The following is a 57,671-nucleotide window of genomic DNA, read 5'->3' as shown; positions in this document are numbered from 1 at the left end:
CGCAACGCGGGGACCGCCCTGGCGGCCGCCACCACGGTGAACGTCAGCCTGGAGGGCACGGTGGCCGGCTCCGCTCCGGTGGCCGCGCTCGCGGCCGGAGCCTCGACGACCGTTGCGGTCACGGTGGGCAAGCGTCCGGTGGGTTCGTACACCGTCTCGGCGGTCGTCGACCCGACCGACACCGTCGCGGAGCAGGACAACAGCAACAACAGCCGGACGGCGTCGGCGAAGCTGGTCGTCGGCCAGAGCCCAGGGCCGGATCTGCGGGTCACGGGCATCACCTCCAACCCGGCCGCCCCGGCGGTCGGCGCGTCGGTCGGCTTCAGTGTGGCGGTACAGAACCGGGGCACCACGGGTGTCGCGGCCGGGACGGTGACCCGACTGGTCGCCGGCACCACCACGCTGAGCGGCACCGCGGGCGCGATCGCCGCGGGTGACACCGTCACCGTCCCGATCAGCGGCCGCTGGACGGCCACGAGCGGCGGAGTCACACTGACCGCGACGGCCGACGCCACGGGCACGGTCACCGAGACCGACGAGAACAACAACGTCTTCGCGCGCTCCGTAGTCGTCGGACGCGGCGCGGCGGTGCCGTACACCGAGTACGAGGCCGAGGACGCCCGCTACCAGGGCGCGCTCCTCACCTCCGACCAGAAGCGGACCTTCGGCCACACCAACTTCGCCACCGAGTCCTCCGGCCGTCAGTCGGTGCGGCTCAACTCGACCGGCCAATTCGTGGAGTTCACCTCCGCCAACGCCGCGAACTCGATCGTCGTGCGCAACTCGATTCCCGACGCCCCGGCCGGCGGCGGCGCCGAAGCGACGATCAGCCTCTACGTCAACGACACCTTCAGCCGGAAGCTGACCCTCTCTTCCAAGCACAGCTGGCTGTACGGGAAGACCGACGACCCCGAGGGCCTGACCAACACCCCGCAGGCGGACGCGCGACGGCTCTTCGACGAGTCCCACGCGCTCCTGACGCAGACCTACCCGGCGGGGACGAAGTTCCGGCTCCAGCGTGACACCGGGGACACGGCCTCCTTCTACATCCTCGACCTGATCGACCTGGAGCAGGTCGCACCGCCGGCGGCGCAGCCCGCGGGATGCACCTCGATCACGAACTACGGCGCCGTGCCGAACGACGGCATCGACGACACCGACGCCATCCAGCGTGCGGTGACGGCAGACCAGAAGGGTGAGATCGGCTGCGTCTGGATCCCGGCCGGCCAGTGGCGGCAGGAGCAGAAGATCCTGACCGACGACCCGCAGAACCGCAGTCAGTTCAACGTGGTGGGCATCCGCGACGTGACGATCCGCGGCGCGGGCATGTGGCACTCCCAGTTCTACACCCTCACCCCGCCGCACCAGGCGGGCGGCATCAACCACCCGCACGAGGGCAACTTCGGCTTCGACATCGACGACAACACCAAGATCTCCGACATCGCCATCTTCGGCTCGGGCACCATCCGCGGCGGCGACGGCAACCAGGAGGGCGGAGTCGGCCTCAACGGGCGGTTCGGCAAGGACACGAAGATCAGCAATGTGTGGATCGAGCACGCGAACGTCGGCGTGTGGGCCGGACGCGACTACTCCAACGTGCCGGAGCTGTGGGGTCCGGGCGACGGCGTGGAGTTCAGCGGGATGCGGATTCGCAACACGTACGCCGACGGCATCAACTTCGCCAACGGTACGCGCAACTCGACCGTCTACAACTCCTCGTTCCGCAACAACGGTGACGACGCGCTCGCGGTCTGGGCCAGCAAGTACGTGAAGGACACGTCGGTGGACGTCGGTCACGACAACCACTTCCGCAACAACACGATCCAGCTGCCGTGGCGCGCCAACGGCATCGCGGTCTATGGCGGTTACGGCAACACCATCGAGAACAACATCATCTCCGACACCATGAACTACCCGGGGATCATGCTGGCGACCGACCATGACCCGCTGCCCTTCTCCGGGCAGACCCTCATCGCCAACAACGCCCTCTACCGCACAGGTGGTGCTTTCTGGAACGAGGACCAGGAATTCGGCGCCATCACCCTGTTCGCGCAGGGCCAGGACATCCCGGGTGTCACCATCCGTGATACGGACATCATCGACTCCACGTACGACGGTATCCAGTTCAAGACGGGTGGCGGCGCGATGCCGGGCGTGAAGGTCACGAACGTCCGCATCGACAAGTCGACCAACGGCTCCGGCATCCTCGCGATGAGCGGTGCCAGGGGCAGCGCCACCCTCACGGACGTCACCATCACCAACTCGGCCGACGGCGACGTCCTGGTCGAGCCCGGCTCGCAGTTCGTCGTCAACAGGGCGGACTAGCCGGCCGCTTCCGCGCGGTGAAGCGCCCTTGCCCCGGCCGCCACCACGGCCGGGGCAGGGGCCGCGCGCGACTACGCGTTCTCTTACGTACTTATCCGACTGAGCCGCGTCTCGACGCCGATGGGCGCGAGGCCGAGATCGGGGACAGATGAGAATCAGAAACTGGAGATCACGGAGCATGAGCACCGTGATCGTGACGAGCCTCCTGGCGCTGGGAGGTCCGCTGGTGACCGCCCGGGCCGCCGGGGGACCCAACATCGCGTTGGGTGATGCGGCAGCGGCGAGCAGCGGGCACAGCGAGTACGGCGCGCGCAACATCACCGACGGAAACCAGGGTACTTACTGGCAGAGCTCCGGTACCACCCTGCCGCAATGGGTGCAGGCCGACCTCGGCACCACGACGCGCGTGGACGAGGTCGTGCTGAAGGTGCCGGCGGGCTGGGAGAGCCGCAGCCAGACGCTCTCCGTCCAGGGCAGTGCCGACGGGACCAGCTTCGCCACCCTCAAGAACTCCGCCCCGTACACCTTCAGCCCGGGCGCGGGCAACACCGTCACCGTGTCCTTCCCGGCCACCCAGACGCGGTTCGTCCGGATCAACATCACCGCCAACAGCGGCTGGGAGGCGGCCCAGCTCTCGGAACTCGAAGTGCACGCGGCCGACGGGTCGTCGGCCAACCTGGCTGCCGGCCGGACCCTGACCGCGAGCAGCCACACCGAGGTCTACAGCGCACCCCAGGCGAACGACGGCAACCGTGCCACCTACTGGGAGAGCAGGAACAACGACCTCCCCCAGTGGCTCAGAGCCGACCTCGGCTCCTCCGTCCGCGTCGACCGCGTCGTCCTGCGCCTGCCGGCCACGTGGGAGGCCCGCAGCCAGACCCTGAAGATCCAGGGCAGCGCGAACGGCACGGACTTCACCGACCTGACGGCCTCCCGGGCGTACACCTTCGACGCGGAGAGCGACCGCTCGGCGACGATCACCTTCGACGCGACCACGACCCGCTACGTCCGTGTCCTGGTCACCGCCAACAGCGCGCAGCCCGCCGCGCAGATATCCGAGTTCGAGGTATACGGGCCGACGACCGGTGACACTCAAGCGCCGACCGTCCCGTCCGGCCTCGCGTACACCGAGCCCGCCACCGGCCAGGTCAGGCTGACCTGGAACGCCTCCTCGGACAACACGGCCGTCACCGGCTACGACATCTACGCCAACGACACCCTGCTCACGAGCGTCGCCGGGAACGTCACCACCTACACCGACAACCGGCCCGCGAACCAGACGGTCACCTACTACGTCCGCGCCAAGGACGCGGCCGGAAACCAGTCCGGCAACAGCAGCACCGTCACCCGGCGCGCCGGCACCGGAGACACGCAGGCGCCCACCGCGCCGACGAACCTGGCCCTCACCGAGCCCGCGAGCGGTCAGATCAAGCTGGCCTGGAACGCCTCCTCGGACAACACGGCCGTCACCGGCTACGACATCTACGCCAACAACATGCTCCGGGACAGTGTCGCGGGCAACGTCACCACCTACACCGACACCCAGCCGGCCACCGCAACGGTCACCTACCACGTCCGCGCCAAGGACGCGGCCGGAAACCAGTCCGGCAACAGCAACACCGTGACCCGCAACGGCAGCGGCGGAGCGGGTTCCAACCTCGCGGTCGGCAAGCAGATCAGCGCCTCGTCCTCGGTCCACACCTTCGTCGCGGAGAACGCCAACGACAACAACACGGCCACCTACTGGGAGGGCGCGGCGGGCAGCTACCCCACCACTCTCACCACGAAGCTGGGCTCGAACGCGGACCTCGACCGCCTGGTGCTCAAGCTGAACCCCGCCGGCTCCTGGTCGACCCGGACCCAGACGATCGAGGTCCTCGGCCGCGAACAGAGCGCCTCGGGCTTCACCGGCCTGGTCGCCGCGAAGAGCTACACGTTCGATCCCGCGAGCGGCAACAGCGTCACCGTCCCCGTCTCCGGCCGCGTCGCCGACGTCCAGCTCAAGTTCACCGCCAACTCCGGTTCCTCCGCCGGGCAGCTCGCCGAGCTCCAGGTCATCGGTGTTCCGGCACCCAACTCGGACCTCGAAGTCACCGACCTGACCACGACGCCCGCGGCTCCCGTCGAGTCGGACGCGATCACCGTGAAGGCCACCGTCCGCAACAGCGGGACCGCCGCCGCGCCGGCCAGCACCGTCGCCCTGCGGCTCGGCGGCACCAAGGTCGCCACCGCCCAGGCCGGGGCGCTCGCGGCAGGAGCGCAGACCACGGTCAGCGCCTCCATCGGGGTCCGCGACGCCGGTTCGTACCAGCTGAGCGCGGTCGCCGACGAGGCGAAGGCGGTCATCGAGCAGAACGAGTCCAACAACACCTTCACCAGCCCCACCGCGCTGGTCGTCAAGCCCGTCTCCAGTTCGGACCTGGTCACCGCCTCGGTGACGACCTCGCCGTCCAGTCCGGCGGCCGGGGACACCGTCTCCTTCAAGGTGGCGCTGAAGAACCAGGGAACCGTGGCGAGTGCCGCAGGGAGCCACGGCGTGACGCTGTCCCTCGTCGACTCCAAGGGCGACACGGTCAAGACCCTGACCGGCGCGCACACCGGCGCCATCGCCGCCGGTTCGTCGGCCGACGTCGGCCTCGGCCCGTGGACGGCGGCCAACGGCTCGTACACCGTCAAGGTCGTCCTGGCCGACGACGCCAATGAGCTGCCGGTCAAGCGCGAGAACAACACCTCCACCCAGCCCCTGTTCGTCGGGCGCGGCGCCAACATGCCGTACGACATGTACGAGGCGGAGGACGGCACGGCTGGCGGCGGCGCCCAGGTCATGGGGCCCAACCGGACGGTCGGCGACATCGCGGGTGAGGCGTCCGGACGTAAGGCCGTCAAGCTCGACGCCACGGGTGAGTACGTCGAGTTCACCACCCGCGCCTCCACCAACACCCTGGTGACCCGCTTCTCGATCCCGGACGCCCCGGGCGGCGGCGGCATCGACTCCACGATCAACGTCTACGTCAACGGGGTGATGAAGAAGGCGCTCCCGCTGACGTCGAAGTACGCCTGGCTGTACGGCGCCGAGACCGCACCCGGCAACGCGCCGGGATCGGGCGCCCCGCGCCACATCTACGACGAGGCGCACCTCATGCTGGGCGAGACGGTTCCCGCCGGAGCGAAGATCCGGCTGCAGAAGGACGCCGCGAACACCTCCACGTACGCGATCGACTTCGTGAACTTCGAACAGGTCGCGCCGATCGCCAACCCGGACCCGGCCGCCTACACGGTGCCGGCCGGCTTCACCCACCAGAACGTCCAGGACGCGCTGGACAGGGTACGGATGGACACCACCGGCAAACTCGTCGGTGTCTACCTGCCGCCGGGCGACTACCAGACGGCGAGCAAGTTCCAGGTGTACGGCAAGGCCGTGAAGGTGACCGGCGCCGGTCCGTGGTACACGAAGTTCCACGCGCCCTCGACGCAGGACAACACCGACGTGGGCTTCCGGGCGGAGGCGTCGTCGAAGGGGTCGTCGTTCTCCGGCTTCGCCTACTTCGGCAACTACACCTCGCGGATCGACGGTCCGGGCAAGGTGTTTGATTTCGCCAACGTCTCGGACATCGTGATCGACAACATCTGGACCGAGCACATGGTGTGCCTCTACTGGGGCGCCAACACCGACCGGATGACGATCAGGAACTCCCGGATCCGCAACATGTTCGCCGACGGCATCAACATGACCAACGGCTCGACGGACAACCTCGTGTCCAACAACGACGCCAGGGCCACGGGCGACGACAGCTTCGCGCTGTTCTCGGCGATCGACGCCGGTGGCGCCGACATGAAGAATAACGTCTACGAGAACCTGACCTCCACGTTGACCTGGCGGGCCGCGGGTGTGGCCGTCTACGGCGGCTACGCCAACACCTTCCGCAACATCCACATCGCGGACACGCTCGTCTACTCCGGAATCACGATCTCCTCGCTGGACTTCGGCTACCCGATGAACGGCTTCGGGACCGATCCGACGCACCTCGAGAACATCTCGATCGTGCGGGCCGGCGGGCACTTCTGGGGCTCGCAGACCTTCCCGGGCATCTGGGTGTTCTCGGCCTCCAAGGTCTTCCAGGGCATCAGGGTCAGCCACGTGGACATCGTCGACCCGACGTACAGCGGGGTCATGTTCCAGACGAACTACGTGGGCGGCCAGCCCCAATTCCCGATCAAGGACACGGTCTTCAGCGACATCTCGATCACCGGTGCCCGCAAGAGCGGCGACGCCTACGACACCAAGTCGGGCTTCGGCCTCTGGGCCAACGAAGGACCCGAATCGGGACAGGGGCCCGCCGTGGGTGAGGTGACGTTCAATGGCCTAGAGCTGAACAACAACGCAGTGGACATCCGCAACACCACATCCACCTTCAAGATCAACGTCAACCCGTGACCCACCCCGTACCGGGGAGGGCCAGGGCATGACGAGGTCAGCGCAAGCCGCTTGCGAGGCTTGCGCTGACCTTTCATGCGTTCCGGAGGCCCGGCTGCGCGGTCCCGCCCCCGACCGTCCAGGCGTCCCTGCCGCTCGCTCGAAGCCCGCACCGGCCCCGGAGCGACCGTCGGCCCCGGAGCGACCGTCGGTCGCCACGAGGCATCCACAGGCGTACTAGGTTGCTGGGGTCCCTCGTGGGCCTCTTGGCCGCACCGTACGCGGGCGCGGCCCCGTCATCTCCGCCAGTACCCCGCCTTCTTGGGCGGCCGTCCGCAAGCGCGCCGTGACACGCCGCCTCGGGCCGCGCTGCGCCGGTCCCTCGGCGAATGCGAGGTGGAAAGAACCCCCGCCCTGGGAGTCGACAACCCGCAGTGCCCGACGTCCAGCGATTTCCGCTCTCCGGGGCACCTCCGGGCTCGACCGCCCGGCCTGTTCCATTCATGAGCGGTGATCCACGGTGAACCTCACTCATCTGTCAAGCAATTACGAAATGAGCGCGAGATATTGCGTTCACTTGTTGGTAGTGGTTGAGTGTGCCGCGCCCTGCATCGCACCGGCGGTGGGGCGACCTCCATGTTCATGCCCGAAGGGGACCACCCATGAGAAGTGCCCGGGTGCGGCATCAGGTTGAGGGGCCTGAACTCGTCCACGCAGAAGATGACTTCAGGTTCGCCGCCATCGGGTGTGACCTCGCCGTCGGCGATCGCATGAAGGTGCTCGACGTGAGCCTTCTGGGCCGCGCAGCCCGGATCGTGGGAGGTCTTCCAGGTCTTCAGGCGTTGAAACGAGACGCCTTCCTTCCGGAGCGGGATGCGCAGGCCCTCGTGGCTGATGCCGTCGGCCACCCCCTCGACTACCAGGAAGTCCGTCGGCTTGGTCGGACTCCAGGCCGGGAACGACAGGTCGTGCTCGGTGGGTTCGGACTTGGCGATCTTCTTGATCTCGCGGTGCTCAGGCGGCCTGAATCTCTTCGGCCGGCCTCCCCTGTACTTCGGACACGGCGAATCGGAGCCGTCCGTGTTGAAGTTGTGGATCACGTCTCTGACACGGTCGTCGCTGGTGAACGACGCCTCGACGATCTTTGCCGCCGGTATGTCCTGCGCGGACAGCAGTGCCATCTGGGCCCGCCGCCAGGTCGCCACCGGCCCGGCGCCCCTGCGGACAACCCGCAGCAGCCGCCGCCCCTCATCGTCGCCGATCTCACGGACGCGCACTCGTATCGCCACCCGGACGGAATGACGGCAACGCGCCGCCTGGCGCGGCACTCGAACCGTGCGTCACACCCCGTGCCCCGCTGCCCCGCCGCAGTTGGCCTGTCTGAGCGTCCCCGTTGGTCAGCGTTTCCGTGCTTCAGCGCGACGAGCCGTCATCGCAGGGCGCCGTGATGCAGTCTTAATCTTGCAACTATGGATCGAAATATTGCGCGCATCTGTAAGTCGTCTTATCGTTGCGCAACAATCAGGGCAGTGCTTGGGCGTCACCTCCAAGGAGCCGTAATGAAGTTCCGTAACCTCCCGATCCTTCTGACCGCAGGCCTCGTACTCAGCCTCGCGGCCTGCGGCAGTGACTCATCGGACTCCAATGCAGGAGACGTGACGATCACTGTTGCGTGTCAGCCGGCGAAGACCGCGGCGAAGCAGCGCAAGGCATGGAACGACGACGTCGCCACGTTCGAGAAGGCGCACCCGGGCGTCAAGGTCAACAGCACTGACCAGCAACCGTGCTTCGACCCGAAGACCTTTGCCGCCAAGCTGGCCGGCGGGCAGATGGAGACGGTCTTCATGGTGCCCGTTACCAACTACGCCGACGTGATAGCCAAGAAGCAGGCAAAGGACATCACCGGCGTGACCAACCTGGTGAAGAACCACGGCGACATCAAGCAGGACGTCAGGGACATGGTCACCAAGGACGGCAAGGTCTACGGCGTTCCCAACGTGAGCTACAGCGTCGGCCTGGTCTACAACCGCAAGCTGTTCACCGAAGCCGGTCTCAACCCCGACAACCCGCCCAAGACCTGGGACGAGGTTCGTACCGCGGCGAAGAAGATCGCTGACCTGGGCGACGGCTATGTCGGCTACGGCGAGTACGGCGGCGGCAACGTCGGCGGCTGGCACTTCGCGCAGTCCATCTTCAGCCGCGGCGGCGAAATGGTCGTCGAAGACAAGGCCGCCTTCAACAGCTCCGAGGGCAAGGCCGTGCTGCAGAACCTGCACGACATGCGCTGGGAGGACGACAGCGTCGGCAGCAGGGTGCTGATCGGCTGGGAGGCGCTGATGCAGCAGATGGCGGCAGGCAAGACGGGCATGATGCTCGGGGCGCCGGACGTCGTCACCGACCTGGTCCAGAAGTTCCAGGGGAATGTCGACGCCTATGGCATCACGGGCGTGCCGGAGGGCAAGGCGTCGTTGACCGGCGGCGAGGCCTACATGATCAACCCCAAGGCGAACGCCGCGCAGACCAAGGCGGCGATGCAGTGGATCGACTTCCAGTTCAATACGCCAGGCAAGGGCCGCCACGACTACGCCCGGGGCAAGGCCAACGGCGAGGCTGTGGGCGTCCCCAACAACGACTACATGGGTGATTCCCAGACCGGCAAGGCCATCGCCAAGGACCGCGACGCGAACGCCGTCCTGCCGACCGAGAACTACACGTTCTATGCCGATGCCGCGGCCGGAGTCGCTCCCAAGCTGGAGCCGGCGAAGGCCCAGGAACTATACGCAGTGCTCGACGTGGCCATGTCCGCGGTGCTGACGCGGAAGAACGCCGACATCGACAAGCTGCTCGCGGACGCCGAGACCAAGGCGAACACGATTCTGGCCCAGGGCTGACAGCGACGGTCCCGGGGTGCCGTCCAGAGGGCGGCACCCCGCATCGGTTCCGCGTCGGAGCCAGAGCCGGGAACTGGAGATCACGATGGAAACACTCACCATGGAGCCGAAGCGGCAGCTCGCGCCGCGTCGTAGACCACCGTCGCAACGCCGTCGGGCGGTGCGGAACAATCTGACCGCCTATGGATTTCTGTGCGCGGCGTTGTTCTGCTTCGCGATGTTCGCGTGGTGGCCGATCATCAAGGAAGTCATCCTCAGCTTCCAGCAGACCAACCTCGTCGACGAGCCGACCTGGGTGGGCCTGGACAACTTCCGTACAGTGGTGGAGGATCCCGCGTTCGGCCAGGCCTGGCGGAACACTTTGGCCTTCACCTTGCTGGCCCTGCTGTGCGGCTACATCGTGCCCTTCGCCGTCGCGATCGTGCTCAACGAACTGCGACACGCTCGGGCGTATCTCCGGTTCGTGGTGTATCTGCCCGTGATGCTGCCGCCGATCGTGTCGGTCCTGTTGTTCCGCTGGTTCTACGATCCCGGTCCGGGGCTGTTCAACCAGGTGCTCGACTTCGTCGGGCTGCCGACGTTGGCCTGGCTGGACTCCACCGACACCGCGCTGATCTCGCTGGTGATCGTCTCCACCTGGATGAACCTCGGGTCCGGGGTGCTGATCTACCTGGCGGCTCTGCAGAACATCCCCGGTGACCTGTACGAGGCGGCGGAACTCGACGGGGCCGGCATCTTCAAGCGGATCTGGCATGTCACGGTCCCGCAGACGCGGCTGATCCTGCTGCTGATGTTGATGCTGCAGATCGTCGCCACGATGCAGGTGTTCATCGAGCCGTACATGCTCACGGGCGGCGGGCCGGAGAACGCGACGGTCACCGTCGCCTACCTGATGTACCAGTACGCCTTCGTCTACGGCGGCAACTACGGGGCCGGCAGCGCACTCGGCCTAATGCTCATGATCATCCTTCTGGCAGTCGCCGCGGTTCAGCTCCGGCTGACGCGCGACGAGAAGAGGTAGGCCCATGCTGAACACAACTGCCCGTCTCAGAACGGCAGATGAGGACAAGGCGGTGGAGCCGGCTCCGCAGCGCAGGAGCAGAAGCAAGACGAAGCGTCGCGGTGCGTGGGCCGAGGGCCATGCCAGAACCATCATTTCCCCGCTGGAGCTGAAGTCCCGCTGGGGCCGGAGAATATATTGGGCATTGCTCGCCACCGTCCTGGTCGTGTTCACCCTGGTGTTCGTGTTCCCGCTCTACTGGATGGTCACCGGGGCGATGAAGACGGGCGAGGAGATCGCCCAGATGCCGCCCTCCCTGTTCCCGAAGGCGCCGGACTTCTCCGTGTTCGCCGATGCCTGGGGACTCTTCGACATGGGGCTGCTGCTCAAGAACACGCTGTTCTACGCCGTCGGCGCATGGCTCTTCGCGCTCGCGGTGGACGTCACCGCCGCATACGCACTGTCCAAGCTCCGGCCGATGTTCGGCAACGTGATCCTGGGGGCCATGCTGGCCACGCTCATGATCCCGCCGATCGTCGTGATGATTCCGGCGTACATCACGGTGACCGATGTGCCCATTTTCGGCTGGCACCTGCTCAACTCGCCCTGGGCCATCTGGTTTCCCGTGGCCGCCAACGGCTTCAACATCTTCCTGCTGAAGCGCTTCTTCGACTCGATTCCGAACGAGCTGCTCGAAGCGGCCGAGATCGACGGCGTACCTCCGTGGCGCGTCCTCGTATCGATCATCCTGCCCATCTCCCGGCCCATCCTCGGCGTGGTGTCCATCTTCACCGTCGTCATGGTCTTCAAGGACTTCGTCTGGCCGCTGCTCGTCCTTCCCGACAGCAGCAAGATGACGATCAGCGTGGGCCTGTCCCAGACCGCGGGAGCGGTGACGCAGAACCAGACCATGGCCGGCCTGGTGATCGCGAGCGTCCCGATGATCATCGTGTTCCTCTTCTTCCAGCGCAGCATCATGGCGGGCCTCACCGTCGGCAGCCTCAAGGGCTGACTGCGCCCTCCGCAAAGCACTCCGCCGCCGGACTACCTGTCCATGTCCCCGCTCAGGCCGGCGGCGGAGTCCCACCTGCCCGAAAGGACCGTCCCGTGGCAGCTGTTCACTCATCCCCCACCGAAGACTGGTGGCGCGACGCCGTCATCTACCAGGTGTACCCCCGAAGTTTCGCGGACGGTGACGGCGACGGCACCGGGGACCTCGCGGGCGTCCGGGCACGACTGCCCTATCTCGCCGAACTCGGCGTCGACGCCGTGTGGTTCACACCCTGGTACGTCTCGCCTCTCGTCGACGGTGGTTACGACGTCGCCGACTACCGCATCGTCGACCCCGCCTTCGGCACCCTCGCCGAGGCCGAGAAGCTGATTGCCGAGGCCCGCGGGTTCGGCATCCGGACCATCGTCGACATCGTCCCGAACCACGTCTCGGACCAGCACGCGTGGTTCCGGGCAGCCCTGGAAGCGGGACCCGGCAGCCCCGAGCGCGAACTGTTCCACTTCCGGCCCGGCCGGGGCGAACACGGCGAGCTGCCGCCCAACAACTGGCCCTCCCAGTTCTCGGGCCGCACCTGGACCCGGGTCCCGGACGGCGAGTGGTACCTCCACCTCTTCACTCCCGAGCAGCCCGACCTCAACTGGGCCCACCCGGCAGTCCGCCGGGAGCATGAGGACGTACTGTGCTTCTGGTTCGAGCGCGGTGTCGCCGGCGTACGGATCGACTCCGCCGCCCTGCTCGCCAAAGACCCCGCCCTCGCCGACTTCGAGGAGGGCATCGACCCCCACCCGTACATCGACCAGGACGAGCTCCACGACATCTACCGGGCCTGGCGCGCCATCGCCGACGAGTACGGCGCCGTCTTCGTCGGCGAGGTGTGGCTGCCCGACGCCGAACGCTTCGCCCGGTATCTGCGCCCCGACGAGCTGCACACCGCTTTCAACTTCAACTTCCTTACCTGCCCCTGGGATCCCGGTCGGCTGCGGCAGGCCATTGACGACACGCTGGCCGAACACGCCCCGGTCGGTGCCCCGGCGACCTGGGTGCTGTGCAATCACGACGTGACGCGGACCGTCACCCGCTACGGCCGCGTGGACACCGGGTTCGACTTCGCCGCGAAGGCCTTCGGTACGCCCACCGATCTGGCTCTCGGCACCCGCCGCGCCCGCGCCGCCGCCCTGCTCACCCTCGCGCTTCCGGGGTCGGTCTACCTGTACCAGGGGGAGGAGCTGGGACTGCCCGAGGCGGACATCCCGCTCGACCGGATCCAGGACCCCATGCACTTCCGCTCCAAAGGCACCGACCCGGGGCGGGACGGCTGCCGGATCCCGTTGCCCTGGACCGCGGACTCCCCGTACGCCGGTTTCGGGGCGCTCACCGAGCCCTGGCTGCCCCAGCCCGCGGGCTGGCCCTCCTACGCCGTCGACCGGCAGAGCACCGACCCGGAGTCGATGCTCACGCTCTACCGGCGGGCGCTGGGGCTGCGACGGTCCTCGGACGGCTTCGGTGACGGCCCGATGACCTGGCTGCCCGCGGCGGACGGCGTCCTCGCCTTCGCACGGACGCACGGTCTGATCTGTGTCGTCAACCTGTCGGACAGTCCCGCCGCCCTCCCGGCGCACCGGGAACTGCTCCTGGGGAGCGGCCCGCTCGACGGCGAGGGCCGGCTGCCGCGGGACACCGCGGTCTGGCTGCGCGCCTGACGTCCCGGCCCCGGCGACGACCAGGCGCGCCCGCAGGAGGGCGCGGCTCTGGGGCCTGACTACCGGCTGCCCTGACCCTCCGACCCCACCTGCCGCCCGAGCCCGTTCCGCACCTTCCCGACGAGGAGCGAAACGGGCTCGGCCCATATTCCCGACTTGGGCGGCCGCATAGAGGAACCGACCGCGGAGGGCTGCCGTGTGGTTTGGGGCGAGACTCACGTGGCTCGGCTACCGACACGGGAAAAGGTCTACGCCGAGTCGCGAAGCACCAGCTGCGGTTCGAAGATCACCGAGGTGGGCTCGGTGCGGGTTCCCTCGATGTGCTCCTGGAGGAGCCGCGCCATCGCGGCCGCCATCTCCTCCATCGGCTGCCGGACCGTGGTCAGCGGCGGTCGGCAGGTGGTCGCCGTCACGGAGTCGTCGAAGCCGACCACCGCCACATCGTCCGGCACCTGCTTACCGTGCTCCCGCAATGTCTGGCAGGCTCCCTGCGCCATCAGGTCGTTGGCCGCGAACACGCCGTCGGTGTCCGGGTGCTCGGCCAACAGGCGAGCCATCGCCGCCGCACCGCTGTCGAGCGTGAACCCGCCCTCGGCGATGGGGAGGTAGGGGTGGCCATGGCGCGCTATGGTGTCCCGGAAACCGGCCAACCGGTCCTGGGCCGCGGGCAGGTCCAGGGGCCCCGTAATGGTCACGATACGCCGACAGCCGCGTTCGAGCAGGCGCTCGGCCGCCAGTCGCCCCTCATCGCGGCAGACTGCCGTGAGAACGACGCGGAGCACTCATGGCACTTGGCGATGATGGTCGTGATCCTCGCCGAGCACTCCGACCAACCCATCGACGTAGGGCGCACGATTCAGCTCGTCCTCCTGCATGATCTCGTGGAGATCTACGCGGGCGACACTCCCCTGTACGACAGTGGCGCGGGTATCGATCAGCGGGAGCGGGAAGCCGTCGCGGCCGACGAACTCTTCACACTGCTTCCGACGGACCAAGCCCAGCGCATGCGAACCCTCTGGGATGAGTTCGAGGAACGCCGCACTCCCGAAGCCAAATTCGCCAAGGCCATGGACCGGCTGCAGCCACTTCTTCTCAACTGGATGGCCCGCGGTGGCACGTGGCGCACTCCAGGCGTCACCGCCGACGATGTCCGGGCCCGCAAGGCTGTAATCGGTGATGCTTCCTCGGCGTTGTGGAAGGCCGGGCGACGCCTCATCGATGAGGGCGAGAGACGCGGCTGGTCGAGGGGGCCGCAGTTACGTGTGACGAGTAGTCGCCGTCGCCAATCCGCCCGGGAAGAGGAACGCCGCCATGAGGAGCGGATTACCGTGGAACGGGAGGCGCGGTGGCGCGTGTGCGTGGACTGCGGGCAGAGGTTCACCGACGACCGGTGGAAGCGGATCGACTCCCGGGACTGGCGGTATCGCCAGTCACACCCGCACCTGTGCGACACCTGCCAGAACCGGGTTGTCCCAGCGCACCAACAGGTCCGGCCCCGCCGAGCGCACGGCGGGGCCGGAACCCGAGAGCGTCGTAGCCTTTCCAGCCGGCAGACACCGTGTCCTGGAACGTCGTGCCCGCGGTGCGAAAGGCGCTCACCTTGGCGTTCACCTGCGCCGGCGTAAGTACCTGGTTCTTCATGTGCAGGACGTAGTCGACCAGACACTGGCCGATCGACTGGTAAAGAAATCGGGCCTCGCGAAGGGGTGGGCATGGAAAGCTGACGTGCCGATCCGGGCCTGCCCTGGACCACCCTGCAACGCTGCTGGCGAGCCTGGACCAACGCGCCCCCGTCACCCGAACTCCAAGCACTGAACAACGCCGTCGGCGCAGTAGACTCACTTGATCTCTACTGCCCGGTCTCAGGACGGGACCCCACGGCACGATGTGGTGTGCGGATCATTGGCTCATGCTCCCCGCCATCTGGCCGAGAACACCCCCGGCAGCCCGGCGGGGAATGAGGCTTGGACCGCTTCGGGATATGCCGTGTGCTTCTCGTGCTCGGCCAGGGCTCGGTAGATGCTGGACAGGCGCGGGATGAAGCCCTCGGGGCGGCTGGTGGGATCGGCACTCTCGATCACCGCTCCGTTGCAGGTGGAATTGCTCAGCCGAACGCAGAGAAGGCCCGCACTTCCCTCTCTCGCTGGGAATCCCGCACGGCACTCCAGTCCAGTGCCTGCCGCGCCTGGAGCCTCGTCTGCTCGGCCACCTTCCGGGTCTCGGCCAGCACATCACCGCGCTCCCGGACCAGCTGGCCATAGATTGGCGGATCCTCAGATATCTCTGCGCTGTTCATGATCTGATCCTTCCCGTATCCCATCGACCTGTCACTTCCTTCAGGGGAAGACGTCCCACGTCACGCGCTTTGCACGTGCACACCGAAGGCATCATCTGCACTGACGCCAGCGAGAACCCCAGTGTCAGGGGCCAGTTCTGATTTCCCGCTCGCGGCCAGGCGGGGTCTCGGCCGAGCCACTGGAGCGATGACCGTACCTGCACCGAAGCGTTGAGGTGAGCAGGTCTGATCCGGGGGCGCGATGGCACTCATGCCGTTCGCCGCAAGCTCCGGCGCGATAGCGCCCACCGGTTTCGGCAAGCAGCTGGCGGGAACTGCGCTGCGCCCCGCTGCCGGTTTTCGGCAGCGGGGCGCATGGGTGATGCGGTGGTTCAGTTCTTCTTGAAGACGGTGACGGCGAGGCTGCCGGCGGTGTTGCCGGTGGCGTCGACCTTGCCGGTGGTGTCGAGGATCTTCTTCCACGAGCCGGCGGGCAGGTTCACCGTGGAGGAGTTGTTGGTGGGGTTGTAGACCACGACGGTGTCGTAGCTGGTGGGGGCGGCGGCGTTGGAGCTGATCGCAGAGGTGACGACCTGGCCGTTGACGGTGGTACTGGTCTGGTTGCTGACCGCGTCCCAGGAGGCCAGGCGCAGGGCGGGGGTGGATTTCCGCAGGTCGATGGCGTCCTTGTAGTACGTGAAGGTCGCTGAGTTGGCAATCTTCTCGCCCCACTGGATGGCGTTGACGCTGTCTCCGGCCTCGTAGGAGTTCTTGGCCGTTTCGTAGTCGCCGTTGACGACCTTCGAGTGGAGGAATTCGTCGCCTTCGTGGATGAAGGGGATGCCCTGGGAGGTGAGGATCATGCCGGTGCCGAAGCGGTCCATCTGACCGGCGCGCCCGGCGGAGCCTCCGGTGACGCCGGAGTAGGTGATCTTGTCCCAGAGGTTGAGGTCGTCGTGGGCGGAAACGTAGTTGATGCTCTGCTCGGGGTCGTGGGCGAAGGCCGGGCTCCAGGGATCGGACAGCGGGCTGGTGCTCTTCACCGCGAGAGGTGAGCCTCGCATGCCGGTGGCGACGGCGGCCGCGTTGGAGGCAGAGCCGCCCATGTAGCCGAGGTTCTGGTCGCGGGTACCGCCCTTGACGGCGTCGCGGTAGGCGCCGTTGAAGACTCCCACGTGTGCGTCGGCCAGCGCGGGGACGGTGCCGTAGCGGACCTTCTGGGATTCGAGGGGGTCACTGACGCCGCCGCTCCAGGGTTCGCCGTGGATCTGCAGCATGCGGTCGGGGAAGGTGGCCTGGAGGTGCTTGGCCCAGTTGTCGACGTTCTTGTACTGGTGGACGCCAAGGAGGTCGAAGCGGAAGCCGTCGAGGTTGTAGTTCTTCACCCACTGTTCGAGGCTGTCGCGGATCATGCGGCTGACCATCGGGTTGCCGTCGTCGATGGAGTTGCCGGTGCCGGAGAGCTCGGTCTGGTGGTAGTACTTGCCGCTGATGTTCTGGAAGACGTCCTTGCTGGCGGTGTGGTTGTAGACGACGTCCATGAGGACGCGTATGCCGTTCTTGTGGTGCTCGTTGATCATGTCCTTGAACTCGCGGATGCGGTCCTCGGGTGCGCTGAACTGGGAGAACTGCTCTTCGGGGACGTTGAAGTTGACAGGGTCATAGCCCCAGTTCGGCACAGTGCTGTTGAAGTCGAAGGCCGGCAGGAGCTGGACGTGGGTGACGCCGAGTTCCTTGAGGTGGTCGATGCCGGTCTTGGCGCCGTTGTGGGTGGTGCCGCCCTGGACGAGGCCGAGGAACTTACCGCGCTTGGCGCTGTCCACGCCGGAGCTGGCGTCGATGGTGAAGTTGCGCACGCTCATCTCGTAGACGACCGCGTCCTCGCGCTGTGTCTGAGCGGGGGTGGGGGCCCAGGAGCCGCCGGTGGGCTTGACGGCACCCGCGTCGAGCACGATGCCTTCGGTGGTGCCGGGCTTGACCATCGCGGCGTAGGGGTCGCGGACGGTGTTGTTGCCGACGCGGAACTGGTACGCCTTGTTCTTCAGGTCGCCGGTGACGACGGCCTGGTACACGCCGGTGTAGCCGGACAGGGTCACAGGGGTGAGGGTGTGGCTCGTGCCGTCGACGGTGACGGTGACCTGGGAGCTGTCGGGGGACCAGATGCGGAAGGTCGTCTTGGCCGGGGTGTAGAGGGCGCCGAGGGTGCCGTCCGTGGGCGCGGGCTCGTTGCCACCGGACTCGGTCTCGACGCTCAACACGTGTGAGGTGCTGCTGTAGCTGAACTTCGTGGTGGCTCCGGCGCGCGGCACGGTGAAGCTGATGTTGCCGCCGGTGGGGCTGCCGCCCTGCCCGTAGCTCTCGTCCCAGGACTGGCCGATGGCCGTCTTCACCTGATGGGTGCCCGCAGGGATCGAGGTGGTGGACCAGGTGTAGGTGCCGTCGGCGTCGATGTCCTGGAGCCAGGATTTGAGGCAGTCCGAAGCCCAGTCGGCGGCGCAGCCGATCTCCGACTGGAAGGTGCCCCCGACGGTGACGATCTTGCTGGTGATGTCGTCGGTGACCCAGTGGGTGACGGGGTCGTAGACGAAGGTGACCTTCTTCCCGCCGACGGGAACGGTCAAGGGGATGTCGGCGCCGTAGGACTGGGCCTTGGCTCCGTAGTTCTCCGACCAGCTTTTGTTGATCGCCGCCTTGTAGGCGTAGCTGCCCGCCGGGAGGGTGTACGTCTTGGACCAGGCGCCTGATCCGTCGGTGCGGGCGGTGAGCTGGGCCTGGGAGCAGTCGGTGGACCAGTCTGCCGAGCAGCCGATCTCGGTGTTGAACGTGCCGGGGACGGAGACCGCGGTCGGGGCCGCGGCCTGAGCCGGAGCGCTGAGGGCGGGGACGAGGGCGAGGCTGAGGGCTCCGGCGGTGAGGGCCGCGGACAGGGTGCGGGCTCTGCGCTGCCGGGGTGGGTGCGAGGTGCCGTGCATGGAGGTGCCTCCTCGAAGGGGGGTCCGCTCCGACCGCCGTGTCAGAGGGCCGTGAGCGGGTGGGGCGGCGCCGGTTGATCGTCGGCGGCGCGGCCGTGCGGCAAGGCAGTTGACTGCCGGCTTCGGTGCGCGTGCCCTTCGGGACAGTCGGAGACACACGCTCTTAACCTGTTTGCTAAATCAAGTTAATAATGTGTGTAGCGGGGGGAGTCAAGACGTCGCGCAGGAGATTGCCGTGACGGAAGTAGGCCGCGTGCACAGGGTGGTTGGGCATGCCCGTGCGGCCCGGCAGGGCAGCGGTGGATCGCTGTCCTGCCGGGCTGGGTGGTGGCTGTTCCGGGGCTTGGTTACCGCTCGACGAACACGGCGACTGTGTGCGCGGGGACGGTGAACGTGCCGCTGTCGGCGCGGAACGTGGACTGCTTGACGACTGCGTCGCCGCCCTGCGCCAGGACCGGGTGCAGCACCTGCCGACTGCCCGTCAGGTCCTTCAGGGGCTGCTTCTGTGCTTGCGGAGTGGTGTTGTAGACGACGGTGACGGACTTGTAGGTGTCGAGCCCGCGGCCGTTCAGGTGCTGGGTGATGACTCCGGGGGTTTCGCCCGGCGTGCCGGAGAGCGGGAAGCTCAGGCGCTTCTGCACCGAGGCGGCGCTGCCGAGCGCGAACAGCGGCGTGGACTTCTTGATCTTCAGGAGTTGCTGGAACTGAACAGCGGTGTCACCGATCTCGCCGCAGCCGGGGACCAGGGACGCGTCGGCCAGCAAGGGCTTGGCGTAGTCCCACTGGCCGCGGTTGGATTCGGCCAGCGGCAGGCCGTGGCCGAAGCCGTTGCCGGCGCGGCAGTCCCACTGGATGGCGTTGAACCAGTCGCCGCTGTCGTAGGAGTTGCCGTCCAGCGACTTCGAGCGCAGCAGGTCGGTGCCGCCCTGGGCCATGCTCGGGCTCTGGGAGAGGGTGCTGGTGGCCAGGGCCAGGGCCTGGACACGGGCGCGGGCCGCCGACGTGGTGCCGATCGGGAGCTTGTAGGCCAGCGCGTCGTACAGGGCCAGGTTGTCGTGGGCCTCGACGTAGTTGACGGCCTCACCGGGAGATGCCGTGTATCCGGCCGGGTGGCCGTTGTAGTCGAGCTGGGCGCCTGTGCGGCGGGTGCCGTCGCTGGTGGTGAAGGAGTAGTCGGCGAGGTTGCCGGTCAGCCCGATCTTCACCAGGTCCATGTCCTTCAGCAGCCGGGCCTTCTGCTGGGCCGGGGTGCCGTTGACCTCGGCGCCGTTCGGGTCGGTGAACAGGCCGCTGGCGAAACCCTGACGGCGGGGGTCGGCATCTGAGATCCCGCCGCCGCGTACGCCGTCGCGCAGCCGGTCGTTGAAGGTGCCGATGCCGGTGCCGGCCATGTTCTCCTGGGTGGCCTGGACGAACCGGGCATCGTCGGCGACCACCCCGTAGTTCCATCCCTCCCCGTAGAGGGCGATGTTCTTCCCGTCGATGCCGTCGTGTCGGGGGATGAGGTCGGCCAGGGCGTCGTCGACGTCGAGCATGGTCTGCTTCGGGTCCAGGCCCATCAGGTCGAAGCGGAAGCCGTCGATGCGGTACTGCCTGGCCCAGGTGGTGACGGAGTCGACGACGAGCTTGTTCATCATCGCGTGCTCCGGGGCGGTGTCGGCGCAGCAACTGTCGCGGGTGACGGTGCCGGTGGCGTCCAGTCGGTGGTAGTAGCCGGGGACGATGCGGTCCAGGACAGAGGCCGGGTCCTGTCCTGCGGCTGCGGTGTGGTTGTAGACGACGTCCATAACGACCCGCAGACCGGCGCCGTGGAGCCGCTGGACCATCCGCCGGAACTCCACGGTGCGCGAGGCACCGTTCGGGTCACCGGCGTAGGAGCCCTCGGGCACGGTGAAGTGGAGCGGGTTGTACCCCCAGTTGTAGGCGTCGGTGGCCTGGGTGCCGGCCACGCATGCCTGCTGTGCCTCGGAGTCCGGAGCCATCGAGGGCAGGTCGCACGCGGGGGCGGCCTGGTCGGCGCGCTTCTCGGCGGTACCGGCGAAGTCGAAGGCGGGCAGGAGCTGCACGGAAGTGACGCCGGAGCCCGCCAGCTCCTTGAGGTGCTTGAAACCGGCTGACGTCGGGTGGGTGAGGGCGTCGTACGTGCCGCGCTCGGCGGCGGGGACCTGCGCGTCGGCGGCCGAGAAGTCCCGAAGGTGAAGTTCCTGGATCTGCTGCTGACCGGCGGCGATCGCCTTGGGCGAACGGCTGTCCTTCCAGCCGCGCGGTGCTGTCACCGGGTCATCGAGGTCGACGATCTGACTGAGCTGGGAGTCGGCGGACAGCGAGAGCGAGTACGGGTCGGTGACACGGTTGGTGACGGTCTTCAGGACGGCGGGCGCCCAGACCTTCACGGCGAACCGGTAGTAGGTGTTCTTCCAGTTCTTCTCGCCGCGGACCGACCAGACACCGGTGCGGGCATCGAGCTTCATCGCCACGAGACGCGGCTCGGTGGACGTCGCCGTGTCGTACAGCTCGGCGCTGACGCTCTTCGCGGTTGGCGCCCACAGTGAAAGCGTCGGCCTGCCGCCCCGGAAGACGGGACCGAGTTCGGCCCTCTTCGCCCGTGCGGCGTAGAGGTCGTCGAGTACGCCGGGGGTCTGCAGGCCGGTCGCGGTGCGCAGGGTGCCGTCCGGGTCGAGGGCGGCGACGGCGACCTGGCCCTTTAGGAGATCGGGGGCCTTGGCGGCCCAGGCGCGCGGCAGCCGCAGCGCTCCGAGCTTCGCAAGGTGGGGGTACTTCTCCTTCAGTGCGGTGGGCAGTCCTGCCGGGTCGTGGGTCAGAGGGATGATGGTGCCGCCGGTGATGCCGGTTCCGCCCGCCGCGAGGCCGCCGTCGGGGGCGGCGGCGAGCTGGTAGGTCCCGGCGGCCGGCTTGTCGCCGAGGTCCCAGGCGATCAGGTCCTCGGTGAGCCAGTGCGCTGCCCGGGGGGCGAGGCTGGGCTTGGGGTCACCCGCGTAGACGTTGAGGACCTGCGAGGAGGCGGTGTGGCTGAACGTCGTCCTCGCACCGTCGGCGGCCACGGTGAACGAGGTCTCCGTGCCCATGGGTGTGCCGGGCAGCCCCAGGGCGGCGCGGGCCTTGTAGGTGCCGGAGGGCAGGGAGGCGGTGGTGAAGGTACTCGTGCCGTCACCGTCGGGGTCGGTGAGCCAGGAGGCCAGGCAGTCGGCGGCCCCGTCCGTCACGCAGCCCAGTTCGCTCTGGAAGTCACCGACAGCGGTGACGAGGGTGGTGGTGAGCGTGTCGGTGACCCAGTGGGTGACCGGGTCGTAGACGAAAGTGACGTCCGCGCCGCCGGCCGGGACGGTCAGTGGGATGTTCGCACCGCCCTGAACGGCGTTGAGCCCGTAGTTGACCGCCCAGCTCTTGTCGAGCGCGGCCTTGTAGGAGTACGACCCGGCCTTGAGGCGGGCGGTGAGGGACCAGGCGCCGTCGGCGCGGCGCACCATCTGGGCCTGATCGCAGTCGGGCGCCCAGTCTCCGGCGCAACCGAACTGAAAGCCGAAGTCGGAGGCGATCGCGACTGCGGCGGGCGGGGCTTCCGCGGCGAACGCCGGGGGGAGGCCCGCGGCGCCGGTGGTTCCGGCGAGCACGAGTGCGGTGACGGTGAGCTGGGGTATCAGCCGTCGGCCGGGGCCGGGCGCGCGGAGGGGTCTACGAAGCATGGAGACCTCGCTGTCTCATCGGCGGGACGGGAGTCGTCCCGGAAACTCGTAGGGTGGTGCAGCAGATAGAGACGACAGCGCGGGCTGGCCGTCGGGCAGTTCAGCGGGAGGACCACCAAGCGGTGGTGTCGGCCGGCAGGGCCGTCTCGGTGTCCATCCCAGTGATCTGGGCGCTGGAGAGCAGCAGCTCGCCCGGGACCGTGAGCCGGACCGGCTCACCGCTGGTGTTGACGGTGCAGGTGAAGACCCCGCCATCGGGGGTAGGCCGCTCGAACACGAGAACACCCTGGGGGCTCTCCAGCCAACGCAGGTTGTCGGCTGCGCCCAGGGCGGGATGGGTGCGGCGGATGGTCAGCGCCGCACGGTAGAGCTCCAACGTCGAGGCGGGGTCACCTGTTTGCGCATCGACACTGAGCTTGGCCCACTCGGCGGGCTGGGGCAGCCAGCTCGGGCCACCGTTCACAGTGCCGAAGCCGTAGGGGGCCTGGGTGCCGGACCACGGGATGGGGACTCGGCAGCCGTCGCGGAAGCCGTCCTGGCCGTCGGCCCGGAAGTAGGAGGGATCCTGCCGGGCCTCGTCGGGCAGGTCGGTGACGTCGGGCAGGCCCAGCTCCTCCCCCTGGTAGATGTAGGCGGAGCCGGGCAGGGCGAGCATGAGGAGAGTGGCGGCGCGAGCGCGCCGCAGCCCCAGTGCCTGATCGCCGACGGTGCGGATCTGGGTACCCAGACCGGGCGGGTTGGCGAAACGGGTGGTGTGCCGTGTGACGTCGTGGTTGGACAGGACCCAGGTGGGCGGAGCGCCGATGTGGCGCACGGTGGTGAGGGTCTCGTCGATGACCTGCCGCAGGGGGTCTGCTTCCCAGGAGGTGGCCAGGTACTGGAAGTTGAACGCCTGGTGCAGTTCGTCGGGGCGCACGTAGTTGGCGGTGCGCTGAAGGGTGGGGGCCCACGCCTCCGCGACGCCGATGCGGTCCCCGGCGTACTCCTCGAGGATGGTGCGCCAGCCGCGGTAGATGTCGTGCACGCCGTCCTGGTCGAAGCACGGGCCGGCGCCGCTGTCCAGCAGGTGCAGCGGGTTGTGGGCGCCGAGGTCGGGCAGGCCGGGGGCTTTGACCAGGCCGTGGGCAACGTCGATGCGGAAGCCGTCGACGCCCAGGTCGAGCCAGAACCGCAGGATCGAGGCGAACTCGTCGTGGACGGCCCGGTGGTCCCAGTTGAAGTCCGGCTGCTGAGGGGCGAACAGGTGCAGGTACCACTGTCCTGGTGTGCCGTCGGGGTTCTTGGTGCGGGTCCAGGCGGGTCCGCCGAATACCGACTCCCAGTCGTTGGGCGGCTGCTCGCCGCCTGGCCCCAGACCGTCGCGGAAGTGGAAGCGTTCACGCAGGCGGGATCCGGGTCCTTCTCGCAGGGCTTGCTGGAACCAGACGTGTTCGTCCGAGCAGTGGTTGGGGACCAGGTCGACGATGATGCGCAGGCCCAGTTCGTGGGCGTCCTCGATCAGGGCCACGGCATCGTCCAGGGTGCCGAACATCGGGTCGACGACCCGGTAGTCGGCGACGTCGTATCCGGCGTCGGCCTGGGGGGAGGCGTAGAACGGAGAGAGCCACACCGCGTCGACGCCCAAGGAGCGCAGGTAGGGCAGTCGGCTGCGGATGCCGGGGAGGTCGCCCATGCCGTCGCCGTTGGAATCGGCGAAGCTGCGCGGGTAGACCTGGTAGATCACCGCTTCGCGCCACCAGTCGGCAGGGGGAGCGGGCGGTGCGGCCGGTACGGGGTGGTGGGCAAGCAGGTGCTGGGTCATGGAGTGGGGTCCTCACGACGGTGGCGCGCGGCGCGCCGACGGCAGGCAGGGGGCTTCGCTGCGGAGCAGGGCCACGGGATACGCGGGGCAACGGCTGGGAACGGCGGTGGGTCAGCCTTTGGTGCCGCCGGCGGTGAGGCCGGTGACGAGGTGCTTCTGGACGACGTAGAAGACCAGGCCGGCGGGGATGGCGATGAGCACGGAGGTCGCCGCCATGTAGTTCCACTGGGAGTTGAACTGACTGATGTAGGACTGCAGGCCCACCGCGAGGGTGTAATTGCCTTCCGAAAGCATGAACTTCGACGCGAAGGCGACCTCGCCCCAGGCGGTGAGGAAGGTGTAGAACGCGGCGACCGCGAGACCGGGCCGGGCCAGCGGAAGGATGAGGCGCCAGAACGTCCCGAAGGGGGTCAGGCCGTCGATGCGACCCGCCTCGTCGATCTCGACGGGAATGGTGTCGAAGTAGCCCTTGAGCAGCCACGCGCAGTACGGGACGGCAGTGGAGCAGTAGATCAGGACCAGGCCGCCATAGGTGTCGAGCAGGCCGATGCTTCCCATGATCTTGTACAGCGGCACCATCAGGACGGCGACGGGGAACATCTGGGTGAGCAGGAAGGTGTACATCAGTGACCCGCGGCCCAGGAACTTCATGCGGGAGACGGCGTAGGCGGCGCTGGCGGCGATCATGACGCCGATGAGCATGGTGCCGAAGGCGACGATCAGCGAGTTGATCATCCAGGTGCCGAACCCGGTGTCCTGGAGCACGTGTCCGTAGTTGGACAGGGTCAGGTTGTCCAGGATGCGGCCGGGGTGCTGGTAGTCGTTCTTGTCCGGGCCGAGCGAGATGTAGAAGATCCACAGGATGGGGAAGACGGCGATGAACGCGGCGGCGATCAGGAAGCCGTGCAGCGAGGCGGAGGCGGAGCGGCGTCGGCCGCCGCGCGGACGGTTCGGGGTGGCCTTGCGGCCCGGCGCAGGGTGGTGGGCGGCCGGAGGGGTGGTCGTGGTGGTGGTCATGCCAGGACTCCCTGGTCGTTGCGCTTGAGCCAGCGGCGGTAGACGCTCGTGAAGACGACCAGGATCGACAGGCACAGGATGCCGACGGTCGCCGAGCCGGCGTAGTCCTGGGGCTGCTGGCCGAAGAAGAGCCGGTAGGCGTACGTCACGAGGATCTGGACGCTGTCGCTGTTCCCGGCGAACAGCAGGAAGATCACGTTGAACTGGTTGAACGTCCAGATCACACCGAGCAGGATCACCGTGCTGCTGACGGGCCGCAGCCCGGGCAGGATGACATGGACGAACCGCTGCCAGGGGGTGGCGCCGTCCATCTCCGCGGCCTCGTGGAGTTCGCGGGGAATGGCCTGCAGTCCGCCGAGCATGGAGATCATCATGAACGGCACCCCGCACCAGATGTTCACGCCGATCGCGGCGAACTTCTGCGCCAGAGGATCACTCAGCCACGACGGTCCGGGCAGTCCGATCAGGCCAAGGAGCTGGTTGACGACACCGTCGTCGGCCAGGATCAGCCGCCAGCCGAAGATGGTCACGAACGTGGGCACGGCCCACGGCAGGATGAGCAGCAGCCGGTAGAGGCTGCGCGCCCGTATGTCGCGGTTGAGTGTGATGGCCAGGGCCAGGCCGATGGCGTAGGTCAGAGCGACGCAGGCCACCGTCCAGACGATCGTCCACACAAGGTGCGGCCAGAACTGGTTGTTGGCCCCGGTAAGGACGTCGGCGTAGTTCTTCAGCCCGACCCAGGAGAAGCTGTCGGGGATGTGGTTGACGCCGATGGTGCGGCCAACGTTCTGGCTGGTGGCGTCGGTGAAGGTGAGGTAGACCCCCTGCACCAGCGGGTAGGCGACGACGGCACTCAGGACGAGGACCACGGGTACGCACATGGCCCAGGCGTACCAGCGCTGATTGTAGGAGTTCTTGACTCGGTTGAGCGGGCCGGAACCGGGCCCGGTAGTTCGCTGGCGACGGTTCGCGCGGGCAGGCTTGCCCTCGACGACGGCGGTCATCTGGCACCTCGGGGACAGGGATGAGGAAGAGAGACGTCGGGTGCGGTCCGCCCCGCCCCGCATCCGGCGGGGCGGGACGGACCACATTCCTTAGCTGACGCTGTAGTCCGACAGGAGCTTCTTCGCCTCGGCGGCTGCGTTGTCCAGGCCGCCTTCGGTGCCCTCCTGACCGGAGAGGATCTTGATCAGCTGGGTCTCCAGCGGGGTGTACAGCGAGCTGTACTCCGGCAGGGCCTTACGCGGCTGACCGCTGGGCAGGACCTTCTGGTACCCGGCGATGCCCGGGTTGGCGGTGACCTCGGCGGTGTAGGCGTCACCGCGGGTGGGCAGGGTGCCGTTCTTCAGGGCGACCTGACTCTGCGACTTAGCGGAGGTCATGAAGGCGATGAACTTGCTCGACGCCTCCTGGTGCGCGGCGTCCGAGCCCGCGTAGGCGACGAGGTTGTGACCGCCCAGCGGCGCCCCCGCCTTGCCCGTGCTGCCGGCCGGTACGGGTGCGATGCCTAGGTTGTTCTTGTCGGCGAACGCCGAGCCCTTGAAGACGTTGGCGTTCTCCCACGGGCCCTGGATGATGGAGGCGACCTTGCCACTGCTGAAGGCGTCCATGATGTTGGGGTAGGCGTTGCTGGTGGTGTCCAGCTTCCGCGCACCCTTGGCCTTCACCAGGTCCTTGAGCGTGTCGATGCCCTTGATCGCGGCCGACGAGTTCAGCGTGATCTTCTTCGCCTCGGGGTCGACCATGTCGGTGCCCTCGCCGTAGAGGAACGGCATGGCGTAGTACCCCTGGGGAGTGAAGGCGAAGCCGTCGAGGCCGGTCTCGTCCTTGAGCTTGGCGATGTCACTCTTCCACTGCGCCCAGGTGGTTGGCGCCTTGGTGATCCCGGCCTTGGTGAACAGGTCCTTGTTGTACATCATCGCCAGGGTGTCGGTGACCTGCGGGATGCCGTAGAGCTTGCCCTCGTACTTGCCCTGCTCGACCAGGCCGGGCTCGAAGGCGGCGACGTCCTTGCCCGCGGCGGTGTCGTCCAGCGGGGCGAGGTAGCCGGCCTTCGCGAAGCCCGGGGTCCAGCCGACGTCGGCGCGCAGCACGTCGGGGGCTCCCTTGCTGCCCGCGGCCGTCTGGAACTTGGTCTGCGCGTCGCCGAAGGGCACGCTGACGTAGGTGACCTTGATGTCGGGGTTGGCCTTCTCGAACTCCTTGACCAGGGCCTTGTACGTCGGTCCTTCGTTGGTGGCGTCCGAGGTGTCCCACCAGGTGATGGTCACCGGGCCGGAGGCGTCCCCGGAGTCGGAGGTACCGCCGGAGCAGGAGCTTGCACAGATGGTGATGGCCGATATCAGGGCGGCTGCGGCGATGCCACGGCGCATGAGGACTCCTCGATGGAAAGACTGATCCGACAACGGCGGACCCGGTACTGCCGCCGGCAGCGGGGCGAAGCCGGCAGCAGTATGCGGATGCACCTCCAGCACGTCCGTGCGCTGGAGGCCGGGACGCGGGGCATGCTTCCTCACCAGGAGGAGGGCTGGTTGCCTCATTTTCTGGTGTGGCGAGAGCCTTGCGAGCTCTTCGTTTCGCAGAAGCTAGCAGGTTATTAACAGGAGTTAGTTAACGGTTTCGTAACGCGTTCGCCATCTTGGTCGAACCGTGGTGGGGCCATGGCAAACGCCGCCCGGGGCACTCCGGAAACCGGAGTGGAGGGGCGGCGCGGGACGGATGGGCGGGGAGGGTGCTCGGTCGGTCAGTCGGAGAGCCCTGGTCCGCCGGGGCGGCTGCTGGAGTCGCGGACGACCAGGTGAGTGCCGAGGAGTTGGTGCGGGTGCTGGTCCTCGTTACGCATCGCGGAGAACAGCAGGTCGGCGGCCGTGCGGCCCTTGGTAGTGATGGCCTGGCGGATGGTCGTCAACCGAGGGCGCGTCCACGACGACTCCGGCAGATCGTCGTACCCGGTCACCGTCACGTCGCCGGGCACGTTCAGCCCGAGGTCGTGCATGGCGTCTACGGCACCGAACGCGAGGATGTCCGACATCGCCACGACGGCAGTGGGCGGCGCCGAAGCCATCAGCGCCTTCGCGGCACGGAACCCTTCCATCCTCGTCGCGGGCACCTCTGCCAGCTCAAGGTCGCCCATGCCCATGCCGGACTCCTCCAGAGCCCGTGTGATCCCCGCGATACGACGGGCCAGCGGGCCCCGGTAGCCGCGCTCCGCGTGCTCCGGTCCGGGATCAATCGAAAGGAGCGCGATCCGCCGGTGCCCCAGATCCAGCACATGACGCATCACCTCGTACGCCCCGCCCTCGTCATCCACGTCCACGCTGGACACGTCCTCGTGAGGACTGCTGTCCACCAGCACGAACGGGATACCCCGCCGGCGCAGCTCCGCCACTTCACCGCGGTCGTGCTCCAGCCCGCACACGATGAATCCGTCGACCGCTGCGTACGGAATGGCCTTCAGCATCGAGTCCCGCAGCGGAGGGGTCAGCAGCAGCGTGTACCCCTGCTCGTCGCACACCTGACCCACCCCCGTCAGAAACCGGGCGTAGTAGGGGTTCTCCATGACCTTCGCCAGGTTCTGCGGCAGCAGCACACCCAACGACTGCGTCTGGCCCGCCTTCAGCATCCGCGCCAGAGTGTGGGGGACGTAACTGAGCTCCTGCGCCGCAGCAAGGATACGGTCGCGTGTGGCGGTCGAGAGCTTCTCGGGACTGTTGAACGCGAACGACACCGCCGACCGCGAGACACCCGCGGCCTTGGCCACGTCATTGGCGGTAGGGCGCGTGCGCCCACCACGCGGCCCAGCCCCGGACGAAATGCTTGACATGCCCAGCCCTCGATGTCTAAACGATTACTAACGATATAGCGCACATAGGGCAACTGAACCAGAAAGTCGAAGGTCGACCGGCGCATTCTCCTCCGCTGCCAGGGCCCGGTGGGCATTAACCCATTAATAACTTGAGTTAGCAAACCTGTCTCAAGCTTGCCCGCCGGAATCAGCCACGGTGGGGCATCGACTGTCGGCCGCGTAGCCCACCAACGCGTGCCGGTCCGCGATGCAGACCTGATGACGGCACTCGGCGTCATCCGAGCCGTGCCCGCCGGAGGGCGGGTCCGCGTCGTGACTGTGGTCGCGCACCTTGCGTGAAACTGACACCCGATGAAGGACGCCTCCATGTCCCGCCTCAGTCGATCTGATCCCTGTCACAAGTGATCACAGCCACTCGTTTCAGAGGATCTGGTCCGAGGCCACGTGCCCGGCCTCGGACCAGATCCTCTGGGATGGATCACTTCACGACACTGCTCACGAGGCGTCCCGAACCCGACAGTCTTGAACCCGACAAGGGAGTTGTCTAATGAGGCTCCTGGAAATCGCCGTTGGTCTCCGCCCACTCCAGCGGCAGCAGAGCCTCCGCCTGCCGGACAAGGCCGCGCACGAACTCGGCATCTCCCGGCTCCAGGTGCGGCCCGCTGCGGCCAGGTGTCACTGGGTTTTGCCGATAGCCGGGCCGCTGCCGACGGGGGCGGGGCGCGAGGGAGAGGCGGCGTTTATCCGGCGGGCCAGCGCACCGATGCCGCGGAAGACTACCTTCTCCTGCCGCGAGGGCAGGACGACGCCCATCGGCCGCACCGTTTGTTGCTCACCGGCAGCGGAGCCCACTCATCGTCTGTCAGATCCCCTCTGCCGATCGCGTCCGGAGCGAAGTGTCACTTGATCGAAGACGTGTGCTGCGGCGATGCGGTGACGATCCAGACGTGCCGGGGGATGTGGACACCGTCGGCGTCTCGAACTCCGTGAGTGTGTCGCGCACTTTGGAGCGGAGGTCGGTGGCGTCGCCCGCGTCGGCGCCCGGCCGGCCTGCTGCCATTGGACGGTGACCTTGATGTGGACGCCGAGCATCCAGGCAAGGATCGCGGCGGGGAGTTCGGTGGCCAGGGTGAAGAGCGCTGTCGATCGATCCTGCCTGGGCCGGATTCCAATCTTGTGCCAGCGAGGACCGTATAGATGATCGCGTTCGTGGAGACGAGGGGGCCGATCACCGGGGTTTGCAGGTGCAGGCGAGCCCTTCGCGGATCTCGCGAAGCAGGGATCGTTCGGCTGTTCTCGGCTGCGGTGGTGTTTCGGGAGTGCGGATCCGGAGGGCGCAGCAGGCGCTGACGAGATGGGAGACGGCGTCGAGGGTGACCGCTCCGGCGGCGCCGATCAGCATGCCGGCGAGGGCCGGGCCGCCGATGTCCGCCAGGGTGTTGGCGCTGGCCAGCCTTGAGTTGGCCTGGAGTAGCTGCTCGAAAGGCACCAGATGCGGAATGTACGACAGGCTCGCCGCCATGCCGACGACCTGGGAGGACCGATGGTGAAGGCCACCAGCCACAACTGCGGGAGAGCAAAGGGCACCCAGGTGCTGTCTGCTGAGACAGCACGTCTACCGAGACAGGGGCCTGTTCTTACTGAGGTTTTCAGGGTGGGGTCGGTGGGCTGATGGCCAGTCTTGTGGCGGTGGAGGGCAGCATGGGGCATGAACTGCCTGGTGTGGAGGGTACGTACAGCGAAGTGACGCTCGCAATCGAGGAGCGGATAGTTGGGTATCTCCAGGAGTTGTGGGAGAAGGAAGTGGTGGGAGCCGGGCTGCGGACACCCTCATTTCCCATGTCTCTCCCAGACGAACTGGCGAAACCCGCTCCGCCGCTGTTGAGCGGCCTTCCCACCCTGGAGTACTAGTGATTGTTGTCTGGATCAACGGTGCGTTCAGTGCGGGCAAGACCAGCGCCGCACGCGAACTGATCGATCTGATCCCGAACAGCACCTTCTACGACCCCGAACTGATCGGCGGGGGACTGCGTGACCTGCTGCCGCAGAAGCGGCTCGCGGAGGTCGGCGACTACCAGGACCTCCCGATCTGGCGCCGCCTGGTCGTCGACACCGCGGCCGCGCTGCTCGCCGAAGTGGGCGGCACGCTGGTGGTGCCCATGACACTCCTGCGCCAGGAGTACCGCGACGAGATCTTCGGTGGTCTCGCCGCGCGGCGCATCCCGGTGTGCCATGTGCTGCTGTCGGCAGACGAAACGATCCTGCGCGAACGGATCGCCGCCCGCGAGGAGTGGACGGACGATCCCGAAGGGAGCGGGCGCGTACGGCAGTGGGCGTACGAGCACATCGAGCCGTACCGCGCCGCGCTCTCCTGGCTCGCCGACGACGCCCATGTCATCGACACCAGCGGACTGACCGCCGCCGAGACCGCCGTACGGATCGCCGACGCCGTACGGACCGGGGCCGCCAGGAACTGCGAGATCGTGCAGACACCCGCGCCCACCGCCGAAACCCTCGCCGCGGGCGTGCTGCTCTTCGACGAGGCGGACCGGGTGCTGCTCGTCGACCCCACCTACAAGCCGGGGTGGGAGTTCCCCGGCGGTGTCGTGGAGCGGGGAGAGGCGCCCGCACGCGCCGGCATACGCGAGGTCAAGGAAGAGATAGGGATAGAACTCGCCGACGTACCCAAGCTGCTGGTCGTCGACTGGGAGCCGCCGCGGCCGCCCGCCTTCGGCGGTCTGCGGCTGATCTTCGACGGCGGCACGCTCGACAGCGCGGCGGCCGGGCAGCTGGTGCTGCCCGGCTCCGAACTGCGCGGCTGGCGCTTCGTCACCGAGGAGGAGGCCGCCGGTCTGCTCCCCTCCAACCGTTACGAGCGGCTGCGCTGGGCCCTGCGGGCCCGCGAGAGGTCAGCCGTGCTCAATCTGGAGGCCGGAGTCCCGGTCGGCTGATGCCCGCAGAGCGGCAGCCGTGCCGTCCGCCAGCGGGTCGCCGTGGCCGAAGCAGGCCACAGCGGGGGCGAGCGCCGCCAGGCGGCGGAAGGACTCCAGGGCCCGCTCGCGGTCGGTGTCGAACACGTCCCAGCATGACCCGGCCGGCACCGGCGACACAGTCGCCCGTGAACAGCACACCGTGCCGCGGCAGGTGGACGGCGATGCTGCCGTCCGTGTGGCCGGGCGGGTGCGCCACCCGCGCCCCGCCGAAGCCGAGCGGGTCGCCGCCCTCGGCCTCCCGGTCCACCCGGGTGGCCGGGGCCGGCTCCGCCGTCAGCCCGTGGGCGTGCAGCGGACGCTCCCGGTCCAGCAGCACGGGCTCGGGCACCGGCTGCTCGCCACGGATCACGGGCGCGTCGAGCCGGTGCGCCACCACCTCGGCGCCGTACCGCCGCGCCAGTTCCCCGGCGGCGCCGACGTGGTCGCGGTGGCAGTGGGTGAGGACGATCCGGCGGACGTTCTCCGGGCGCGGGCCCAGGCTCCGTACCGCCTCTTCGATGTCCGTCGCCGCGCCCTTGCGGCCCGCGCCGATCAGGGGCGGTTCCGCGCCGTCGCGCCAGAGGTACGGCGGACCGGCCGCCCGCCGTACGGGTCCACGCTGCCGGCGATCTCCGCTCCGCTCTCAGCCCTGCTTCGAGCGCGCGTAGTTGACGAGGAACAGCGCCTCGGCGACGGACATCCGCTCCAGTTCCCCGGGCGAGACGCTCTCGTTCACCGCGTGGATCTGCGCCTCGGGCTCGCTGAGGCCGACGAGCAGGATCTCGGCCTTCGGGTAGAGGGCGGAGAGCGTGTTGCACAGCGGGATCGAGCCGCCCATGCCGGACGTCTGCATCTCCTCGCCCGGGTACGCCACGCGCATCGCCTCCGCCATCGAGGCGTACGCCGGACTGCCGACGTCCGCCTGGAACGGCTGGCCCTGGCCCACCTGCTCCACCGAGACCCGCGCGCCCCACGGCGTGTGCGCCAGGAGGTGCGCGGTCAGCAGCTTCGTCGCCTCGGCCGCGTCCTGCCCCGGCGGCACCCGCAGGCTGATCTGCGCCCGCGCGCTCGCCTGGAGGGACGGCGTCGCGCCGACCACCGGCGGGCAGTCGATGCCGATGACCGTGACGGCGGGGCGGGCCCAGATGCGGTCGGCGACCGTGCCGTGGCCGATCAGCCCGACACCGTCGAGGACGCGCGCGTCCTTGCGGAACTCCTCCTCGGGGTACTCCAGGCCGTCCCACGAGGATTCGGCACCCAGCCCGTCCACGGTGGTCGAACCGTCCTCGGCGCGCAGTGAGGCCAGCAGCTGGATGAGCGCGGCCAGCGCGTCCGGGGCGGCGCCGCCGAACTGTCCCGAGTGCAGGTTGCCCTCAAGGGTGTCGATCCGCACGCGCAGCATGGTCATGCCGCGCAGCGTCGCGGTGACCGTCGGCAGGCCGACGCGGAAGTTGCCGGTGTCGCCGATGACGATCGTGTCGGCGGCCAGCAGCTCCGGGTGCGCCTCGGCGTACCGCTCCAGGCCGCCCGTGCCCTGCTCCTCCGAGCCCTCCGCGATGACCTTCACCGAGACCGGAACGCCGCCGTTCGCCTTGAGGGCGCGCAGCGCGAGCAGGTGCATGATGAGGCCGCCCTTGCAGTCGGCCGCGCCGCGCCCGTACCAGCGGCCGTCGCGCTCGGTCAGCTCGAAGGGCGGGGAGACCCAGGCGGACTCGTCCAGCGGCGGCTGCACGTCGTAGTGCGCGTACAGCAGAACGGTCGGAGCGCCTGCCGGGCCCGGCAGGAAGCCGTAGACCGACTGGGTGCCGTCGGGGGTGTCGAGCAGCGCGACGTCCTCGAAGCCCTCGGAGCGCAGTGAGTCGGCGATCCAGACCGCGGCCGCCTCGCACTCGCTCTTCGGGAACTGCGCGGTATCCGCCACCGACTGGAAGGCCACCAGCTCGGCCAGCTCCGTCTTCGCGCGGGGCATCAGTGAGGCGATGGTCTCGGCGATCGGATTCGCGTTCATGGGCACGCTCCTCGTGGGTGCGACGTTGTTGTACGTATATGCGTTCGTACGGGGTATGCCGACAAAAGCACGCCCGATCCTCCCACAGCGAGATCGGCGGCTCCTGCGCCGTAGGATGCGTCAGCAGTACGGACCACTGGGCGGATCAGGAGCAGAAGCACATCGTGAGCAGCGAGAACGCAGACGCCGGACATGAGCGCGAAGAGCCGGTGTGGGACGTCGTGGTGGTCGGTGCCGGGCCCGCCGGGTCGTCGGCGGCATATGCGGCCGCGGTCGCGGGGCGGCGTGTACTTCTTCTGGAGAAGGCGGAGCTGCCCCGTTACAAGACCTGCGGCGGTGGCATCATCGGACCTTCGCGCGACGCGCTGCCACCCGGCTTCGAACTCCCGTTCAAGGACCGCGTGCATGCCGTGACGTTCTCGCTGGGCGGGAAGCTGACGCGGACGCGCCGCTCGAAGCAGATGCTCTTCGGTCTCATCAACCGGCCGGAGTTCGACGCCGGGCTGGTGGAAGAGGCACGGAAGGCGGGCGCCGTGGTCCGTACCGGAGCGTCGGTCGCGCGCGTCGAGCAGCACGGCTCGGCCGTGCCGGACCGGCGTACGGTGGCCGTCGTCCTGGCGGACGGCGAGACGGTGCTCGCCCGTTCGGTGGTCGGCGCGGACGGCAGTGCCGGCCGGATAGGGGCGCATGTCGGGGTCAAGCTCGACCAGGTGGATCTCGGCCTGGAGGCGGAGATCCCGGTGCCCGCGACGGTCGCCGAGGACTGGGCGGGGCGGGTGCTCATCGACTGGGGACCGCTCCCGGGGAGCTACGGCTGGGTGTTCCCCAAGGGGGAGACGCTGACGGTCGGCGTGATCTCGGCGCGCGGTGACGGCGCCGCCACCAAGCGGTACCTGGAGGACTTCATCGCCCGCCTCGGGCTGGCCGGTTTCGAACCCGCGGTGTCCTCCGGGCATCTGACGCGCTGCCGCAGCGACGACTCGCCGCTTTCGCGCGGCCGGGTGCTGGTGTGCGGGGACGCGGCGGGGCTGCTGGAGCCGTGGACCCGTGAGGGCATCTCCTTCGCGCTGCGGTCGGGGCGGCTCGCGGGGGAGTGGGCGGTGCGGATCGCGGAGGCGCAGGACGCCGTGGACGCCCGCCGCCAGGCACTGAACTACGCCTTCGCCATCAAGGCGGGACTGGGTGTGGAAATGGGTGTCGGGCGGCGGATGCTCGCGCTGTTCGAGCGGCGGCCGGGGCTGCTGCACGCGGCCATAACCGGATTCCGGCCGGCCTGGAAGATGTTCGCGGGGATCACGCGCGGCTCGACGACGCTGGCCGAGACGGTGCGTACGCGCCCTGTCGTCCAGCGCGCGCTGAGTGCGCTGGACAGGCCGTGAACCGCAGGCCGTAGGGCCGTAGGTCATGGGCGCGTAGGCCGTGGGGCGCGTAGGCCGTGGGGCGCGGCCCGGCGCGGCCGGTGCTCGGGCCGGTGCTCGGGCCGGTCCTCGACGGCGGTGCGGAGGGCCGGGCGGCCGGGGAGGTGCGGCGCGGTTCCCCGGCGCGGGGGCGGGACCGGCGCCGTCGGAGAAAGCACCCGCCTCGGCCTTCCTGCCGAGGCGGATCCCGCCTCCGCCGGCGGCACGCACGGTGTGCGCCCCCCGGAAGCGTCAGTGGGGCGCGTGGCCCGGCGGATCACCGCGGGCGTGGCCCGGACCTCCCCGACCCCCGCTCCCGCCCCGCCGGTCTCGCCCACGCCGTGGACCCGACCGGCGATCAGGCCGCGGGCGCCGCCCCCTTCGCCGTGCTCCGCAGCAGCGAGGGGTCCTGACACAGCACCCGCCGGTGCGGGGAGCGCAGGGCCGGGCCCGGATCGGCGCCCCTCGCCTCCGCGAGGCGGCGCCGCGTCTCCTCGTATTCCTCGAGGAGCTGGGCGTCGGCACGGCGCTGGCGATCCTCGTCGACGCGACGCTCGTCCGCGTGGTGCTGCGACCCGTCGCGATGCGCCCCGACGGGCGCGCCGACTGGTGGGCGCCCGGCCCGCTGCGCCGGCTGCACGCCCGCTTCGGCCTGCGGGAGGCTCCGGCGGCGGTCCCCGACGGCCGGCTACTCCACCGGGAGCGCGTGTGATCACGCCGCCCGGCTGCCGGGGGCCTCGACGCCGGCCGCGATCGTGTTCGTGCAGGCCGGGCCCGGGTTCGCGGCCCGCTCCGAGGAACCGCCCGGGAGCGAGGCGCTGGGGCAGCTCACCGAACGGGAGCGGGAGGTGACGGCTCCGGCGGGCATCGGCCTGGCCGACGAGGAGAGCGCCCGCCGTCTCGCCGTCGACCCGCTCGCCGCGAAGACACATGTCAGCCGCGCCGTGGTGAAGCCCGGCGTCCGCGACCGGGCCCAACCGGCCGTACCGGACTACGAGTCGGGGCTGGTACGGCCGGGCTGGCCGGGCTGAGTCCCGGGCGCGCCCCGGTAGCCCCACAGCACGTGCACGACCCGCAGGACGAAGACGACCACCGCCAGGGCGCCCCCGGCGACCAGCATGACCTTGCTCAGGGCGGGAGAGGCACCGAGGAGGTACCAGGGGCCGGTGACGGCCGCGAAGGTGACGCCCGCCAGGACGGCCGCGCTCAGCAGGGCGTACCCGATCTCGACCGTCATCGCGTCGCGCTGTGCCTGCGTCCTCGTCACCATGTACCGGAGTCTCACAGCGGGTGCGGCCGACGGGCAAGAGGCACCCGCCGGCCGCAGACGTCCCCCTCGCCGGGCAATCCGGGGCGCCGACCCGCTCCGGCGCGGCCTCGGCCGCCTCCGGTACGGACTTCGCTGGGGCGGGGTCTGCCGGGGACGGTACCCGCGCAGCCCGGTGAGCGTGGTGAGCAGCCCCACGGCCGCGACCGCCGTCACCGCGGCCGGGCCCGGGCCCGGCCGGAAGCTGTCCAGCACCGCCCGGGGCGAGCCGCCCCCGCTGCCACCCGCCGTGATCAGCGCGATCACCACGGCCAGGAAGATCGCCCCGCCCACCTGGACGGAGGTGTTGAGCAAGGCCCGGCACCACGCCCTGCTCGTGGTCGGCCACGCCGGTGGTGGCCTGGAGGGTGAGCGAGGGGAAGACCGGCGCCCGGGCCGGGCCGATCAGCAGCATCGAAGGCAGGGGCACGGCGGCGCACTGCGGGGTGAGGCTGATGCGCGGGAAGAGCACGTAACCGGTCACGGGGAAGGAGAGCAGGGTGCGGGCGGAGGCCCAGCCGGCTTCCGGTGCCTGTACGACGGTGAGGGCGAGCAGCGGTATCGAGGCCGTGCCTCACCGGCGCGGGCCGGGCACGCCACGCGGAGGACCGGCCTTTCCAGCGCGCGGTGCTCGCACGGATGCCGGCGGACCGGACCGAGTGGGGGCTGCGCGGTCAGACGGCCGACTTCTCCTCCCACAGGCGCACGAGCGCGTCGTCACCGGACGTGGTGAGCACGGAGAGCGGCAGCCTGTTCCAGAGGGCCAGCCAGAGCTGCCCGGCGGGCCCGCTCAGCTCGCAGTCGGCGGGCCCCTCGTCGCCGCGCTCCGTGCGCGGCGGACCGTCGGAGAGCCGCACCGTCCATACGTCGCCCGAGTCCGCCGCCCGTACGCGCAGAACGCGTGGCACGTCGGTGCGCACCCGGCTGCGGTCGCGGGCATGGAATCCGCGGAGCAGCTCGTCGACGCCGTCCACCGCGAACTCCGGCCGCACCGGGGAGAGCCCGGTGCCCCGTGCCGACTCCGCGTCCGCGCGGTGGACCGCCGTCTCGTGCGCCTGGCGCCGAGCCCAGAAGGCGAGCGGCGACGGCGCGGGCAGGAAGGACCAGCACTCCAGGTCCTCGGTGGCCGTGCTCAGCGCGGCCACCAGCAGGCTGTGCCCCTCCCGGAACCAGTGCAGCAGTGCCTCCCCGTCCAGGCCGGGATCGCTTCCCAGGGGGCGGCGCTCGGTATGGCCGGCTATGACATACGTCATGGCCCACCGGTGGACCGCGCCCGTGTGCCGCAGCAGGTCCCGCACCTGCCAGCCGGGGCAGGTGGGCACGAGGGCGTCCGGGCCCGCCTGTTCGGCGGCGGCGGCCATCAACTGGCCCTGCTGGTCCAGCGTTTTGATGAAATCGGCGGTCTCCATGGTTTCCATGCGGCAGATTGTGCCAGCCGCCGGGCGGAGGTCAGGCGCCCTGTGGACGGACGGGACGCGAGACGCCGCGGAGCAGCCGGGAGAACCAGCCGAGTGCGAACGACTGGAGGAGTACGGAGACCGGCAGGGCGACGTACAGGAACCACACCGACTCGCTCACGGCCTCCCCGAAGAGGTCACCGCCGATGAAGAAGGCGAAGATCGTGGGCGCGCTGAGCAGGAACAGCCACGCCCCGGCGAACGAGGCGTCCTCGTGGGTGACGAAGAGGGCGTCGGCCGTGACGAACACCGCGGTCGCCGCGACCAGGCCGAGGTAGACCAGCGAGGCGGGGTTGCGGAACGTCAGGCGCGCGACGGTGTGCAGCTGTCGGGTGGTCATGGTGATCTCTCCGTCCGGTGGGTTGCCTCCAGGGTGCGCCCGCGGGGCCGGGCACACCTGAGTACGCCTACTCAGACGGGCCGGGCGGGCCGGACGGGCCGCCCGGTGACGCGTTCCGTGCCGAGTACCCCAGGAGCGCGGCGACGGCGGCCAGTGCGGCCACTGTCGTCAGGGCGACGGGAAGGGAGAACCAGTCGGCGAGGAATCCGATGACCGGCGGTCCGACGAGCATGCCGCCGTAACCGAGCGTGGACGCCGCCGCGACACCGCTCGGCCCGGCCAGCGCGCCGGCCCTGGCGACGGCCACGGGGAAGATGTTCGCGAGGCCGAGCCCGGTCACGGCGAAGCCGAGGAGCACCAGCCAGGTGGCGGGTGCGAGCGCGCCGAGGAGCATGCCCGCGGCGGCGAGCGATCCGCCCGCCACCAGGGTGCGGGTCTGGCCGAGCCGTTCGAGCAGCGTGGTGCCGCTGAGCCGGCCCGCCGCCATGGCCAGCGCGAAGAAGGAGTACCCGGCGGCGGCGACGCCCGGGTGGGCGTGGAGGTCCTGCTGGAGGTGGAGGGTGCCCCATTCCGCGAGCGCCCCTTCGCCGTACGCCGTGCACAGTGCGATCACTCCGAAGAGCGCGACGGCCTTTCGGGCCGTTCCCCGGAGCGGTCGCGGGCCGTTCCCCGGCTGCTCCTGAAGGCGTTCCGGAGAAGGCACCCGGTTGCGCAGCAGCGCGGGAGCGGTCAGGGCGGTCACGACGAGCCCGATGCCGGTCAGCCCCAGCAGATGGGCGGTGGGGGAGAGGTGGGCGGCGACCAGGCCGCCGAGCCCGGCCCCGGCCATGCCGCCGAGGCTGAAAGCGGCGTGGAAACTCGGCATCACCGGGCGCCGCATGGCCGCGACCAGATCGACCGCCGCACTGTTCATCGCGACGTTGATGCCACCGTACGAGGCGCCGAAGACCAGCAGCACCAGACCGAGCGCGAGTGTCGAGTGCGTCTGCGCGGGCAGCGCGATGCTCAGCGACAGCAGCGCGCCGCAGGCCACGGTCACCGGGTGGCTGCCGAAGCGCCGGCACAGCCGCCCGGTGAGCATCATCGTGATCACCGCGCCCCCGGACACCCCCAGGAGGGCGAGGCCGAGGTCGCTCGCGGAGGCCCCGGTCTGTTCCTTGATGGCCGGGATACGGACCACCCAGCCGGCGAAGAGGAAGCCGTCGAGGGCGAAGAACACGGTCAGCGCGGTGCGGAGGCGGGACAGGGAGGCTGCGGCGGCGTTCTCGCCCCGGCCCCCCGGAACGGCCGTCCGTAGTTTGTTTAGTTGCGGCACAAAGTCAGCATAGGGGCCGTGCCCCGATCCGTACAAGGCGAGCGGTGGCGCCGCGGACCGGCGGAGCCGGGCCCGGACGATCTTCCCGTTCATGGGAGACTCGCCCCCATGAACGGGAAGGCGACCACCATCAGAACGAGGCTGGAGAGGGGCCGGAGCGCGCTCGGGCCCGCCCTGGAACTGGTGCACACAGGACGGGCGCCCACCCGCGCCGTCCTCACCGCCGAACTCGGCGTCACCAGGGCCACCGCCGGCGCGGTCGCCGCCGAACTGGAGTCCCTGGGGCTGATCCAGGTCGACTCCCGGCCGGGCGCGGCGGCCGGCTCGCAGGGCCGCCCCTCGCACCGGCTGGCCGTCAACGACTCGGGCCCCGTCGTCCTCGCCGCGCAGATCCACGCCGACGGCTACCGCGCGGCGCTCGTCGGCCTCGGCGGCAGGACCGTCGCGACCGCGCCCGGCTGCGAGACGGTCTCCGCCGATCCGGCGCAGGTCATCGGGGCGGCGGTCGAGGCCGGCGCCGAACTGCTGCGTGAGAGCGGCCGCCGCTGCGTCGGCGCGGGCCTCGCCGTGCCGTCCGCCGTCGCCGAGCCGGAGGGCACCGCCCTGAACCCGCTGCACCTCGCATGGCCCGCGGGCGCCCCGGTCCGCGACATCTTCGCCGAACAGGTACGCGCGGCGGGCATCACGGGTCCCGCCTTCGCCGGCAACGACGTCAACCTCACCGCCCTCGCCGAACACCGCCACGGAGCGGGACGCGGTGCCCAGCACCTCCTCTGCGTCGCCACCGGCCACCGGGGCGTCGGCGGCGCACTGGTCGTCGACGGCCGCCTGCACACCGGCAGTTCGGGCCTCGCCCTCGAAGTCGGCCACCTCACGGTCAACCCCGACGGCCGCCCCTGCTACTGCGGCGGCCGCGGCTGCCTCGACGTCGAGACCGACCCGCTGGCCTTCCTCACCGCGGCCGGCCGGCCCCCGGGACCCGAGGTCTCGCTGCTCCAGCAGTCCCGCGAGCTGCTGCGCGGGAAGTACGACGACCCCGCGATCCGCAGAGCCGGCGAAGAGCTCATCGACCGCCTCGGACTCGGCCTCGCCGGACTCGTCAACATCCTCAACCCCGACCGCATCATTCTCGGCGGCCTCCACCGCGAACTGCTCGATGCCGACCCGGAACGCCTGCGCGCCGTGGTCGCCGACCGCAGCCTCTGGGGACGCAGCGGCGGCGTACCCATCCTGCCGTGCACGCTCGACCACAACAGCCTCGTGGGAGCGGCCGAGCTGGCGTGGCAGCCGGTGCTCGACGACCCGCTCGCCGCGCTCGCGGGCGCGAGGGACATGGCATGACCGACCGCTGTCCGCCCATCGACCCCCACGACCGGGGCATGCTCGACGTCGGCCACGGCAACCTCGTCCACTGGGAGGTCTGCGGCAATCCCGAAGGCAAGCCCGCGCTCGTCGTCCACGGCGGCCCCGGCTCCGGCTGCGACCCCGGCGTACGCCGCTGCTTCGACCCGGAGCGCTACCGGACCGTCCTCTTCGACCAGCGCGGATGCGGCCGCAGCACGCCTCACGCGAGCGACCCCGCCACCGACCTCACCCACAACACCACCCACCAACTGGTCCGCGACATGGAACGGCTGAGGGAGCACCTGGGCATCGACCGCTGGCTCCTCTTCGGCGGATCCTGGGGGTCCACGCTGATCCTCGCCTACGCCGAGGCCCATCCGGACCGCGTCTCGGAGATCGTCGTCTCCGGTGTCACCACGACCCGCCGCTCGGAGATCGACTGGCTGTACCGGGGCGTCGCACGGTTCTTCCCCGAGGCGTGGCAGCGGCTGCGAGCGGGCGTTCCCGGGAACGTCCGCGACGGCGACCTCGTCGCGGCGTACGCACGGCTCGTCTCGGACCCCGACCCGGACGTACGGGCCAGGGCGACCGCCGACTGGTGCGCCTGGGAGGACGCGGTGCTCTCCCTGGAACCGGGCGGCAGCGCCCATCCCTACGGCGACCTCCCCGACGCCGCCCGCACCGCGCTGGTGCGCCTCGCCTCGCACTACTTCGCCCACGGTGCCTGGCTGGACGAGGGGCAGCTGCTGCGCGACGCGGGACGGCTGGCCGGCATCCCGGGCGTACTGCTCCACGGCCGCCACGACCTCAGCAGCCCGCACGGCACCGCCTGGGAACTCGCCCAGGTCTGGCCGGACGCGGAGCTGACCGTCGTCGACGACGCGGGGCACAAGGGCAGCGAGACGATGCGGGCCCTGGTGATCGGCGCACTCGACCGGTTCGCGGGACCCCGGATCAGCCGCTGAGCCACTCCGTCCCGAACGCGCGCGCCGCGTTGCCGGTGAGCATCCGCTCCACGAGCGCTTCGCCCAGGGTGACGTCCAGGCGCGGGCGCAGCCGTCGCAGCAGGTACGGCATGCCGGGGGTGCCGGGCACCGTCGTGTCGCCACCGAGCAGAAGCTGACCCCCGAACCCCGCCTCGGCGAGCGCCGCGAGATCCTCCGGCAGCTGCCAGTCCGTGGCGTGGTGCGCCCGCGAGGGGCCGTCGAAAGCGAGGAAGGCACCCGCCCGCGCGGCCTGCCGCTGCACGACCCGGTCGGGCGAGCGGCCCAGGTGGCCGAGGATCACCCGCTCCGGCGGAACGTTCAACTCCGCGCACAGCAGGTCGAGTACGTCCAGGGCGCCCGTACCGAGCTCCAGATGTACGGCGACGGGAGAGCCCGTACGGTGATGGGCCCCGGCGGCGGCCCGCAGGGTGAGGCGGGCGTGCGCGTCGAGGCCGTGGAAGCTCCCGGCGACCTTGATCAGGCCGGCCCTGACACCGGTGCGGCCGATGCCCTCCGTCAGCTCGGCGACGAAGACCTCGGCGAGCCTGCCCAGGACCTCGCGGAGCGACTCGCGCGTGTAGTGGACGGCCTGGTGCAGCCCCGTGGCCGCCACCACGTGGACGCCGGCCGAGCGCGAGAGGGCGGCCAGGTCCTCCACCCGGCGCCCCATCCCGTACGGAGTCCACTGCACGACGGACTGTCCGCCGGACCGGCGGAAGGCGCTGAGCCGGGCTCGCGCCGCCTCGGTGTCGTCGAGTTCCTGGCCGGGCAGTTGCGGCGTACGCAGGAAGAGATGGTCGTGGGCGTCACAGACGCCCAGCGCGGTCGCGGGAACGTCTCCGAGGACGGTGCGGACGAAGCTCACCACTGCCTGCCCCGGCCGAGCCCGGCGCGCTCCGGAGCGGACAGGTGCAGCACCTGGAAGGGGTCGCCGGCGTCCTTCGGGGCGTCCTGTGCCCAGAGCGCGAAGTACAGCACCTCCCAGTGCCGGGGGTCGACGGCGACGGCGGCTGCCACCGCGCCGTCCGTACGCGCCAGACACCGGTGCGCCGCCAGTGCCCGCTCGACGGCTTCGGCCGGCCTGTCGGCGTCGCGCAGCCGTACCCGCCGGCGGGTGGCGGTCCGCGCAGCGGCCCCCGCCGCAGGCCCGTCCTCGTACGCGAGACCTCCCCAGTGCTGTACCTCCGGCCGGCCGAAGTCGTTGACGACGCCCTCGAAACCGCGGCCCCAGAGGAAGGAGTTCATGCCCTGCGGAGTGTTCCAGAGGTAGAACGGCGCGTACTGGTTCACCGGGGAGTCCTCGCCGCGCTCCCGTATCAGGTACGCCTTGAGGCCGAGCCCCGGGAAGCCGTCGAGGAGGTGGCCCTTCGTCGCGACGCGCTCGCGGACGACGCCCATGTCGTAGTCGGCGGGAAGGGTGATCTCGTACTGCATGGCACGCATCGCGGGCTCCTCAGGCGTTCGGGGCGGTGGCGGCGAGAAGGGCGAGCAGGCCCCGGACCCCGGCGTCGAAGACGGCCGCCGAACCCGAGGCGCGGGCCAGTACATAGCCGCCCTGTACGGTCGCGACGATCGTCGCCGCGACCTCGGCGGGCTCGACGCCCGCACCGAACTCGCCCGCCGCCACGCCCTCTTCGACGATCCCGGCGAGCCGCCCGCGCAGCCAGCCGAGGGTCTCGTCGACCGGCGCCCGCAGCGCGTCGTCGGCGATGACGTCCGGGTCCATCGTCAGCCGCCCGACGGGGCAACCGCGCAGTACGCCGCGCTCGCGCAGCAGATACGCCGAGATCCGCTCGTACGCCGTCCCGTCACCGCCCAGCACTCCCTCGGCCGTGGCCCGGGTCTCCTCGGCCGTACGCCGGATCGCGGCCAGCGCCAGATCCGGCTTGCCTGCGAAGTGGTGGTACATGCTGCCCTGGCCCGCGCCCGCGCGCTGCTGGATCGCCTTGGGGCTCGTTCCCACGTAGCCGCGTTCCCACAGCAGGTCGCGGGTGGCTTCGACGAGTCTCTCCGGTGTACTCATGGCTTCACTGTACATACCAGTAGGTACAGAAGGCGGGCTTCGGGCGGAGGAGCCGCGAGAACCCTGTCTGCTCCCCGCGCGTAGTACACGCACCGCCGCCGGCCGTACGGCGGCCAGACCCCCTCCGGGGGACGACGCTCGTAGCACCGCATGCCGAGACGCACACCGGGACAAGCGCCGGGGAGCCGACCCGGCGCACCGGCGTATGGCGCGGCGGGCGGACCGGGCGACGCGGACCCGGGCCCTGGCAGGAGCGGGTGTCGTACGGCGAGAGCCCGCCGATCGTGCTGCCCGGCCGTACCGCGTCGAAGGACGGCGCCGCGTGAGCGCCGCCGGGCGGCGCGCCCGGACGTACCGCGTGGCGATGGCGCGCGGTACGTCCGGGCGCCCCGGCGCGGCGGGGCCGCCGTCCGGTCAGCCCACTGCGGCGGACCGGACGGCGGCGGGTACGTGCGTCGTAGGGACGGCTTCGGGATCGGCCTCGGCGTGCGAGAACGGTCCGTCGGCCGTCGCCCCGCGCACGGGATGCTGCGACAGTGTCACGGCGGGGAACGGTGTGGGCAGCGTGAACCACACGACCTTCCCGGCGTCGCCCCGCGGGCGTACACCCCAGCTTTCGCTGACCGCCTCGATCAGAGCGAGACCGCGCCCGCTCGTCTCGGACGCGCCGGCCTCACGGACCGTGGGCGGGCGCGGATCGTGGTCGTGGACGGACACCGTCAGGCGGTCGAGCAGCAGCTCGATCTCCACGGTGCACATCTTGTCCGGCTCTGCGTGCCGGTGGACGTTGGTCAGCAATTCGGTGACGCCGAGCGCCGCCGGTTCTATCAAGGAATCGAGATGCCAGTAGCGCAATTGCGCCGATACGATTCTGCGGACCTGACCGATCCGCGACGGCAGGGCCTGGAGCTCCACCGTGCAGTGCCTGCTTGGCTCGCTGATCACGGCTGCGACTCCCCGAATAGGTCCGGAAGAAGACGGAGAACGGATCCAGCAGTGGCTGCCTGCTGTCTGGTCCGGCGGGGCTGGTTCTCAGCGTAACCGCCGTTGCACCCTGAGTGATGTGAGACCAGGGTCACCCAGGTGCCGCCGCCGCGCAACTCGCATGCCATCAGTCCCGCGAGTCCCGTACGCCGCGTGAGTTCCGCGTGCCGCGGACCGCCTCCAGGAACTGCCCGGCCAGCTCCTCACCGTCCTTGGCGTGACCGTGCTGTCCCATGGTGAGCCGGTACCGGGTGCCGTTGACCGTCGCCACCGTGCTGTCGTCCCCGGCGTACCAGGGCTTCTGCGCGGTCACGGAGCCCAGCGGCGCGCTGTCGATCTCCCGGCCGTTGCTCGTCAGCAGGACAAGTCTGCCGTCCTGGACCAGTACCTGGCCGGCCCTGGTCAGTGAGCGGGGCCAACGCCCTATCCGTACGCCCGTCGCGTTGAACTCGGGCTCCGCCATGTCACTTCGCCCCCTTCGCACGGTGTCCTGGTGGGCAGTCTGCACAAGCCCGGGCCCGCGCACCAGAGCCCCCGGCGACCGGCCGGCGGGGCGCGCGGCCGTGAGCCACTTCCGTGCCGTCCCGCTCCGTCCCGCCCCACAAGTGATCCCTATGGCTGCCCAAAGTCAACGTTTGTGCAGGTGAGAGGCATAAAGTGGCAACCGGGGGACCGGAGTTCCCGGAGCGGAAACCAGCTGCCCCGGGGGACGCTAGGACGAGGAGTGGCCCGCATGAGCACCGCTGACCAGGCACGTACCGGCAACGCCGTGGCGACCATCGACGTGGACCGCAGCGATCCGCAGTACCGGGCCTGGCTGAAGGAAGCCGTCCGCAAGGTCCAGGCGGACGCCAACCGCTCCGCGGACACGCACCTGCTGCGCTTCCCGCTGCCCCAGGAGTGGGAGATCGACCTGTACCTCAAGGACGAGTCGACCCACCCGACCGGCAGCCTCAAGCACCGGCTCGCCCGCTCGCTCTTCCTCTACGGCCTGTGCAACGGCTGGATCAGGCCCGGCAAGCCCGTGATCGAGGCGTCGAGCGGCTCGACCGCCGTCTCGGAGGCGTACTTCGCGAAGCTGATCGGCGTGCCCTTCGTCGCGGTGATGCCCCGCACCACCAGCCCCGAGAAGATCCGGCTGATCGAGTTCCACGGCGGGCAGTGCCACTTCGTCGACGACTCGCGGAAGATGTACGAGGAGTCGGCCGCCCTCGCGGCCCGGACCGGCGGCCACTACATGGACCAGTTCACCTACGCGGAACGGGCCACCGACTGGCGCGGCAACAACAACATCGCCGAATCCGTCTACCAGCAGCTGAGGCTGGAGCGATACCCGGAACCGGCCTGGATCGTCGCTACGGCAGGGACGGGCGGCACCTCGGCGACCATCGCGCGTTACGTCCACTACATGCAGTACGACACCCGCATCTGCGTACCCGATCCGGAGAACTCCTGCTTCTTCGAGGGCTGGACCAGCGGCGACCCGCTCGCCACGAGCGACTGCGGTTCGCGCATCGAGGGCATCGGCAGGCCCCGCATGGAGCCGAGCTTCGTGCCCGGCGCCGTCGACCGCATGATGAAGGTCCCGGACGCGGCGAGCGTGGCCGCCGTACGGGCACTGGACGGAGCCATCGGCCGCAAGGCGGGCGGCTCCACCGGCACCGGACTGTGGAGCGCGCTGAAGATCGTCGCGGGAATGGTCGCCGAGGGGCGCAAGGGCAGTGTCGTCACGCTGATCTGCGACCCCGGCGACCGCTACCTCGACAAGTACTACTCGGACGCCTGGCTCGCCGAACAGGGCCTGGACATCGCTCCGTACAGCGCCGCGATCGACCAGTTCCTGGCCACCGGCACATGGCCGTGCTGAACGTTCCGGCCCAGGCCCAGGCCCAGACCCCGGCTGCCGGTCCAGACCCGTACAGGCCGCTAGCGGTCCGTCAGGTGCCCGCGGGGTCCGGGGACTCGCCCGCGACCACCAGGCCCGGGAGATACTCCTCGATCTCCTCACGGGTCCGGGCGGACAGGCCGCCGTCCGTCACCAGGGTGTCGACCTCTTCGAGCGTCGCGAACGAACTCAGCCCCACCGTGCCCCACTTGGTGTGATCCGCGACCACGACCACCCGGCGCGCGGACCGCACCAGCCGCCGGTTCGTCTCCGCCTCCGCCAGATTCGGGGTGGAGAGCCCCGCCTCGGCCGAGATCCCGTGCACCCCGAGGAAGAGCACATCGAAGTGGAGCGAGCGGATCGCCTGGTCGGCGACCGGACCCACCAGTGAGTCCGACGGTGTCCGTACGCCGCCGGTGAGCACCACCGTGGCCGAGCCGGGACGCGGCCCGCTCCCGCCGCCCGCGCGCTGAGCGGTGTGGAACACGTCGGCGACCCGCACCGAGTTGGTCACCACCGTCAGATCCGGCACCTCCAGCAGGTGCCGGGCCAGCGTGTACGTCGTCGTACCGCCGGACAGCGCGATCGCGCTGCCGGGCACCGCCATCGCGGCGGCCGCCCGCGCGATGGCCTCCTTGGCGTTCGGCTCCAGGCCCGACTTGGCCTCGAAGCCCGGCTCGTGCGTACTCGCCTCGACCACCGGCACCGCACCGCCGTGCACCTTCTCGACCACACCCCGGCGCGCCAGCGCGTCCAGGTCCCGGCGGACCGTCATGTCGGAGACATGGAGCTTCCTGGTCAGCTCTTGGACCCGGACACCGCCGCGCCGCCTGACCTCGTCGAGGATCAAGGCACGGCGCTGCTCCGCGAGCAGGTTCTGACTGTCGGTCACGGTCGGTCCGGTCCCTTCGTACGGCAGTGCAGGCATGGAGGGCCGTTCATCCTCGCACGGGTGCGCGGCGGCCGGACCTCGGGGAGATTCGGTGAGATTCGGCGAGAGCGGTGCGGCGGCCGCCCATGATCCGGGATCCTTGAGCGCCGCGCCATGCCGCACGGTGCGCGGAAGACGATCCTCCCGATCCTCCCACCACGAGAGCGAGCCACAGAAGTGCCCCGTGTCACACCGACACCGACACCGCCTCGCGACGACGACGGAGCCGCGCTCGAACTCCTGGTCCACGGAGTCGGCGGCACCACCCCCCAGGAGATGCTCGGCGACCCGCGTACGGTCCGTGTCACCGGCGACGAGACCGCCGCCGTGTACCGCCGTACCGAGGACGCCGAAGCGGAACTGCGCCCGGGAGAGCCGGACGGCGGCCCCCGCGACCGGCCGGTCCCCGAGGCGTACGTCTGGTGCAACCTCACCTCCGGCAACGGCGCCCGCGCGCTGTGGCTGCTCCTGCTGCCCTTCATGGTCGCCAACCTCACCCACTGGATGCAGCCCACCACCCGCGGCCTCACCAGGACCGTGCGCATGTACGGCGTACTCGTGCGGCTCCTGGCCCTCAGCCTCACCGTGCTGCTGATCGCCGCCGCCTGCGAGGTGGCGCTCGACCTCACCGCCTGGCAGTGCGCGGGCTCCTCCCACTGCTCCGGCGACAAGTCGTGGCTCGGTTTCCTGTCCCCCGAGCGGGGCGGCTGGTGGTCCCAGCCGGGCCGGCGCCTCGCCCTGGCCGCCGTCGTGCCCGCCGCGCTGACCGGTCTCCTCTGGTACCTCTCCCACCGCACCTGGAGCGCGTACGAGTCCCAGCGCCCCCTGCCCGCCGGCGCCGAGCACGACCTCGACGAGCCGACGGCCCGCCCCGCCCTCGGCATGCCCGGTTTCTGGTACGGCCGCCGCCTCGTCGCCCGGCTCCGCGCCGCCCACACCGCCGCCGGTTTCCTCACCGTCGCCGCCGCCCTCGCCGTGGCCGGGGCCCGCTACGACCGCCGGGCCTCGGGCCCGTTCCTGGAAGCGACCGGCCGGGTGCTCGAACTGGCCCTGCTCGCGGGGGCCGTCGTGGTGGTCTGGGTGGTCTGCCGCAGGGGCCGCTGCGAAAGCCGCCTCGACCTGAGGCTCGACCGGGCCGCCGTCGCCCTGCTGCCCGGCTCCGCGCTCGTCCTGCTGGTCCTGACCGTGCTGTACGCCGCCTGGTCCCGCCCCGGCTGGATCTCCGCGGGCCGGCTCCCCGGCGACCGTGCCTTCGGCATCCTCGTCCTCGCCCAGGGCGCACTGATCGTCGCGCTCGCCGTCGTCGCGCTCACCATGTTCCGGCGGGCGCCCGACGCCCGTACGGTGATGCGCGGACTCGGCGGCCCCGCCGTCGCCATGCTCGCCTGCGCGCTCGGCGGCGTCATGACCGGCGGCGTCGCCCAGCGCGTCGCCGACTGGCTCGACGGAGCGGGCACACCGGGGGAGCCCGGCACCTCCATCGCGGGGCCCCCGGTGCTGCTGACCTGGCAGGCCTCCGTCATTCCGCCGCTGCTGGTGCTCCTGCTGGTGCTCGGCGCCTTCCTCGCCGTGCGCACCCGGCGCGCCCGGCGGGCGATGGGCGACGGGATCGAGGCGGAGTACCCGGACGCCGAGCCCGACTCCGTACGCACCCGCCGCATCGCCCGCGTCCGCGCCATGGCCGCGCTCACCGACCGGGCCCCCGCGCTCATCGGCCTCACCTCGGGCGCCACCCTGCTGCTGGGAGCCGCCGCGCTCGTCGGCGCCTGGACGACCGGGAAGGTGCCGGGCAGGGCCGCGGCGGGCACTCCCGACTTCGTCGCGTCGGCGGCGCAGGCCGCGCAGGCGCTCGGCTCCTGGCTGATCGGCGTCGGCTTCATACTGTTCGTCACCTGGGGCCGCCGCGCCTACCGCGACCCCGCCGCCCGCCGCACCATCGGCATCCTCTGGGACGTCGGCACCTTCTGGCCGCGCGCCGCCCACCCCTTCGCGCCGCCCTGCTACGCCGAGCGGGCCGTCCCCGACCTGACCTGGCGCATGGCCGGATGGACCGACCGCACCGGCGGGCGGCTCGTCATCTCCGGACACTCGCAGGGCAGCGTGCTGGCGGCGGCCGCCGTCTGGCAGCTGCCGCCGCGCACCAGGCGCCGGGTCGCGCTGCTCACGTACGGATCACCGCTGGAGCGGCTGTACGGACGCTGGTTCCCGGCGTTCTTCGGTACCTCCTGCCTGGAGGCCCTGGGCGGCGAGGTGCACTGCTGGCGCAACCTGTGGCGCCGTACCGACCCCATCGGCGGCCCGGTACGCGTCAAGGGGGGCGGCCAGGGGCCCGCAGTGGACCGGGCCGCGCTCAAGGACCCGCTCGCTTACGGACGCACCAGGGAACAGCCGTTGCCCGCTCCCGTGCTGGGGCATTCCGACTACCAGGCGGATCCCGAGTTCGACCGGGAGCGGGCCGCGCTGCTCGACCGGCTGTCGCCGTGCGCGGTGCCCCGGCAGCGGCCGGACACCCCACTGGATCAGGGAAGTTCCGGCAGGTCCTCGGGGTAGAGGAGGGTCAGGTCGTCCGTGTTCATCTCGGTGAGGCGGGCGACCCGTCCCGCATGCCGCTCCACCATCGACTCGAAGGTCTGGCGCGCGGTGCGGCCGTTGCCGAACGCGGGTCCCTTGGGCAGCGCCGTGAAGTACTTGAGAAGCGCTTCGCCCGTTCCCGCAGCGAGCCGGTACTCGTGCTCCTCGGCCTGCTGCTCGACGATCCGCAGCAGCTCCTCCGGTTCGTAGTCGGAGAAGGTGATCGTGCGCGAGAAACGGGACGCCACACCGGGGTTGACGTTCAGGAAGCGCTCCATCTCCGCCGTGTATCCGGCGACGATCACGACGACCGCCTCCCGGTGGTCCTCCATCAGCTTCACCAGCGTGTCGATGGCCTCCTTGCCGAAGTCGCGCCCGGAGTCCTCGGGGGACAGCGCGTACGCCTCGTCGATGAACAGCACACCGCCGCGCGCCCGGTCGAACGCCTCCTGGGTACGGATCGCCGTCGAGCCGATGTGCTCGCCCACCAGGTCCACCCGTGACACCTCGACGAGATGACCGCGCTCCAGCACCGCCAGCGCGGCCAGGATCTCGCCGTACAGCCGCGCGACCGTGGTCTTCCCGGTGCCGGGGGACCCGGTGAAGACCAGGTGGCGGCGGGCCGAGGCGGCCTTGAGGCCGGCCTCCTGGCGGCGCCGGCCGATCTCGATCATGTCGGTGAGGGCGCGCACCTCGCGCTTGACGCTCTCCAGGCCCACCAGCGCGTCCAGTTCGCCGAGCACGGCCTTCGGCGTACGGACCGGCTCCGCGTCCGGCAGGGGGGCCGTCACGGGCTCTGTGGCGCGCTGTCCGGGAACCGCGCCGAGCAGCCCGGTGGTCTGCGTCGCGGTCAGCACGGCGGGGACCTCCGGGGCCGGGGGCCGCACGCCGCTCTCGTCGCTGGTGCAGTCCTCGACGAGCGGACCGTCCTCGGCGAACTCGTAACCGCCGCGCGCGCAGCGCTCGGTGCGGCAGCGGGTGAGCGTCGTACGGCAGCCGTCGATCACGTGGAAGCCGTAGCCGCTGCTCCCCGTCACCCGGCAGCCGTGGAAGGTGCCGCGGCCCTCCGCGGAGACGTAGAAACCCGCCTCGGCGGGCGAGGTGACCGTGCAGCGCTCCATGCGCGGGTCGGCGCCCTTGGTGACGATGACACCGGTCTGCGCCCCGTCGATGGTGCAGCCGGAGAGCGTTCCGCCGCTGCCGTGGTCGCGGAACCACGCGCCGGTCGTCGTCTCGCGGATCCGGCAGTCGTCGAGCTGCGCGGTCGCGCCGTCGCTCACCGAGACCGCCGTGTTGCGGACCTGGGACAGGTCACTGTCGACGACGTCGACGCGCGAGCCGCGGTCGAGGACGAAGAGCGCGTCGGGGACGTCGTGCACCCGGCAGGCCTCCAGGACGGCGGTCGCGCCGTCGCTGATCCAGACGGCCGGATAGTCGCCCGTACTGTCGTGGATCTCGCACTGGTTGGCGTCCACGCGCGTGCCGGGGTCCCAGACGGACAGCCCGTTGCGGCCGAACCGGCGCACCGTGGAACGGGTGAGCGTGAGGACCGCGCGCGAACGCAGGTCGATCGCGTTCTCCGGGATGTCGTGGATGTCGCAGTCGGAGAGCGTCAGCACGGCGTCGGTGTCGAGGGTGACGCCGTCGGCCGAAGTGCGGTGCACCGTGCAGTCGGTCAGATGGGCCGATCCCCGGGCGGCTACCTGTACGCCGCTGCCCTTGACCTCGTACACCTCGCACCCGACGGCCTCCAGGCCGCTGCCCTCGCCGTTCACGGACAGGCCCGCGCCCGAGGTGTGGTGGATGCGGCAGCGCTCCAGACGCGGGTGCGCGCCGCCGCGCACCGAGACGCCCGACTGGCCGGCCGCGACCACCTCGCACTCCTCGAACAGCCCGCCCGCGCCCTCCAGCACGCCGATGCCGACGCCCGCCGGATTGTCCACCGTGCAGCGGCGCACGGTCGGCCGGGCCGCGCCGCGCACCTCGATGCCGACGGCGGAACGGGTCACGATGCGCAGGCCGACGAGCTCGGGAGTGCCGTCCTCGACGAGCAGGGCGGGGGAGGCCGTGTCCTGCCCCTCGATGTGCAGGTCCTGGAGGACGGCGGAGGCGCGTACGGTCAGTGCCACCCCGTCCACGGGGGCGATACGGACCGAGCCGACCGTCCCCTCGGGGCCGCGCAGGGTCACGGCGCGCCGGACGACGAGGTTCTCCCGGTACGTACCGGGAGCGACGGTGAGCACGTCACCGTCCCCCGCGGCCTCCAGGGCTGCGGCGAGGGAGGCGTATTCGCCTGTGCGGCGCCGCCACCGCGATGTGCCGGTGTGCGTCACCTGGACCGTGCCCTGTGCCATGGCGTTGCTGTGCCCCCACCTTGTGCTGACGATCTGGCCGCTCCACCGTAGCGCGCGGGAGGACGGCGAGTTGACCGGTCAGCCGTGGTTCAGCTGCCCGCGCCCGTACGCCCCCAGTCGGGACCGGCCTCGGCCCACGCCCGGTCGAGCCGGGTGTACCGACGCAGCATGAGCCGCCATACGAACAGGCGCCTGCCGCCCTCGAAGAACGCCGCTGCCGCCGCCGCCGCACCGATGCCCGCGATGGTGGCGTGGGTGGAGGCCGTGACGTCGTCCATGGGGCGCCCGACCACCCTGCCCCGTTCGTCCGTCCAGATCGGGAAGCGGTCGCCCGGCTGTGCGGCCCGCCGGGTGGTGGACACCGTCCCGGTGTGACGACTGCCGTCACGCGCCGTCCAGTTGGCCACCACCCGGGTGTGGGGCGCGCGTTCCGAGGAGATCTCGGGGTCGGCGGCCATGGCCGGTCCGGGCGCGGCCCGGACGACGAGGGCCGTCGTCCGGTGGCGCTGCTCGTGCTGCACGCGCACCGACTCCTGCAGTGCCGCATGGGTGAGCGTGCCGCAGAGCCGGCCCACGGCGGGCGCGACGAGGACGATCAGCAGCACGGTGGCCAAGGCCGCCCATGCCTCGACGAGATCGGTCGTACGGCACAGTGGGTTGCGCCGCCAGCGCCACACACCGGCTGCTGCCCGCACCGTCCCGCACCCCCTTCCGTGTCCGCCTCTTCAACGCACCTGCCGCCCCGGCGGGTTCCCACGGTCACGAGGTCCTACACGAGGTCCCGCACGAGGTTCTGTTCGAGGATTTCGACGGGATCGCCGACCCGGAGGGTCCCGGTGTTCTCCGGCACGAGATTCTGCCCGAAGATCAGCCGGTCGCCCGAGCGGCGGTGCCTGGCGAGCGTACGCAGGGGCTCCTTGCCGCGCTCCGCCGTCCGCTGGTCCGTGGTGGTGACGACACAGCGGCCGCAGGGCTTGACGACGCGGAAGGTGACCTCGCCGATCGCGATCCGCTTCCAGCCGTCCTCCGCCCAGGGGGCGGTGCCGTCCAGGACGACGTTCGGCCGGAAACGGCTCATCGGGAGCGGCCCCTCGTCGGGGTGGTCGCCCTGCGCGATGAGCGAGTTGAGGGCGTCGAGGGAGGCCAGGGTGGTGACCAGCAGGGGAAAGCCGTCGGCGAAGCTCACGGTCTCGCCGGGCTCCGCGTAGTCGGGGTCGACGGGGCGGCGGCGTGCCGGGTCGTCGAGGTGGACGAGACGCACCTCGGTACCCAGGTAGCCGCTGAACCAGGCGTGTGCCCCCGCATCCGCCTCGACCGCCTCGACCTTGTCCTTCCAGAGGTGCACCACCGTGGTGGCCGCCGGCTCGGGCACGGCGACACTCAGAGCCTCGCGGCCGGGTGCGGACAGCCGTATCCCGCCGTCGGGCAGGGGTTCGGCCCGCGCCAGCGCGAGGTGGGGCTGCGGACGCTGTGTGACCACCTTGCCGGCCGGGTCGACCAGCATCCATCTGCGGTCCCCGGCCGGACCCCACGGTTCGACCTTCACTTCGTTCGGCGCGCACCCCGCCACCGACTTGACCGGGTAGACATGGACCGCATGGAGAAGCGAATTCGGCATGCGGCCAATCCTGCCAGCCGGGTCGGACAGCCGTACGGCCGGTCAGTACCCCCGGCCCTGGTACTGGTGGTTGTACGGGTCGTCGTACGGCGTGGCCGCGGGCACCGGACGCGGCGCCGCGGGGCGCATGGCCTCGTACCCGGTGGCGGCGGGCTGGCGCGGCGGCTGCTGCTGGTACTGCTGGTACTGCTGGTACTGCTGCGGTCCCGGGTAACCACGGGGGCCCGTGGCCTGCTGCGGGATGTACGGCGCGGGCGCGTGCTGGAGCGGCGCCGGTTGGGGCGCGGCCTGCTGCGGGTAGCCGTACGAAGGGGCGGGAGCGTAGTGGGAAGGTGCCGAAGGGAGCGCGGGAAGCGCCGCCGGAAGAGCCGGCAGATAGCTGTTTCCGGTGTCGTACGCGGAGGGCACCCGGATGGGAGCGATCTGGGGCGTGCCCCGTTCTGCGACGAGGGAGTCGTAGATCGGAGTGTCCGGGAAGGACGGGGCGGAGGAGTAACCGCCGCCGTAGGTGGCGCGGGGGGAGGTCATGGCACCTAAGTTAAGCCGAAGATGTTCTGGTTGGGGAGCCAGATAAGAGGGTTGTTTTACGAGTTGTGAGGGATGACGGATCCCCAATCCGAGCGAACTTGGGAAAAACGGTCGCCGTGCGGCGTTGGGATCATGTAAAGGGTGCACTGGCCATGGGTTACCCGGGGTTGCCGGGTGATCTTCGGACCGTCGCCGGGGGGCCTGTGGGGCGCAGAGGAATAGGTTGACCGTACATAAATCTCCAGACACCCGGACCCGCGATGGGGGCGATCATGTCCATGCTTAAAGGAACCAATGTGCCGGTGCCGGCACAGGCTGTGCGCATCGAATTGGGATGGCGTTCAGGCCCTGGGGCACCGGACGTCGACGCTTCGGCCCTCCTGCTGATGTCGGGAAAGGTCCGCTCCGACGCGGACTTCGTCTTCTACAACGCACCCGCCCACGCCTCGGGCGCGGTCCGGCACGAGGGGAAGAGGGCGTCCGGGCACAGCGTGACGGACACGCTCTCCGTCGATCTCGCACGCGTGGAGGCTGCGGTGGAGACCGTGGTGGTGGCGGCCTCGGCGGACGGCGGCACCTTCGGACAGGTGCCGGGGCTTTACGTACGTGTGCTGGACGCCGTGAACGGCACCGAGATCGCGCGTTTCGACAGCCAGGACGCGAGCGTCGAAACGGCTTTCGTCCTCGGTGAGCTCTACCGGCGGCAGGGCACCTGGAAGTTCCGCGCCGTGGGACAGGGCTACGACAGCGGACTGGAGGGTCTGGCGAGGGACTTCGGCATCAGCGTCGACGAGCCCCAGCAGCAGGCCCCGGCCCCCGTCCAGCCCTCGGCCCCGGCTCCGGTGGCGGCCCCGGCCCCGGCTCCGGTGGCGGCACCGCCCTCCGCTCCTGTACGCCTCACCAAGGTCACGCTGACCAAGGAAGCCCCGGTCGTCTCCCTCGCCAAGCAGGGCGGCACCACGGGCACGATGCGCGTGAACCTCAACTGGGAGGTGCGCAAGCAGTTCAAGGGCTGGGGCGCCAAGCTCGGCAGGGCCATCGCCCTGCACGGCGACCTCGACCTCGACCTGTGCGCCCTCTACGAGCTCGCCGACGGCCGCAAGGGAGTCGTCCAGGCACTCGGCAACGCCTTCGGCTCGCTGCACCAGCCGCCGTACATCCACCTGGACGGCGACGACCGCACCGGGGCCGTGAGGACAGGCGAGAACCTGACCGTCAACCTCGACCACAAGGACGAGCTCCGCCGCGTCATCATCTTCGTCGCCGTCTACGAAGGGGCGCGTTCCTTCGCCGACCTGCACGCCACGGTCACGCTCACACCGCAGCACGGCGCCCCCATCGACTTCTCGCTCGACGAGTGCACCGTGCCGTCCACGGTCGCCGCGCTCGCCCTCATCACCCATGAGGGCGGCGATCTGACCGTGCGCCGCGAAGCGCGCTACCTCGTACCGGAGCGCGGCGTCAGCCCGCAGCGCACCATCGACCACGCCTACGGGTGGGGCATGAACTGGACGCCCGGCAGGAAGTGACGGCCCCGGAGTCCCGGCGGGTCCCGGCGGCCTGCGAGACCCGGCGACAGGCGTGAGGCTCAGCGCTCGGGTGCGGCCTCGGGACGGGGGTACGTACGCCCCTTCCACGCGGCGCCCCGTCCCCGGTAGTGCTGCACGGCGGAATCGACGGTCATCAGCAGATAGAGGACCGCGGTGAACGGCAGCGCCGGGGCGAGCCACAGCGGCTGCCGGTAGTAGCGCAGTACCGGGAGGTACGTAGCGGTCATCACCGCCCACGCCAGGCCGCCCGCCCAGGCCGCCGTACCGTCCACCGACAGCAGGCCGGCGCACAGCGTGAGCGGGGGAGCCAGGTACACCAGCGCGAGCCCCGCGACCGTTCCGGCGAGCAGCGACGGGCTGTGCCGCAGCTGGGCGTACGCACTGCGGGAGACCATCCGCCACAGATCACCCAGGCGCGGATACGGGCGCACGCTGTCCACCCGCTCGGCCAGCCCCAGCCAGATCCTGCCCCCACTGCGCTGCACGGCTGCGGCGAGCGACACGTCGTCGATCACCGCCTGCCGGATCGTGTCGGGCACGCGCGCGCGTGCCGCGGCCCCGTTCCGCAGCAGCACGCAGCCGCCCGCGGCGGCGGCCGTCCGCGCCCCCGCCCTGTTGACCCACCGGAACGGATAGAGCTGCGCGAAGAAGTACACGAACGCGGGAACGACCAGCCGCTCCCACCCACTGACGACGCGCAGCCGCGCCATCTGGGAGACCAGGTCGAGACCGTTGGCACCGGCCGCGGCCACCAGTTCGCGCAGACTGTCCGGGGCGTGTGCGATGTCGGCGTCCGTGAGGAGCAGATACTCGGGCTCGTCCTCGGGTCCCCGCGCGCGGGCCAGCGCGATGCCGTGCCGCAGGGCCCAGAGCTTTCCGGTCCAGCCGGGCTCCGGGGCGCCGGGTGAGGCCACGGTCAGCGGCAGCCCGCCGTGCAGGCGGGCCAGCTCCCGCGCCAGCGCGCCCGTACCGTCCTCGCTGTCGTCGTCGACGAGAAAGATCTCCGCACGTCCCGGATAGTCCTGCAGGAGGAGCGACGGCAGGCTCACGGGCAGTACCCCGGCCTCGTCGCGCGCCGGGACGACGACGGCGACATCCGGCCACCCGTCGGGCTCCTCGCGCCGCGGCAGCCGCTGGTCCGTACGCCAGAAGAAACCCCGGCCCAGCAGCAGCAGCACCCACGCGG

The 57,671-nt window shown here is 70.1% G+C and carries 39 protein-coding genes and 7 pseudogenes (2 of these 46 only partly in view); 17 read left to right on the top strand and 29 right to left on the bottom strand.

The features are described from left to right. Both ACWDZ4_RS22620 and ACWDZ4_RS22615 read left to right on the top strand, forming a co-directional pair. Window positions 1-2,325, top strand: the 3' portion of a protein-coding gene (locus ACWDZ4_RS22620; RefSeq protein WP_451510203.1) for a CARDB domain-containing protein. Its footprint begins 1,053 nt before the window's first position; the window shows 2,325 of its 3,378 coding nt (coding positions 1,054-3,378); its start codon lies off the left edge, out of view; its stop codon occupies window positions 2,323-2,325. 148 nt (window positions 2,326-2,473) lie between these two features. Further along, on the top strand, window positions 2,474-6,760 hold the full coding sequence (locus tag ACWDZ4_RS22615) for a discoidin domain-containing protein (RefSeq protein ID WP_451510202.1): 4,287 nt from the start codon (window positions 2,474-2,476) through the stop codon (window positions 6,758-6,760). A gap of 623 nt (window positions 6,761-7,383) precedes the next feature. On the opposite strand, the pseudogene ACWDZ4_RS22610 reads toward ACWDZ4_RS22615, so the two are convergent. Next, window positions 7,384-8,028, bottom strand: a pseudogene (locus ACWDZ4_RS22610) (IS630 family transposase); the annotation flags it as partial. A gap of 366 nt (window positions 8,029-8,394) precedes the next feature. Here ACWDZ4_RS22610 and ACWDZ4_RS22605 point away from each other — a divergent pair. The 4 genes from ACWDZ4_RS22605 to ACWDZ4_RS22590 all read left to right on the top strand — a co-directional run bounded on the left by ACWDZ4_RS22605 (window position 8,395) and on the right by ACWDZ4_RS22590 (window position 13,342). Continuing rightward, window positions 8,395-9,630, top strand: a complete 1,236-nt coding sequence (locus ACWDZ4_RS22605; RefSeq protein WP_451510201.1) for an extracellular solute-binding protein — start codon at window positions 8,395-8,397, stop codon at window positions 9,628-9,630. An 85-nt stretch (window positions 9,631-9,715) separates the two neighbouring features. Continuing rightward, window positions 9,716-10,651 carry a carbohydrate ABC transporter permease gene (locus ACWDZ4_RS22600; protein WP_451510200.1) on the top strand — a complete coding sequence of 312 codons (936 nt, stop codon included), beginning with the start codon at window positions 9,716-9,718 and terminating at the stop codon, window positions 10,649-10,651. A gap of 4 nt (window positions 10,652-10,655) precedes the next feature. Continuing rightward, window positions 10,656-11,642, top strand: a complete 987-nt coding sequence (locus ACWDZ4_RS22595; RefSeq protein WP_451510199.1) for a carbohydrate ABC transporter permease — start codon at window positions 10,656-10,658, stop codon at window positions 11,640-11,642. Window positions 11,643-11,737: 95 nt separating this feature from the next. Next, window positions 11,738-13,342, top strand: coding sequence for a glycoside hydrolase family 13 protein (locus ACWDZ4_RS22590; RefSeq protein WP_451510198.1), 1,605 nt, complete (start codon window positions 11,738-11,740; stop codon window positions 13,340-13,342). A 248-nt stretch (window positions 13,343-13,590) separates the two neighbouring features. On the opposite strand, the pseudogene ACWDZ4_RS22585 reads toward ACWDZ4_RS22590, so the two are convergent. Then, a pseudogene (locus ACWDZ4_RS22585) lies at window positions 13,591-14,094 on the bottom strand (LacI family DNA-binding transcriptional regulator); the annotation flags it as partial. Here ACWDZ4_RS22585 and ACWDZ4_RS22580 point away from each other — a divergent pair. Next, window positions 13,999-14,478, top strand: a pseudogene (locus ACWDZ4_RS22580) (HD domain-containing protein); the annotation flags it as partial. The pseudogenes ACWDZ4_RS22585 and ACWDZ4_RS22580 sit on opposite strands and share 96 nt — an antisense overlap. A gap of 968 nt (window positions 14,479-15,446) precedes the next feature. Here the strand turns inward: ACWDZ4_RS22580 and ACWDZ4_RS22575 are convergent. The 10 genes and pseudogenes from ACWDZ4_RS22575 to ACWDZ4_RS22530 form a co-directional block, all read right to left on the bottom strand. Continuing rightward, a complete protein-coding gene (locus ACWDZ4_RS22575) occupies window positions 15,447-15,638 on the bottom strand; it encodes a hypothetical protein (RefSeq protein ID WP_451510197.1) in 192 nt (63 codons plus the stop codon). A 371-nt stretch (window positions 15,639-16,009) separates the two neighbouring features. After that, window positions 16,010-18,589, bottom strand: a complete 2,580-nt coding sequence (locus ACWDZ4_RS22570; protein WP_451510196.1) for a pullulanase X25 domain-containing protein — start codon at window positions 18,587-18,589, stop codon at window positions 16,010-16,012. 347 nt (window positions 18,590-18,936) lie between these two features. Beyond that, window positions 18,937-21,546, bottom strand: a pseudogene (gene pulA / locus ACWDZ4_RS22565) (pullulanase-type alpha-1,6-glucosidase); the annotation flags it as partial. Between the two features lie 72 nt (window positions 21,547-21,618). Then, window positions 21,619-22,293, bottom strand: a pseudogene (locus ACWDZ4_RS22560) (pullulanase X25 domain-containing protein); the annotation flags it as partial. Between the two features lie 100 nt (window positions 22,294-22,393). After that, window positions 22,394-24,094, bottom strand: a complete 1,701-nt coding sequence (locus tag ACWDZ4_RS22555) for a glycoside hydrolase family 13 protein (RefSeq protein ID WP_451510195.1) — start codon at window positions 24,092-24,094, stop codon at window positions 22,394-22,396. Window positions 24,095-24,205: 111 nt separating this feature from the next. After that, a complete protein-coding gene (locus ACWDZ4_RS22550) occupies window positions 24,206-25,111 on the bottom strand; it encodes a sugar ABC transporter permease (protein ID WP_451510194.1) in 906 nt (301 codons plus the stop codon). Next, window positions 25,108-26,115 (bottom strand): carbohydrate ABC transporter permease, encoded by a 1,008-nt coding sequence (locus ACWDZ4_RS22545; protein ID WP_451510193.1) that lies wholly within the window; start codon window positions 26,113-26,115, stop codon window positions 25,108-25,110. Before ACWDZ4_RS22545 ends, ACWDZ4_RS22550 begins: the two co-directional genes overlap by 4 nt. Window positions 26,116-26,205: 90 nt before the next feature. Continuing rightward, entirely contained in the window at window positions 26,206-27,483 is a 1,278-nt protein-coding gene (locus ACWDZ4_RS22540; protein WP_451510192.1) for an extracellular solute-binding protein, read from the bottom strand. A 371-nt stretch (window positions 27,484-27,854) separates the two neighbouring features. Continuing rightward, on the bottom strand, window positions 27,855-28,871 hold the full coding sequence (locus ACWDZ4_RS22535; RefSeq protein WP_451510191.1) for a LacI family DNA-binding transcriptional regulator: 1,017 nt from the start codon (window positions 28,869-28,871) through the stop codon (window positions 27,855-27,857). Window positions 28,872-30,144: 1,273 nt separating this feature from the next. Further along, window positions 30,145-30,438 carry a hypothetical protein gene (locus tag ACWDZ4_RS22530; protein WP_451510190.1) on the bottom strand — a complete coding sequence of 98 codons (294 nt, stop codon included), beginning with the start codon at window positions 30,436-30,438 and terminating at the stop codon, window positions 30,145-30,147. A 149-nt stretch (window positions 30,439-30,587) separates the two neighbouring features. Here ACWDZ4_RS22530 and ACWDZ4_RS22525 point away from each other — a divergent pair, with 149 nt between their 5' ends. After that, window positions 30,588-30,827, top strand: coding sequence for a hypothetical protein (locus tag ACWDZ4_RS22525; protein WP_451510189.1), 240 nt, complete (start codon window positions 30,588-30,590; stop codon window positions 30,825-30,827). A gap of 2 nt (window positions 30,828-30,829) precedes the next feature. Further along, complete coding sequence (locus tag ACWDZ4_RS22520; RefSeq protein ID WP_451510216.1) at window positions 30,830-31,867, top strand: NUDIX hydrolase; 1,038 nt, start codon at window positions 30,830-30,832, stop codon at window positions 31,865-31,867. Here the strand turns inward: ACWDZ4_RS22520 and ACWDZ4_RS22515 are convergent. Together ACWDZ4_RS22515 and ACWDZ4_RS22510 are read right to left on the bottom strand one after the other, a co-directional pair. Then, window positions 31,826-32,444, bottom strand: a pseudogene (locus tag ACWDZ4_RS22515) (MBL fold metallo-hydrolase). The gene ACWDZ4_RS22520 and the pseudogene ACWDZ4_RS22515 sit on opposite strands and share 42 nt — an antisense overlap. An 87-nt stretch (window positions 32,445-32,531) precedes the next feature. Further along, a complete protein-coding gene (locus tag ACWDZ4_RS22510; RefSeq protein WP_451510188.1) occupies window positions 32,532-33,896 on the bottom strand; it encodes a M20/M25/M40 family metallo-hydrolase in 1,365 nt (454 codons plus the stop codon). A 164-nt stretch (window positions 33,897-34,060) separates the two neighbouring features. On the opposite strand from ACWDZ4_RS22510, the gene ACWDZ4_RS22505 reads away from it, so the two are divergent. The 3 genes and pseudogenes from ACWDZ4_RS22505 to ACWDZ4_RS22495 form a co-directional block, all read left to right on the top strand. Next, on the top strand, window positions 34,061-35,275 hold the full coding sequence (locus ACWDZ4_RS22505) for a geranylgeranyl reductase family protein (RefSeq protein WP_451510187.1): 1,215 nt from the start codon (window positions 34,061-34,063) through the stop codon (window positions 35,273-35,275). 445 nt (window positions 35,276-35,720) lie between these two features. Beyond that, on the top strand, window positions 35,721-36,005 hold the full coding sequence (locus ACWDZ4_RS22500) for a hypothetical protein (protein ID WP_451510186.1): 285 nt from the start codon (window positions 35,721-35,723) through the stop codon (window positions 36,003-36,005). 67 nt (window positions 36,006-36,072) lie between these two features. Next, window positions 36,073-36,324, top strand: a pseudogene (locus ACWDZ4_RS22495) (DNA-binding response regulator); the annotation flags it as partial. Here the strand turns inward: ACWDZ4_RS22495 and ACWDZ4_RS22490 are convergent. The 4 genes from ACWDZ4_RS22490 to ACWDZ4_RS22475 form a co-directional block, all read right to left on the bottom strand. Beyond that, window positions 36,285-36,563 carry a DUF6332 family protein gene (locus ACWDZ4_RS22490; RefSeq protein WP_451510185.1) on the bottom strand — a complete coding sequence of 93 codons (279 nt, stop codon included), beginning with the start codon at window positions 36,561-36,563 and terminating at the stop codon, window positions 36,285-36,287. The pseudogene ACWDZ4_RS22495 and the gene ACWDZ4_RS22490 sit on opposite strands and share 40 nt — an antisense overlap. Before the next feature lie 710 nt (window positions 36,564-37,273). Continuing rightward, window positions 37,274-38,008 carry a maleylpyruvate isomerase family mycothiol-dependent enzyme gene (locus ACWDZ4_RS22485; protein WP_451510215.1) on the bottom strand — a complete coding sequence of 245 codons (735 nt, stop codon included), beginning with the start codon at window positions 38,006-38,008 and terminating at the stop codon, window positions 37,274-37,276. A gap of 40 nt (window positions 38,009-38,048) precedes the next feature. Next, window positions 38,049-38,396 (bottom strand): SCO4225 family membrane protein, encoded by a 348-nt coding sequence (locus ACWDZ4_RS22480; RefSeq protein WP_451510184.1) that lies wholly within the window; start codon window positions 38,394-38,396, stop codon window positions 38,049-38,051. Between the two features lie 67 nt (window positions 38,397-38,463). Then, window positions 38,464-39,711: an MFS transporter gene (locus ACWDZ4_RS22475; RefSeq protein WP_451510183.1), complete on the bottom strand. Its 1,248-nt coding sequence runs from the start codon at window positions 39,709-39,711 to the stop codon at window positions 38,464-38,466. Window positions 39,712-39,819: 108 nt separating this feature from the next. Between ACWDZ4_RS22475 and ACWDZ4_RS22470 the strand changes: the two genes are divergently transcribed. Beyond that, entirely contained in the window at window positions 39,820-41,052 is a 1,233-nt protein-coding gene (locus ACWDZ4_RS22470) for an ROK family protein (protein WP_451510182.1), read from the top strand. After that, complete coding sequence (gene pip / locus ACWDZ4_RS22465; RefSeq protein ID WP_451510181.1) at window positions 41,049-42,020, top strand: prolyl aminopeptidase; 972 nt, start codon at window positions 41,049-41,051, stop codon at window positions 42,018-42,020. The genes ACWDZ4_RS22470 and pip overlap by 4 nt, the downstream gene beginning before the upstream one ends. On the opposite strand, the gene ACWDZ4_RS22460 is transcribed toward pip, so the two are convergent. The 5 genes from ACWDZ4_RS22460 to ACWDZ4_RS22440 all read right to left on the bottom strand — a co-directional run bounded on the left by ACWDZ4_RS22460 (window position 42,010) and on the right by ACWDZ4_RS22440 (window position 45,511). Beyond that, window positions 42,010-42,909 carry a phosphotriesterase family protein gene (locus ACWDZ4_RS22460; RefSeq protein WP_451510180.1) on the bottom strand — a complete coding sequence of 300 codons (900 nt, stop codon included), beginning with the start codon at window positions 42,907-42,909 and terminating at the stop codon, window positions 42,010-42,012. The two genes, pip and ACWDZ4_RS22460, sit on opposite strands and share 11 nt — an antisense overlap. Next, window positions 42,903-43,484: a DUF4865 family protein gene (locus ACWDZ4_RS22455; RefSeq protein ID WP_451510179.1), complete on the bottom strand. Its 582-nt coding sequence runs from the start codon at window positions 43,482-43,484 to the stop codon at window positions 42,903-42,905. Before ACWDZ4_RS22455 ends, ACWDZ4_RS22460 begins: the two co-directional genes overlap by 7 nt. Before the next feature lie 10 nt (window positions 43,485-43,494). Continuing rightward, window positions 43,495-44,079 (bottom strand): TetR/AcrR family transcriptional regulator, encoded by a 585-nt coding sequence (locus ACWDZ4_RS22450; RefSeq protein WP_451510178.1) that lies wholly within the window; start codon window positions 44,077-44,079, stop codon window positions 43,495-43,497. A gap of 399 nt (window positions 44,080-44,478) precedes the next feature. Continuing rightward, window positions 44,479-45,009 (bottom strand): ATP-binding protein, encoded by a 531-nt coding sequence (locus ACWDZ4_RS22445; RefSeq protein ID WP_451510177.1) that lies wholly within the window; start codon window positions 45,007-45,009, stop codon window positions 44,479-44,481. 166 nt (window positions 45,010-45,175) lie between these two features. Then, window positions 45,176-45,511 carry a hypothetical protein gene (locus ACWDZ4_RS22440; RefSeq protein ID WP_451510176.1) on the bottom strand — a complete coding sequence of 112 codons (336 nt, stop codon included), beginning with the start codon at window positions 45,509-45,511 and terminating at the stop codon, window positions 45,176-45,178. A 270-nt stretch (window positions 45,512-45,781) separates the two neighbouring features. Here ACWDZ4_RS22440 and ACWDZ4_RS22435 point away from each other — a divergent pair, with 270 nt between their 5' ends. After that, window positions 45,782-46,915, top strand: a complete 1,134-nt coding sequence (locus ACWDZ4_RS22435) for a PLP-dependent cysteine synthase family protein (RefSeq protein ID WP_451510175.1) — start codon at window positions 45,782-45,784, stop codon at window positions 46,913-46,915. A gap of 70 nt (window positions 46,916-46,985) precedes the next feature. Here ACWDZ4_RS22435 and ACWDZ4_RS22430 read toward each other — a convergent pair whose 3' ends face one another. Next, on the bottom strand, window positions 46,986-47,825 hold the full coding sequence (locus tag ACWDZ4_RS22430) for a DeoR/GlpR family DNA-binding transcription regulator (protein ID WP_451510174.1): 840 nt from the start codon (window positions 47,823-47,825) through the stop codon (window positions 46,986-46,988). Between the two features lie 153 nt (window positions 47,826-47,978). Here ACWDZ4_RS22430 and ACWDZ4_RS22425 point away from each other — a divergent pair, with 153 nt between their 5' ends. Beyond that, window positions 47,979-50,414, top strand: a complete 2,436-nt coding sequence (locus tag ACWDZ4_RS22425) for a hypothetical protein (protein WP_451510173.1) — start codon at window positions 47,979-47,981, stop codon at window positions 50,412-50,414. Here ACWDZ4_RS22425 and ACWDZ4_RS22420 read toward each other — a convergent pair. The 4 genes from ACWDZ4_RS22420 to ACWDZ4_RS22405 form a co-directional block, all read right to left on the bottom strand. Next, window positions 50,384-52,789, bottom strand: coding sequence for a right-handed parallel beta-helix repeat-containing protein (locus ACWDZ4_RS22420; protein ID WP_451510172.1), 2,406 nt, complete (start codon window positions 52,787-52,789; stop codon window positions 50,384-50,386). The two genes, ACWDZ4_RS22425 and ACWDZ4_RS22420, sit on opposite strands and share 31 nt — an antisense overlap. Window positions 52,790-52,878: 89 nt before the next feature. Continuing rightward, window positions 52,879-53,484: an Rv1733c family protein gene (locus ACWDZ4_RS22415; protein WP_451510171.1), complete on the bottom strand. Its 606-nt coding sequence runs from the start codon at window positions 53,482-53,484 to the stop codon at window positions 52,879-52,881. Between the two features lie 74 nt (window positions 53,485-53,558). Continuing rightward, on the bottom strand, window positions 53,559-54,407 hold the full coding sequence (locus tag ACWDZ4_RS22410; protein WP_451510170.1) for an MOSC domain-containing protein: 849 nt from the start codon (window positions 54,405-54,407) through the stop codon (window positions 53,559-53,561). Between the two features lie 42 nt (window positions 54,408-54,449). Beyond that, window positions 54,450-54,935 carry a DUF6643 family protein gene (locus ACWDZ4_RS22405; RefSeq protein ID WP_451510169.1) on the bottom strand — a complete coding sequence of 162 codons (486 nt, stop codon included), beginning with the start codon at window positions 54,933-54,935 and terminating at the stop codon, window positions 54,450-54,452. 260 nt (window positions 54,936-55,195) lie between these two features. Here ACWDZ4_RS22405 and ACWDZ4_RS22400 point away from each other — a divergent pair, with 260 nt between their 5' ends. Beyond that, window positions 55,196-56,464, top strand: coding sequence for a TerD family protein (locus ACWDZ4_RS22400; protein ID WP_451510168.1), 1,269 nt, complete (start codon window positions 55,196-55,198; stop codon window positions 56,462-56,464). A gap of 59 nt (window positions 56,465-56,523) precedes the next feature. On the opposite strand, the gene ACWDZ4_RS22395 is transcribed toward ACWDZ4_RS22400, so the two are convergent. After that, window positions 56,524-57,671, bottom strand: the 3' portion of a protein-coding gene (locus ACWDZ4_RS22395) for a glycosyltransferase (protein ID WP_451510167.1). 37 nt of this gene lie beyond the right edge of the window; the window shows 1,148 of its 1,185 coding nt (coding positions 38-1,185); its start codon lies beyond the right edge, outside the window; it ends in the stop codon at window positions 56,524-56,526.

The organism is Streptomyces sp. NPDC003016, assembly GCF_053591455.1.
The sequence above is the reverse complement of the archived record's forward strand: the minus strand, read 5'-3'. Positions and strand labels throughout refer to the sequence as shown.

Excerpts from the sequence above, each read along its gene's own strand:
- ACWDZ4_RS22410 (WP_451510170.1), bottom strand. The coding sequence starts at position 54,407 with ATGCCGAATTCGCTTCTCCATGCGGTCCATGTCTACCCGGTCAAGTCG.
- ACWDZ4_RS22470 (WP_451510182.1), top strand. The coding sequence starts at position 39,820 with ATGAACGGGAAGGCGACCACCATCAGAACGAGGCTGGAGAGGGGCCGG.
- ACWDZ4_RS22615 (WP_451510202.1), top strand. The coding sequence starts at position 2,474 with ATGAGAATCAGAAACTGGAGATCACGGAGCATGAGCACCGTGATCGTG.
- ACWDZ4_RS22405 (WP_451510169.1), bottom strand. The coding sequence starts at position 54,935 with ATGACCTCCCCCCGCGCCACCTACGGCGGCGGTTACTCCTCCGCCCCG.
- ACWDZ4_RS22540 (WP_451510192.1), bottom strand. The coding sequence starts at position 27,483 with ATGCGCCGTGGCATCGCCGCAGCCGCCCTGATATCGGCCATCACCATC.
- ACWDZ4_RS22425 (WP_451510173.1), top strand. The coding sequence starts at position 47,979 with ATGCCGCACGGTGCGCGGAAGACGATCCTCCCGATCCTCCCACCACGA.
- ACWDZ4_RS22480 (WP_451510184.1), bottom strand. The coding sequence starts at position 38,396 with ATGACCACCCGACAGCTGCACACCGTCGCGCGCCTGACGTTCCGCAAC.
- ACWDZ4_RS22550 (WP_451510194.1), bottom strand. The coding sequence starts at position 25,111 with ATGACCACCACCACGACCACCCCTCCGGCCGCCCACCACCCTGCGCCG.
- ACWDZ4_RS22575 (WP_451510197.1), bottom strand. The coding sequence starts at position 15,638 with ATGAACAGCGCAGAGATATCTGAGGATCCGCCAATCTATGGCCAGCTG.
- ACWDZ4_RS22525 (WP_451510189.1), top strand. The coding sequence starts at position 30,588 with ATGGCCAGTCTTGTGGCGGTGGAGGGCAGCATGGGGCATGAACTGCCT.
- ACWDZ4_RS22600 (WP_451510200.1), top strand. The coding sequence starts at position 9,716 with ATGGAAACACTCACCATGGAGCCGAAGCGGCAGCTCGCGCCGCGTCGT.
- ACWDZ4_RS22400 (WP_451510168.1), top strand. The coding sequence starts at position 55,196 with ATGGGGGCGATCATGTCCATGCTTAAAGGAACCAATGTGCCGGTGCCG.
- ACWDZ4_RS22510 (WP_451510188.1), bottom strand. The coding sequence starts at position 33,896 with ATGAACGCGAATCCGATCGCCGAGACCATCGCCTCACTGATGCCCCGC.
- ACWDZ4_RS22490 (WP_451510185.1), bottom strand. The coding sequence starts at position 36,563 with ATGGTGACGAGGACGCAGGCACAGCGCGACGCGATGACGGTCGAGATC.
- ACWDZ4_RS22555 (WP_451510195.1), bottom strand. The coding sequence starts at position 24,094 with ATGACCCAGCACCTGCTTGCCCACCACCCCGTACCGGCCGCACCGCCC.
- pip (WP_451510181.1), top strand. The coding sequence starts at position 41,049 with ATGACCGACCGCTGTCCGCCCATCGACCCCCACGACCGGGGCATGCTC.
- ACWDZ4_RS22455 (WP_451510179.1), bottom strand. The coding sequence starts at position 43,484 with ATGCGTGCCATGCAGTACGAGATCACCCTTCCCGCCGACTACGACATG.
- ACWDZ4_RS22595 (WP_451510199.1), top strand. The coding sequence starts at position 10,656 with ATGCTGAACACAACTGCCCGTCTCAGAACGGCAGATGAGGACAAGGCG.
- ACWDZ4_RS22530 (WP_451510190.1), bottom strand. The coding sequence starts at position 30,438 with ATGGCGGCGAGCCTGTCGTACATTCCGCATCTGGTGCCTTTCGAGCAG.
- ACWDZ4_RS22420 (WP_451510172.1), bottom strand. The coding sequence starts at position 52,789 with ATGGCACAGGGCACGGTCCAGGTGACGCACACCGGCACATCGCGGTGG.
- ACWDZ4_RS22440 (WP_451510176.1), bottom strand. The coding sequence starts at position 45,511 with ATGGCGGAGCCCGAGTTCAACGCGACGGGCGTACGGATAGGGCGTTGG.
- ACWDZ4_RS22485 (WP_451510215.1), bottom strand. The coding sequence starts at position 38,008 with ATGGAGACCGCCGATTTCATCAAAACGCTGGACCAGCAGGGCCAGTTG.
- ACWDZ4_RS22435 (WP_451510175.1), top strand. The coding sequence starts at position 45,782 with ATGAGCACCGCTGACCAGGCACGTACCGGCAACGCCGTGGCGACCATC.
- ACWDZ4_RS22450 (WP_451510178.1), bottom strand. The coding sequence starts at position 44,079 with ATGTACAGTGAAGCCATGAGTACACCGGAGAGACTCGTCGAAGCCACC.
- ACWDZ4_RS22570 (WP_451510196.1), bottom strand. The coding sequence starts at position 18,589 with ATGCACGGCACCTCGCACCCACCCCGGCAGCGCAGAGCCCGCACCCTG.
- ACWDZ4_RS22545 (WP_451510193.1), bottom strand. The coding sequence starts at position 26,115 with ATGACCGCCGTCGTCGAGGGCAAGCCTGCCCGCGCGAACCGTCGCCAG.